This window comes from Pseudomonas sp. MIS38 (genome assembly GCF_019891575.1).
GTDB classification, from domain to species: Bacteria; Pseudomonadota; Gammaproteobacteria; order Pseudomonadales; family Pseudomonadaceae; genus Aquipseudomonas; species Aquipseudomonas putida_A.
On record NZ_JAFLXF010000012.1, the window covers coordinates 114,928 to 172,598 of the forward strand.

At 60.7% G+C, this 57,671-nt stretch carries 50 protein-coding genes (2 of these 50 only partly in view); 16 read left to right on the top strand and 34 right to left on the bottom strand.

The window, feature by feature from the left end; genetic code table 11:
• The 5 genes in view from J1G18_RS15555 to J1G18_RS15575 are tightly spaced (at most 40 nt apart) and all read right to left on the bottom strand, a layout consistent with a single transcriptional unit that may run on beyond the window.
• A protein-coding gene (locus J1G18_RS15555; RefSeq protein WP_123588571.1) for an ATP-binding protein crosses the window boundary here: on the bottom strand, positions 1–1,295 show its 5' portion. It extends 109 nt beyond the left edge of the window; only the first 1,295 of its 1,404 coding nucleotides appear in the window; the start codon lies at positions 1,293–1,295; its stop codon lies beyond the left edge, outside the window.
• The gene (locus J1G18_RS15560; RefSeq protein ID WP_134787251.1) at positions 1,292–3,106 is read right to left on the bottom strand and encodes a DAHL domain-containing protein; all 1,815 of its coding nucleotides are present in this window, start codon (positions 3,104–3,106) and stop codon (positions 1,292–1,294) included. Before J1G18_RS15560 ends, J1G18_RS15555 begins: the two co-directional genes overlap by 4 nt.
• A complete protein-coding gene (locus J1G18_RS15565; protein ID WP_134787250.1) occupies positions 3,103–4,056 on the bottom strand; it encodes a cytochrome-c peroxidase in 954 nt (317 codons plus the stop codon). Before J1G18_RS15565 ends, J1G18_RS15560 begins: the two co-directional genes overlap by 4 nt.
• Positions 4,057–4,096: 40 nt before the next feature.
• Complete coding sequence (locus tag J1G18_RS15570; RefSeq protein WP_134787249.1) at positions 4,097–5,971, bottom strand: putative bifunctional diguanylate cyclase/phosphodiesterase; 1,875 nt, start codon at positions 5,969–5,971, stop codon at positions 4,097–4,099.
• Entirely contained in the window at positions 5,968–8,232 is a 2,265-nt protein-coding gene (locus tag J1G18_RS15575) for an EAL domain-containing protein (RefSeq protein WP_223008028.1), read from the bottom strand. The genes J1G18_RS15570 and J1G18_RS15575 overlap by 4 nt, the downstream gene beginning before the upstream one ends.
• Positions 8,233–8,473: 241 nt before the next feature.
• Here J1G18_RS15575 and J1G18_RS15580 point away from each other — a divergent pair, with 241 nt between their 5' ends.
• The 4 genes from J1G18_RS15580 to J1G18_RS15595 all read left to right on the top strand — a co-directional run bounded on the left by J1G18_RS15580 (position 8,474) and on the right by J1G18_RS15595 (position 11,499).
• On the top strand, positions 8,474–9,835 hold the full coding sequence (locus J1G18_RS15580) for an HD domain-containing phosphohydrolase (protein ID WP_223008029.1): 1,362 nt from the start codon (positions 8,474–8,476) through the stop codon (positions 9,833–9,835).
• Between the two features lie 67 nt (positions 9,836–9,902).
• A complete protein-coding gene (locus J1G18_RS15585) occupies positions 9,903–10,337 on the top strand; it encodes an NUDIX hydrolase (protein ID WP_223008030.1) in 435 nt (144 codons plus the stop codon).
• 23 nt (positions 10,338–10,360) lie between these two features.
• Positions 10,361–10,999: a LysE family translocator gene (locus J1G18_RS15590; RefSeq protein WP_096795594.1), complete on the top strand. Its 639-nt coding sequence runs from the start codon at positions 10,361–10,363 to the stop codon at positions 10,997–10,999.
• A 2-nt stretch (positions 11,000–11,001) separates the two neighbouring features.
• A complete protein-coding gene (locus tag J1G18_RS15595; RefSeq protein ID WP_096795595.1) occupies positions 11,002–11,499 on the top strand; it encodes a GNAT family N-acetyltransferase in 498 nt (165 codons plus the stop codon).
• Positions 11,500–11,716: 217 nt separating this feature from the next.
• On the opposite strand, the gene metR is transcribed toward J1G18_RS15595, so the two are convergent.
• Together metR and J1G18_RS15605 are read right to left on the bottom strand one after the other, a co-directional pair.
• Positions 11,717–12,634 (bottom strand): transcriptional regulator MetR, encoded by a 918-nt coding sequence (gene metR, locus J1G18_RS15600; protein WP_007968856.1) that lies wholly within the window; start codon positions 12,632–12,634, stop codon positions 11,717–11,719.
• A 120-nt stretch (positions 12,635–12,754) separates the two neighbouring features.
• The gene (locus J1G18_RS15605) at positions 12,755–17,920 is read right to left on the bottom strand and encodes a dermonecrotic toxin domain-containing protein (protein WP_223008031.1); all 5,166 of its coding nucleotides are present in this window, start codon (positions 17,918–17,920) and stop codon (positions 12,755–12,757) included.
• A 258-nt stretch (positions 17,921–18,178) separates the two neighbouring features.
• Between J1G18_RS15605 and J1G18_RS15610 the strand changes: the two genes are divergently transcribed.
• Both J1G18_RS15610 and J1G18_RS15615 read left to right on the top strand, forming a co-directional pair.
• Entirely contained in the window at positions 18,179–19,213 is a 1,035-nt protein-coding gene (locus J1G18_RS15610; RefSeq protein WP_223008032.1) for an alpha/beta fold hydrolase, read from the top strand.
• A 178-nt stretch (positions 19,214–19,391) separates the two neighbouring features.
• Positions 19,392–20,057, top strand: coding sequence for a DsbA family oxidoreductase (locus J1G18_RS15615; RefSeq protein ID WP_223008033.1), 666 nt, complete (start codon positions 19,392–19,394; stop codon positions 20,055–20,057).
• A gap of 10 nt (positions 20,058–20,067) precedes the next feature.
• On the opposite strand, the gene J1G18_RS15620 is transcribed toward J1G18_RS15615, so the two are convergent.
• Genes J1G18_RS15620 through J1G18_RS15645 form a run of 6 tightly spaced genes read right to left on the bottom strand, consistent with a single transcriptional unit; the run spans position 20,068 to position 27,355 of the window.
• The gene (locus J1G18_RS15620) at positions 20,068–21,459 is read right to left on the bottom strand and encodes a sigma-54-dependent transcriptional regulator (protein ID WP_223008034.1); all 1,392 of its coding nucleotides are present in this window, start codon (positions 21,457–21,459) and stop codon (positions 20,068–20,070) included.
• Entirely contained in the window at positions 21,449–23,221 is a 1,773-nt protein-coding gene (locus J1G18_RS15625; RefSeq protein WP_139054267.1) for a sensor histidine kinase, read from the bottom strand. The genes J1G18_RS15620 and J1G18_RS15625 overlap by 11 nt, the downstream gene beginning before the upstream one ends.
• Positions 23,218–24,345: a GNAT family N-acetyltransferase gene (locus tag J1G18_RS15630; RefSeq protein ID WP_134787241.1), complete on the bottom strand. Its 1,128-nt coding sequence runs from the start codon at positions 24,343–24,345 to the stop codon at positions 23,218–23,220. The genes J1G18_RS15625 and J1G18_RS15630 overlap by 4 nt, the downstream gene beginning before the upstream one ends.
• Positions 24,346–24,382: 37 nt before the next feature.
• Complete coding sequence (locus tag J1G18_RS15635) at positions 24,383–25,261, bottom strand: alpha/beta hydrolase (RefSeq protein ID WP_134787240.1); 879 nt, start codon at positions 25,259–25,261, stop codon at positions 24,383–24,385.
• Positions 25,258–26,652 (bottom strand): aspartate aminotransferase family protein, encoded by a 1,395-nt coding sequence (locus tag J1G18_RS15640; protein ID WP_098965393.1) that lies wholly within the window; start codon positions 26,650–26,652, stop codon positions 25,258–25,260. The genes J1G18_RS15635 and J1G18_RS15640 overlap by 4 nt, the downstream gene beginning before the upstream one ends.
• The gene (locus J1G18_RS15645; RefSeq protein WP_098965392.1) at positions 26,645–27,355 is read right to left on the bottom strand and encodes an HAD-IB family phosphatase; all 711 of its coding nucleotides are present in this window, start codon (positions 27,353–27,355) and stop codon (positions 26,645–26,647) included. Before J1G18_RS15645 ends, J1G18_RS15640 begins: the two co-directional genes overlap by 8 nt.
• 230 nt (positions 27,356–27,585) lie before the next feature.
• On the opposite strand from J1G18_RS15645, the gene J1G18_RS15650 reads away from it, so the two are divergent.
• Entirely contained in the window at positions 27,586–28,347 is a 762-nt protein-coding gene (locus J1G18_RS15650; RefSeq protein ID WP_134787239.1) for a MipA/OmpV family protein, read from the top strand.
• Positions 28,348–28,419: 72 nt separating this feature from the next.
• A complete protein-coding gene (locus J1G18_RS15655; protein WP_223008035.1) occupies positions 28,420–29,292 on the top strand; it encodes a fatty acid desaturase family protein in 873 nt (290 codons plus the stop codon).
• 103 nt (positions 29,293–29,395) lie between these two features.
• Here J1G18_RS15655 and J1G18_RS15660 read toward each other — a convergent pair whose 3' ends face one another.
• The 14 genes from J1G18_RS15660 to J1G18_RS15725 form a co-directional block, all read right to left on the bottom strand.
• Positions 29,396–29,779 (bottom strand): EamA family transporter, encoded by a 384-nt coding sequence (locus tag J1G18_RS15660; protein ID WP_098965387.1) that lies wholly within the window; start codon positions 29,777–29,779, stop codon positions 29,396–29,398.
• A 31-nt stretch (positions 29,780–29,810) separates the two neighbouring features.
• Positions 29,811–30,185: a transporter gene (locus J1G18_RS15665; RefSeq protein ID WP_098965385.1), complete on the bottom strand. Its 375-nt coding sequence runs from the start codon at positions 30,183–30,185 to the stop codon at positions 29,811–29,813.
• Positions 30,182–31,102, bottom strand: coding sequence for an arginase (locus J1G18_RS15670; protein ID WP_223008036.1), 921 nt, complete (start codon positions 31,100–31,102; stop codon positions 30,182–30,184). Before J1G18_RS15670 ends, J1G18_RS15665 begins: the two co-directional genes overlap by 4 nt.
• Positions 31,103–31,212: 110 nt before the next feature.
• Positions 31,213–31,542: a GlpM family protein gene (locus J1G18_RS15675; protein WP_193774898.1), complete on the bottom strand. Its 330-nt coding sequence runs from the start codon at positions 31,540–31,542 to the stop codon at positions 31,213–31,215.
• A gap of 8 nt (positions 31,543–31,550) precedes the next feature.
• Positions 31,551–32,879, bottom strand: coding sequence for a sigma-54-dependent transcriptional regulator (locus J1G18_RS15680; RefSeq protein WP_027612079.1), 1,329 nt, complete (start codon positions 32,877–32,879; stop codon positions 31,551–31,553).
• Complete coding sequence (locus J1G18_RS15685) at positions 32,876–34,777, bottom strand: sensor histidine kinase (RefSeq protein ID WP_223008037.1); 1,902 nt, start codon at positions 34,775–34,777, stop codon at positions 32,876–32,878. The genes J1G18_RS15680 and J1G18_RS15685 overlap by 4 nt, the downstream gene beginning before the upstream one ends.
• Before the next feature lie 216 nt (positions 34,778–34,993).
• Positions 34,994–35,728, bottom strand: coding sequence for an amino acid ABC transporter ATP-binding protein (locus tag J1G18_RS15690; protein WP_007963947.1), 735 nt, complete (start codon positions 35,726–35,728; stop codon positions 34,994–34,996).
• On the bottom strand, positions 35,725–36,396 hold the full coding sequence (locus J1G18_RS15695) for an amino acid ABC transporter permease (RefSeq protein WP_007963949.1): 672 nt from the start codon (positions 36,394–36,396) through the stop codon (positions 35,725–35,727). Before J1G18_RS15695 ends, J1G18_RS15690 begins: the two co-directional genes overlap by 4 nt.
• Complete coding sequence (locus J1G18_RS15700; protein ID WP_027612077.1) at positions 36,396–37,142, bottom strand: amino acid ABC transporter permease; 747 nt, start codon at positions 37,140–37,142, stop codon at positions 36,396–36,398. Before J1G18_RS15700 ends, J1G18_RS15695 begins: the two co-directional genes overlap by 1 nt.
• Positions 37,143–37,332: 190 nt before the next feature.
• Complete coding sequence (locus J1G18_RS15705) at positions 37,333–38,259, bottom strand: glutamate/aspartate ABC transporter substrate-binding protein (RefSeq protein ID WP_027612076.1); 927 nt, start codon at positions 38,257–38,259, stop codon at positions 37,333–37,335.
• 391 nt (positions 38,260–38,650) lie between these two features.
• Positions 38,651–40,186, bottom strand: a complete 1,536-nt coding sequence (gene glpD / locus J1G18_RS15710) for a glycerol-3-phosphate dehydrogenase (RefSeq protein WP_134787232.1) — start codon at positions 40,184–40,186, stop codon at positions 38,651–38,653.
• 322 nt (positions 40,187–40,508) lie between these two features.
• On the bottom strand, positions 40,509–41,264 hold the full coding sequence (locus J1G18_RS15715) for a DeoR/GlpR family transcriptional regulator (protein WP_007916700.1): 756 nt from the start codon (positions 41,262–41,264) through the stop codon (positions 40,509–40,511).
• 238 nt (positions 41,265–41,502) lie between these two features.
• Positions 41,503–43,005 carry a glycerol kinase GlpK gene (glpK, locus tag J1G18_RS15720; RefSeq protein WP_027612074.1) on the bottom strand — a complete coding sequence of 501 codons (1,503 nt, stop codon included), beginning with the start codon at positions 43,003–43,005 and terminating at the stop codon, positions 41,503–41,505.
• A 78-nt stretch (positions 43,006–43,083) separates the two neighbouring features.
• The gene (locus J1G18_RS15725; RefSeq protein WP_027612073.1) at positions 43,084–43,935 is read right to left on the bottom strand and encodes an MIP/aquaporin family protein; all 852 of its coding nucleotides are present in this window, start codon (positions 43,933–43,935) and stop codon (positions 43,084–43,086) included.
• Between the two features lie 362 nt (positions 43,936–44,297).
• Here J1G18_RS15725 and ybaK point away from each other — a divergent pair, with 362 nt between their 5' ends.
• Positions 44,298–44,768, top strand: a complete 471-nt coding sequence (gene ybaK / locus J1G18_RS15730) for a Cys-tRNA(Pro) deacylase (RefSeq protein ID WP_223008038.1) — start codon at positions 44,298–44,300, stop codon at positions 44,766–44,768.
• Between the two features lie 95 nt (positions 44,769–44,863).
• Positions 44,864–45,646: a PhzF family phenazine biosynthesis protein gene (locus J1G18_RS15735; protein WP_027612072.1), complete on the top strand. Its 783-nt coding sequence runs from the start codon at positions 44,864–44,866 to the stop codon at positions 45,644–45,646.
• 121 nt (positions 45,647–45,767) lie between these two features.
• Here J1G18_RS15735 and J1G18_RS15740 read toward each other — a convergent pair whose 3' ends face one another.
• Together J1G18_RS15740 and argF are read right to left on the bottom strand one after the other, a co-directional pair.
• A complete protein-coding gene (locus tag J1G18_RS15740; protein WP_096795147.1) occupies positions 45,768–46,877 on the bottom strand; it encodes an ABC transporter ATP-binding protein in 1,110 nt (369 codons plus the stop codon).
• On the bottom strand, positions 46,874–47,794 hold the full coding sequence (argF, locus tag J1G18_RS15745; RefSeq protein WP_047296204.1) for an ornithine carbamoyltransferase: 921 nt from the start codon (positions 47,792–47,794) through the stop codon (positions 46,874–46,876). Before argF ends, J1G18_RS15740 begins: the two co-directional genes overlap by 4 nt.
• A gap of 403 nt (positions 47,795–48,197) precedes the next feature.
• Between argF and J1G18_RS15750 the strand changes: the two genes are divergently transcribed.
• The 3 genes from J1G18_RS15750 (at position 48,198) to grxD (ending at position 51,167) form a co-directional block, all read left to right on the top strand.
• Positions 48,198–48,488: a hypothetical protein gene (locus J1G18_RS15750; protein WP_223008039.1), complete on the top strand. Its 291-nt coding sequence runs from the start codon at positions 48,198–48,200 to the stop codon at positions 48,486–48,488.
• A gap of 134 nt (positions 48,489–48,622) precedes the next feature.
• Positions 48,623–50,728 carry a molybdopterin oxidoreductase family protein gene (locus tag J1G18_RS15755; RefSeq protein ID WP_134787229.1) on the top strand — a complete coding sequence of 702 codons (2,106 nt, stop codon included), beginning with the start codon at positions 48,623–48,625 and terminating at the stop codon, positions 50,726–50,728.
• 97 nt (positions 50,729–50,825) lie between these two features.
• Entirely contained in the window at positions 50,826–51,167 is a 342-nt protein-coding gene (grxD, locus tag J1G18_RS15760; protein WP_003227729.1) for a Grx4 family monothiol glutaredoxin, read from the top strand.
• A 132-nt stretch (positions 51,168–51,299) separates the two neighbouring features.
• Here grxD and bfr read toward each other — a convergent pair whose 3' ends face one another.
• Together bfr and J1G18_RS15770 are read right to left on the bottom strand one after the other, a co-directional pair.
• A complete protein-coding gene (bfr, locus tag J1G18_RS15765) occupies positions 51,300–51,773 on the bottom strand; it encodes a bacterioferritin (RefSeq protein ID WP_003227727.1) in 474 nt (157 codons plus the stop codon).
• Positions 51,774–51,975: 202 nt separating this feature from the next.
• Entirely contained in the window at positions 51,976–52,194 is a 219-nt protein-coding gene (locus J1G18_RS15770; RefSeq protein ID WP_003227725.1) for a bacterioferritin-associated ferredoxin, read from the bottom strand.
• A gap of 313 nt (positions 52,195–52,507) precedes the next feature.
• On the opposite strand from J1G18_RS15770, the gene J1G18_RS15775 reads away from it, so the two are divergent.
• The gene (locus tag J1G18_RS15775) at positions 52,508–53,110 is read left to right on the top strand and encodes a peroxiredoxin (protein ID WP_007963972.1); all 603 of its coding nucleotides are present in this window, start codon (positions 52,508–52,510) and stop codon (positions 53,108–53,110) included.
• 74 nt (positions 53,111–53,184) lie between these two features.
• Here the strand turns inward: J1G18_RS15775 and rnt are convergent, their stop codons facing one another.
• Complete coding sequence (gene rnt, locus J1G18_RS15780) at positions 53,185–53,862, bottom strand: ribonuclease T (RefSeq protein ID WP_135296463.1); 678 nt, start codon at positions 53,860–53,862, stop codon at positions 53,185–53,187.
• Entirely contained in the window at positions 53,859–54,905 is a 1,047-nt protein-coding gene (gene pyrC, locus J1G18_RS15785; RefSeq protein ID WP_047296199.1) for a dihydroorotase, read from the bottom strand. Before pyrC ends, rnt begins: the two co-directional genes overlap by 4 nt.
• A gap of 160 nt (positions 54,906–55,065) precedes the next feature.
• Here pyrC and J1G18_RS15790 point away from each other — a divergent pair, with 160 nt between their 5' ends.
• Positions 55,066–55,974 carry a flagellar protein MotY gene (locus J1G18_RS15790; protein ID WP_098965368.1) on the top strand — a complete coding sequence of 303 codons (909 nt, stop codon included), beginning with the start codon at positions 55,066–55,068 and terminating at the stop codon, positions 55,972–55,974.
• Between the two features lie 129 nt (positions 55,975–56,103).
• A complete protein-coding gene (locus J1G18_RS15795) occupies positions 56,104–57,321 on the top strand; it encodes an argininosuccinate synthase (protein WP_027612065.1) in 1,218 nt (405 codons plus the stop codon).
• A gap of 150 nt (positions 57,322–57,471) precedes the next feature.
• Here the strand turns inward: J1G18_RS15795 and J1G18_RS15800 are convergent, their stop codons facing one another.
• Positions 57,472–57,671: the final stretch of a hypothetical protein gene (locus tag J1G18_RS15800; protein ID WP_223008040.1), read on the bottom strand. The gene runs 505 nt beyond the window's last position; 200 of the gene's 705 nt are visible here — the last part of the coding sequence; its start codon lies off the right edge, out of view — the gene reads right to left on this strand; it ends in the stop codon at positions 57,472–57,474.

A 57,671-nucleotide genomic window follows, 5' to 3' on the forward strand; every position in this document is an offset into this window, starting at 1 on the left:
TAAGACAGGGACAGGCCAAGCCCGGTGCCCTGACCGACCGGTTTGGTGGTGAAAAACGGATCGAAGATTTTCTGCAGGATGTCCGGCGCGATCCCCGCGCCGGTATCCGCGACTTCCACCCAGGCCGTGTCCTGCTGCTGCCCGGTACGCAAAGTGATGGTGCCGCGCTCGGGCCCCATGGCCTGCGCCGCGTTGACCACCAGATTCATGATCACCTGATTGATTTGTGAGGGCAGGCACTCGATGTCCGGCAGTGGCTGATATTCCTTGATCACATCGGCCTTGTACTTGAGTTCGCTGGCGACAATATTCAGCGTCGAGTCGATGCCTTGTTGCAGATTGGCCCACTGCCATTGCTGATGGGTATCGACCCGGGAGAAATCTTTCAGATCCTTGACGATCTGTCCGACCCGGCCAATGCCTTCCTTGGATTCGCGGATCAACACCGGAATGTCTTCGAGCAGAAAATCCAGATCGGCGTCTTTGCGCAGTTGCTCAAGCCGGGCCACGGATTCGCTGTCCGGCGTGGGGCCAAGCGTCTGCCAGGCATCGAGTACGCTCAACAATTGGTTGAAGTAGCCGTCGAGGGTGCCGAGGTTGGAGGAGATGAAGCCGATCGGGTTATTGATTTCATGGGCCACTCCGGCCGCCATTTGCCCCAGTGACGCAAGCTTTTCCGACTGCACCAACTGACTTTCCAGTTGCTTGCGTTCATCTATTTCGCGCTGCAGTTCTTCGCTGGCCTGCTTGAACTGCGCGGTACGCTGATCCACCAGATGTTCCAGGTGATGCATCTGCAACGAGGCCCGTTCGGTCATCTGCCATTTGGTCAGCAGGGTGTTGGCCATCTGCTGCACTTCGATGTTGTCGAACGGCTTTTTCAGGATCAATAACCGGTCATGCGCCTGCAGACGTTCGAGCAGTTCATCCCAGGAATAATCCGAGTAGGCGGTACACACCACCACCTGCAACAGCGGGTCTTGCTGCCATAGATGCTCGATGGTTTTTGCGCCGTCCCAGCCGTCGGGCATGCGCATGTCGACGAAGGCCAGCGCGTAAGGGCGTTGTTCCTGCAAGGCCTGCATCAGTTTGCCCAGACCTTCCTCGCCGCCGTAGGCCGAGTCCAGCTCGAACGGCGGACGTTCGGCGCGAATCTGAGCGCCAAACAGTGCAGCTTCCATCTCGTCCAGTTCCACTGACTGAGCTGCCGGTGGCGCGAGGATCTTGCGGAAGTCTTCATGAATCGACGGCATATCGTCGATCAGCAGAATGCGGCGGTTCGACAACTCGCTCATGCGTTCTCCGTGACGCTGATCAGGGGGATCTGCAAGGTGAACAGCGCGCCTTTGCCCGGTCCGTCGCTGTGCGCGGTGAGGTGCCCGTTCATCTCGATGGCCGCCAGCGCGCAGCTGTGCAGACCGAAGCCATGACCTTCCTTGCGGGTGGTGAAACCGTGGGCAAAGATCCGCGTCATGTTTTCCGGCGCGATGCCTTCGCCGTCGTCCCTGACGCTGATTTCGAGGAAGTTGTCATCGACGATCCTTACCGCCAGGGTCATGGTGCGGGGGCGGTTGCTGAGGTCAGACATCGCGTATTTGGCGTTGCTGATGAGGTTGATCAGGATCAACAGCAAACGGTGTTTGTCGCCCATCACCTGCGGCACCTCGGCGTACTCCTTGACCACCGTGACGTGATGCCGGGTCAGGGCCCCGGCGTTCATGCGCAGCGCATCTTCGAGCAGCTCGTTGATAAACAGCGGCTCGGTCATGCTGTTGGCGCCGGCATAGGATTGCTGGGTGGCGACGATGTCCTTGATGTGATCGACGCTTTTGTTCATCTGGTTCAGTTCGTCGACCATTTCCTGCTGTTCCTGGGCAATCGCGCCGACCAGCTGGTTGAGATAACCGGGGAGCAATTTGCCCTTGGCGTCTTCGCTGAGAAAGGCGCCGAGGTCGTGCGGGTGCTCGTTGATCAGTTGCATCGCCTTGCCCAGGCCCTGGGTCTTGCTGCTGCGCAGCTTGCGCGCGATCAGATCGCTGGAAATGTTCACGCTGTTGAGCACGTTGCCGACGTTGTGCAGCACGTTGGTGGCGATTTCCGCCATGCCGGCCTGACGTGCAGCGTCGAGCAGCTCGCTCTGGGCGTTCTTGAGTTCCCGGGTGCGCTCCTCGACGCGTTGCTCCAGTGCATCGTTGGCGGTTTGCAGGGCCGTATTGACCCGATTGATCTCGGCGAAACTGCCGATCAGGCGGATGGCCAGCCACACCAGCGACAACATCAGCAGCACCGAGAACAGCAGCAGGTAGAAATGGTATTGGCGGTCGACCTGATCGACACGCTGTTGATCGCGATCGAGCATGGTGGTGATGTTGTCGAGGCGTTCGGCGACGGGAATGTTTTCGATGCTTTCGAGCAACTGATTGACCAGTGGCTGCTCGCGAGCGATCAGGCTGATGTGGTTGCTGAGGATTTTGACCGGGGTTTGAAACGCCTGCGGCAGGCGCTGTGCGTTGACGGTCAGTTTGTTCAGACCCACCTCGATGTCGGCGGCCCGGTCATCGGAGGTGACCTGGGCAAACTCCAGCGCACTGAGCAGCAGGTCGTAGGTATCGGTGGTGATGTTCTCCAACTGGGATTTATCGAAGTCCGACAGGTTGGCCAGTTGTTGCTGAATGTCGTCTTCGGCGGTGGGCAAAAACGCCAGAGAGTTGCGCAGCAAGGCGTTGTGCGATTTGAACTGTTCGACCAGCCGGGTTTTTTCCTGCATCGCTTGCAGGAAACTCTCATAGGCCTCGTTCCACTGCGTCGAATCGTTTCGACCATGCCCCGATTCTATGGCGTCGAAGCGCTCCCAGAGCCGGTTCATCTCGTTCATCGGCGACACCAGCGGATCATAGTTGTGGGTCAGCGCCACCCGCGCCTTGAGGATCTCGTTTTCCCACAGCGAATTCTGCTGTTTGATCTGCCGGATCAGATCCCGCGACTCGGTGTATGTCATGGTCTGGTCGGAGCTGGACTTGAAGTACAGAAACAGCAGGATCGAGGCCAACGCGAGGACGACCAGTGTGAGCAACAACAGACTACGGCGACGGGAAATGTTGATCATGGCTTGCCTTCCCTTTGGCCGGTCAGGGTCTTGAGAAACAGAACGATCTGCATTTTGTCGTCTTCGGTCGGCTTGCGTCCCAACTGATACTGGAACATCACATCCACGGCTCGTTCGAGGGTAGGCGCTGACCCGTCGTGAAAATACGGTGCGGTCAGCGCGACGTTGCGCAGGCTCGGCACTTTGAAAAATTCACGATCCGCTTCGTCTCGAGTGACGTTGAAGCGGCCCTGATCGGCCACGGTCGGGTTGCCGCGATCGGCAATGTAATCACCGAACACGCCAAACTTCTGGAACATGTTGCCGCCGATGTTCACCCCTTGGTGACAGGAGATACAGCCGTACTCCTTGAAGCGCTGATAACCGTATTTTTCGTCCAGCGTGAGGATGTCGGTATTGCCCAGCAGGTACTGATCGAAGCGTGAGTTGGGGGTCAGCAAGGTACGTTCGAAACTGGCCAGCGCCTGCTGGATGTTGGTCTTGGTCACGCCGTCCGGGTAGGTGGCGGCGAAATCGCGGCGGTAATCGGCGTCGTTGGCGATCCGCTCGACGACCGTGCTCCAGTCGCTGCCCATTTCATGGGGGCTGGTGATGACGACATTGCTCTGTTCTTCCAGCGTCTCGACGCGGCCGTCCCAGAACTGGCGGAAATTCAGGCTGGCGTTGAACACGGTCGGTGTGTTGACCGCCACCGGTTTGCCGTCGAACCCCAGCGAGAGCGCCCGGCTGTCGGCACCGTTCTTGTCCAGTTGGTGGCAACTGGCACAGGACAGTGTGTTGTTGATCGACAAGCGTGGCTCGTGGAATAACCGACGTCCCAGTTCCACGCGCCGGGCGTCCTGCTGTGGCACGGCGGGCAACGGTTTGAGCGGCTCGTCCAGCGGGTCGGCACTGGCCCCGGCGCAGAGTCCGCACAGCAGCAGCGTCATGGCGGGACGGAACAGGTTCATCGGCAATCGTCTCCTTGACTCAAGGCCGGTATCGAGGCGTTCATCGCGCCGTCCACGGTGGCGGGGCTGCGCTGGCCAGCCAGTGCGCAAAGTCGTCAGCCGGTAATGCCTTGCTGAAAAAGTAGCCCTGACCTTCTTCGCAGTCGTGGGCCTTGAGGAACGCCAGTTGCTCGGCGGTTTCGATGCCTTCGGCGATGACGTTGAGCCCCAGACTCCTGCCCAGGCTGATGATGGCGCTGACCAGTGCCGCATCGTTGCTGTCGTTGCACAGACCGCGAATGAACGACTGGTCGATCTTCAGCACATCAATCGGAAACCGGCGCAGGTAACTCAGGCTGGAATAGCCGGTGCCGAAGTCATCGATGGCCAAGCGGGTGCCCAGCGCCTTCAAACGATTGAGCGCTACCATCGTTGTTTCGACGTTCTGCATCAGCACACCTTCGGTGATCTCGATCTCCAGCCAGTCAGGGGCCAGGCCTGTCTGCTCAAGCACGCGTTCGACGCCCGCAACGAAGTCACGCTGGCGAAAATCGATGGGTGACATGTTCACCGACATGCGGATCGGCGGCAGACCGGCTGTTTGCCAGGCGCGGGTCTGGCGACAGGCTTCGCCCAGTACCCATTTGCTCAAGGGCACGATCAGTCCACTGTCCTCGGCCACCGGAATGAACTCCGCCGGGTAGATCCAGCCGTGTCCCGGTTTCTGCCAGCGTATCAGCGCTTCGGCGCCGACCACGGTGCCGCTGCGCAGGTCGATTTTCGGCTGATAGTGCAGGACAAACTCGTGCTCGTGCAGAGCGCGGCGAATGCCCGACTCGATGCTGTGCTGCTCGCGGGCGTGCTGGTTCATGGCTTCGATGAAGAAGCCAACGCTGTCAGGGCCGTGTTCCTTGACGTTGCGCATCGCCGTCTCGGCTTTCTTGATCAGCTCGGTGGCTTCGAGGCCGTCATCGGGGTAGACGCTGATGCCGACGCTGGCGGTGACGCTGACGTCATGCCCGGCTATCGTCTGCGGCAGGCGAATGGCGGCCAGCAGTTTTTCCGCGACGCCGTGGGTTTGCTGGGGATGGTTGATGTCGCCGAGGATCACCACGAACTCGTCCGAGCCATAGCGAAACACCGAGTCGGAATCACGCACGCATGACAGCAGTTGGCGGGCGGTGCGTTTGAGCATTTCATCGCCCGCTGGATGGCCCAACGCGTTGTTGATGCGCTTGAAGCGATCCAGACCGAGAAACATCACCACCAGTTGCTTGTCATGGCGCCGGCAGACAGCCATGGCCTGGCTCAGGCGATCACCCAGCAGGGTGCTGTTGGGCAGCTCCGTGAGGCTGTCGTATTGCAACAGATGCGAGACCTTGAGCAATTCGTGAACCCGCGCCTCGATGGTCTGCTCAAGGCTGAGCATCTTCAGCGCCGCGTCCTGCGCCAGTTGCCATTTCCAGGTCAGGGCGTTGGCCATCTGACGGATTTCCAGACTGTCGAACGGCTTTTTCAGTATCAGCAACTGGTCGCCGAATTCCAGCCGTTCGGCCATCGCTTCCCAGCTGTAGTCGCTGTACGCGGTGCACAGGGCAACCTGCAGATTTGGATCGACACGCCATAGCTGCTCGATGGTTTCCAGGCCATCCCAGCCCGGTGGCATGCGCATGTCGATGAACGCCAGAGCATACGGGTTGCCGCTGGCCAGCGCGTGTTTGACCAGGGCCAGGGCTTCCTGGCCCTGATAGGCGGAATCGAGCTGGAAGGTCAGGTGCGGCGATTGGCGGGTACCGAACAGCGTCTGTTCCAACTGATGCAAGTCGACGTCGTCCTGCGCCTGCGGGGCCAGAATCTTGCGAAAGTCTTCATGAATCGCTGGCGTGTCATCGATGATCAGGATGCGCCGGTTGGTCTGGGGGAAGGCCGTTTTCATGCCTCATCCTCCTTGGGGGAGGGCGCCGCGCGGGGCACGTCCCGGAGCAGCCGGCCCGCCTGTTCGGCGCTGACCGCTTCGCTGAAATACAACCCCTGTGCGCTGGGCAGCGGTGCTTCGGCACGGGGTACATCGGGTCGATTCAGGGGTGTCTGGCCTTCGGCGATGATGCCGATGTCCAGATCCCGGGCGAAATTGACGATCGCTCGCAGGGCGTTGGCTCCGGCCACATCCTGGGACGCGCTGGCGATAAAGCTCTGGGCCAGTTTGAGGTGATTGACCCGGTAGGTTTTCAGGTAATCGAACGAGGAATATTCGGTGCCGAAATCATCGATGGCAATCGCCACGCCCAGCTCACGCAGGCGCGGCAATGCATCGTTGTGGGTCCACTTGGTCTGGGCCAGCGTGGCTTCGGTGACATCGAATCGCAGGTCCCAGGGGGCGAGTTCCCAGCGTGCGGTGGTGCGCAGAACGTCATAGATCAGTTCGGGGCCGCTCTTGAGCTGTGCCAGGGAAATCTTGATCGCCATCACCGGCGGGGCGACCCCGTCATTTCGCCACAGGTGCATCTGGTGGCAGGCGTGATTCAGTACCCAGCGTCCGAGCGGAATGATCGCGCCGGTTTTCTCCGCTATCGGTACGAAGGCGGAGGCAGGCAGCAGGCCGAGGCGCGGATGTTGCCAGAGGATTTGCGCCTCCATGCCCAGAATCCTGCCGCTGTGCAGGTCAATCTCCGGTGCGTAATGCAGCAACAGTTGATTGCCCTGAAGGGCGCTGGTCAATTCGTCGACGAGGGTCATGCGTTCGGCCACTTCCCGCGAGATGTCCTCGGAGTGAAAGTGATACTGGTTGCGCCCCATTTCCTTGGCACGGTACAGCGCCATGTCGGCCTGGCTTAGCAGGCTGTCGGCGTCGAGACTGAGCTCGCTGTAACTGCTGATGCCGATGCTCACCGAAATGTGCAACGCATTGCCGGCCAGGTTGTAGGGCGCCAGCAGCGTGTCGCGGATATTGGCCGCCATGGCGGCTGATTGGGTCGGATCGCTGACGTCCAGTTGCAGGATCGCGAATTCATCGCCGCCCAGGCGCGCCACCACGTCGCTTTCGCGCACGCCTGATTTGATGCGGCGGGCGACTTCCTGCAGCAGCAGATCGCCCACCGGGTGGCCCAAGGTGTCGTTGATCCGTTTGAAGTGGTCAAGATCCAGATAAAACACCGCAAACGGCGCGGCCCCCCGACGCGCGGCGGCGAAGGCCTGATGCAGGCGTTCGATCAGCGTGGCGCGATTGGCCAGGCCTGTCAGGCCGTCGGAGCGCGCCAGCAACGCCAGTTTTTCCTCGGCCACGCGGCGCTCGGTGATGTCGAGGATGATGCCTTCGACTTCCAGCAGACGGCCGTCATCATCGCGCACCGGGATATAGCGGTTTTCCACCCAGCGCCAGGTGCCCTGGCCGGTTCTCAGGCGAAATTCGATCGACGCGCCCGACGCATGCCGATCCAGCACCCGCGCCATGGCGGCATCGACGCTGGCCTGATCGTCCGGGTGAATCAGTTCCTGCGCCCAGTTGGGCGAGCGCAGCAGGTCGGCGGCGACATGGCCGTAACGGGTGATGTTGTGGGAGATGTACATCAGGGCAAACGACGGATCGCCGCGCAGCCGGTACAGGATGGTCGGGCTGTTCTGCACAATCATGTTGGCGTCGGACAGCTCGCGGGTGCGCGCCTGAACCGCCTGTTCCAGCTGGTTCATTTTCAGCTCGGCGTCTTCGGTCATCTGCCATTTGACCGTGAGCGCGCTGGCCATCTGCCGGATCTCGATCGCGTCGAACGGCTTTTTCAGAATCAGCAAGCGGTCATTGAGTGCCAGACGCTGGTCGATGTCTTCCCAGGAATAGTCGGAATACGCCGTGCACAGCGCGACTTGCAGCTTGGGGTCGACTTGCCACAACCGTTCGATGGTCTCCAGGCCATCCCAGCCTGGCGGCATGCGCATGTCGATGAACGCCATGGCGTAGGGGCGGTTTTCAGCCAGCGCGGCTTCGAGTTTTTCCAGCGCTTCGCGGCCCTGAAAGGCCGAGTCCAGCTCGAAATGCTGGGACGGTGTCGCGGACGGGGTGCCAAACAACAGATTCTCGGTTTCGCCCAGGCCGTCATCAGCGGGGACGAGCGGGCAGAGAATCTTGGCGAAATCGCCATGGATCGACGGGCTGTCGTCGACGATGAGCACTCGGCGATTGATCTGCGCTGTTGGCTGGTTCATGCCGCGCCGCCCATGAGGCCGCTGGCGGGTGTCATCCGGGGCATCCTTTTCCCTCGCAACTTGTCGGTTCGACCGATGGAGTATTGCGCCGTGTTCAGCATAGTCGTCCCGGCGCGACGCCGTGGCCTGTGAGCGAAGATTTGCGTGAATGCAGTCAAAAATCATCTAGCCTTGGACTCAGGCGCGGGCCAGTGAGGCGGTCGGTCGATGTGTCTTTAACCCTGTTTCTTGAGGCCAAGCCATGGAAGAGCAATCCGCCCCTTTGCCGATACATCGACCCAAGGTGTTGCTGGTCGATGACGAGGAATCGATCCTCAACAGCCTGCGTCGTCTGCTGCGGGGACAACCCTATGACGTCCTGTTGGTGACCAGCGGTGCCCAGGCGCTGGAGATGCTGGAGCAGCAGCCCGTGGACCTGGTGATGAGCGATGCGCGCATGCCGAACATGGATGGCGCCTCGTTACTGGCGCATGTCCGCCAACGCTATCCGGCGACCGTGCGCATCATGCTCACCGGTTATGCCGACCCGTCGGCAATCATCAAGGCGATCAACGACGGGCAGATTCACCGCTACATCAGCAAACCGTGGAATGACGAGGAGTTGCTGCTGATCCTGCGCCAAGCCCTCGAACACCAGCATTCCGAGCAGGAGCGCCAACGTCTGGAACGCCTGACCCGGGTGCAGAACGACCAGCTCAAGCTGCTCAACAGCACCCTGGAAAAGCACGTCGCGGCGCGTACCGCCGAGTTGCAGCAGACCGCCGACATGCTTGACCTGGCCTACGAAGAACTCAAACACAGCTATGTCACCGGCACCGAAGTGTTCTCGCTGCTGGCCAATCTGCGTCTGCCACCTGCCAAGCAGACCAACCGGCAGATCATCGAACTGGTGCGCAGCTACTGCAAACAGCACGGTCTGGACGAGGCCTCAAGCCGCGATCTGACCATGGCCGCCGCGCTGTACAACATCGGCAAACTGAGCTGGACCGACGGCATGATGACCACGCCTTCGGACTTGCTGCGTCACACCGATCGCGAGCGTTATCGCAGCTATCCGAAGCAGAGCGAATCTCTGTTGATGACGCTTGACCCGATGAAGGACGCGGCGCGCCTGATCCTGCATCACCAGGAGCGCTGGGACGGCAGCGGTTTTCCTGACCGGCTCAAGGGCGAGGCGATTGCGTTGGGGTCGCGGTTGCTGAAACTGGCAGTGGATTTCGTCGAGTTGCAACGCGGCCTGATCCTCGAACGGCATTTGAACAGCGACGAAGCGTTGCTCTATCTGCGGCAGTACGCCGGGCGTTTGTATGATCCCGAGCTGGTCGAAGATTTCATTCAGGTGTGCGCGGCATTTCTGGACGACGTCACCCTCGCCGACCCGTCGGTCAAGGTGCTGACCACCCGGGACCTGGCGGCAGGGATGATTCTGGCGCGCAATCTGAATGCCGATAACGGCATGCTGCTGCTCAACGCCGGCAAGGTGCTCAGCGCGCTGCTGGTGGAAAAGCTGATTGCCTTCGAAGCCATGGAGGGCGGCAAATACAAGATATTCGTCAAGCTGCCCGAGGAGGATGAAACCGCGCTCAAGGCTCAGGGGGAGTGACCTGTGAGGTGACTGAATCAGGCCGGGCATGGGATCCTTGCGGTTTTTCCAGGCCGGTGGCTGACCCATGACCTCTGCATCCGTTGTCGCTCCAAACCTCATCCGTATCGCCGCTGCGCTGTTGCTCAACGCCGAAGGCCAGACTCTGCTGGTGCGCAAGCGCGGCACCACGGCGTTCATGCAACCGGGCGGCAAGATCGAAGCCCATGAGTTGCCGGTGCACGCACTGGCCCGCGAGCTGGAAGAAGAGCTGGGCCTGCAAATCGACCCGGCGCAGGCCTGCTTCCTTGGCCAGTTCTCGGCGCCGGCAGCCAACGAGCCGGGATTCGTCGTGCAAGCGGAGATTTTTCAGCTGACCATCGACGCCGATGTGACGCCCGCTGCCGAAATCGAGGAAGTGATCTGGATTGATCCCGCCACTGATCCTGCTGTGGTTCTGGCGCCATTGACACGCGACCTGATCCTGCCGTTTTATCGCAGCTCACTGACGGCGCTCGCCTGATCATTCACGCAAAGGACATTGCCATGATCCCGCTTCAAGACCTGCTGATCTTCGCCGCCGCCGCGCTGTTGATGGTACTGACGCCGGGGCCGAACATGATCTACCTGATCTCGCGTTCGATCTGTCAGGGACGCAAGGCCGGAGTCACCTCGTTGCTCGGTGTGGTCGCGGGATTTTTCGTGCATATGTTTGCCGCGGCCGCCGGCTTGACCGCGGTGTTTCTGGCGGTGCCGCTGGCTTATGAAGTGCTGAAGTGGGCCGGTGCGCTGTATCTGCTGTGGCTGGCCTGGCAAGCGGTCAGACCCGGTGCGCGCTCGCCGTTCGAAGCGCAGCAACTGCCGGCGGATTCGTCGCGCAAACTGATCACCATGGGCTTTCTTACCAGCGCCCTGAACCCGAAAATCGCCGTGTTTTACCTCTCGGTGTTTCCGCAATTCATCAGCCCCGAACACGGTTCTGTGTTCACCCAGAGCATCATTCTTGGCCTGACCCAGATCAGCGTCAGTTTCAGCGTCAATCTGCTGATCGCGCTGTTCGCGGCGGGCATCGCGTCGTGGTTCGTGCGCAATCCGACATGGCTGGCGCTGCAGCGTTACTTCATGGGATTTGTACTCGCCGGTCTGGCGGTGCGTCTGATGCTTGAACAACGCAGGACGGCCTGAGCATGTGGATCGAACGCCTCGACGCCAGTCATGCCCTGGCTTACCGCGAGCTGATGCTCGAAGCCTACGACCGCCATCCGCAGGCCTTCACCTCCAGCGTGCGCGAGCGCGCGGTGATGCCGCTGAGCTGGTGGGAAGCGCGGCTGACCAGCAAGCTCGACGTGGTGCTCGGTGCGTTCGAGGAAGGCACACTGGCCGGCATCGTCGGCCTGGCATTCGAGCCGCGAGAAAAGGCCCGCCATAAGTCGACCCTGTTCGGCATGTACGTCTCAGCCGATTTTCGCCAGCACGGCCTGGGCCATGCATTGGTGCAGGCCGCCATCGCCGAAGCACACACCCATCCTGCACTGAAACTCATCCAACTGACCGTCACCGCCGGCAACGACGCCGCGTTCTCCCTGTACCAACGCTGCGGCTTCATCCAGTTCGGCCTTGAGCCGCTGGCGGTGCGGGTCGGCGAAGACTACTTCGACAAGATCCACATGTGGCGACAACTCTGATCGTCCCCCTAAGTGAGAGGTTTTTGTGGCGAGGGGATTTATCCCCGATGGGCGGCGAAGCAGCCCCAAATCCTACAAACGCGGGCTATCTGAAACACCGAGTGCACAGGTCTCAGGGCTGCTGCGCAGCCCATCGGGGATAAATCCCCTCACCACAATGAATCTTTTTGTCTCGCAAATGTTCTCGGTTTACCGTCAGTCATGAGGCACCTTGGTGTCAGCGAACCGCGCTGACCCCATCCAGCGTCGAGAATGATGTGTCCTTGGCGGTCAGCAGGAAATCGCGCATGTACGGCGCATCGAGCATGTCCGCACGAATCGCCGCGTACAGCGTGGCAAACAGACCTTTCTCACCCAGGCGCTTGGCCTTTACGTAGCCGCGTGAGCTGTATTCGTGCAGCGCCCAGTGCGGCATGCCGCAGACGCCACGGCCGCTGGCGACCAGTTGCATCATCATCACCGACAGCTCCGAGGTGCGCACTTGCGCCGGTTCGATGTCGGCCGGTTCGAGGAAGCGGGTGAAGATGTCCAGCCGATCGCGCTCCACCGGATAGGTGATCAGCGTTTCAGTCAGCAGGTCTTCGGGAACGATGTACGGTTTGCTCGCCAGCGGGTGCTGGTTGGCTACCGCGAGCATCGCTTCGTAAGTGAACAGCGGCACGTAAGTGATGCCGGCGATGTCCAGCGGATCGGAGGTCACCACCAGATCCAGATCGCCGCGGGCCAGCGCCGGCAGCGGGGCGAAGGCGAAGCCCGAGGCGAGGTCGAGTTCGACTTCCGGCCAGGCGTCGCGGAACTGGTCGATGGTCGGCATCAGCCACTGGAAACAGCTGTGGCATTCGATCGCCATGTGCAAACGCCCGGCGGTACCCCCGGCCAGACGACTGATGTCGCGTTCGGCAGCGCGCAGCAGCGGCAGAGTCGCGTCAGCCAGTTGCAGCAGGCGCAGGCCGGCGCTGGTGAAACGCACCGGTTTGGTCTTGCGCACGAACAACGGCATGCCCAGGCGTTCCTCCAGTTCCTTGAACTGGTGCGACAGCGCCGATTGGGTCAGGTGCAGGCGGTCGGCGGCATCGACCAGGCTGTCAGCCTCGCGCAGGGCATGCAGGGTTTTCAGATGACGGATTTCAAGCACTGCTGGCCCCATGAAGAAAATTTGTGATTATGGCGAAAGCGGTGAGTTTGTCTCATGTTGACGGCGCTGTCGACCGCTCAAACAGCAGCGGGGCACAGTCCGTGCCCCACTGGTTTTGCTCTAGAGATCAGCGAAATGCCGGATTCCCAGCGGTTTGCCGATATCGCCACGCCAGATTGTCTCGACCTGCGCACCGCCGGCGGCCTGGGCCTGCTGCCATTGCATGCCGAGATTGCGTTGTTCCGGCAATTTCAGGTGGGCTTTGACGAAGTCGGCGAACGGCACCTTGTCCGAGGTGTAGTGAAAGTGGGCGAACCACAGCGTGCTCGGTGGGGTGCTGGTGAGGTCGCGCACTTGGTATTCCTGAAGGAAATCCTTGCGTCCGTCAGCGCGTTTGCCCAGTGCCCGCAATGAACCTTCGCGGCGGATATCCACCACTTGCTGTTGCAGCAAATAGTCCAGATAGCCTTCGGTGGGTGTCTTGCTGCGCAGTGACTGATCAATGCGCAGGGTACGACCGGTACGTCGCAGCTCACCGGCCTTGGCGCGCAATTGCACCACCAGTGGTTCGGTCGGCGATAACCGTTCGATGGCTTGGGCGCGGATGCTCAGCTCGGTCGCTTCGCTGCTGAACATGTGTTCCAGATCCACCGGCAACATGTCCTGACGGGTGTAGCCCTGCACCTTGGCGCTGTAGGCCGCAACCGCCTCCAGACGTTTTCGCGCTTCCGCGAGCAATGGTTGAACATCGGTCGGCAGCGGTGTTGCGGCAGGTGCGGGGCGGGCTTGCAGATGATATTTGCCGCTGGAGCGCGGCAGCCAGGTTTCGCGGAAACCGTCGATGCCTTCGACGGTAAAGCGTTTTTCCCGGGTGCCGGGGTCAATGCTTTCGGTACCGATCAGCAACTGGTTGTCCTCGGTTTCGAACAGTTGCCTGCCGCCCGGCTCTCGCGGTTTGATCGGCGGGCGCTGTTTGATCGAGTGCCGCGCGTGTGCTTCGACCTTGGTCAGGCCATCGAGGAATGGCCCGACCTGTTCCAGATCCAGATGCTGCGCATAACCCAGCGTCCAGGCGTTGAGCTGACGACGGAAACCGGCATAGATCTGCAGGCAATCCTCGATCACCTGTTTGCGCTCGACCAGGCTGGCGCTGACTTCTGGCAGGTGGTGCTGGGTCAGCAGTGCGCGCCCGACCTTGACCCGTGCGTCTTTGAGCTGGGTATGAAAATACACCCAGGACAGGTCGGTGATTGCGTCGTAGCGGGTAATGATTTCCAGCAGATGCGCAGTCCTCAGGTAGTGGTGCGTGTTGTCGCCAAGGTTGCGGTTGAGCGCGGTCATGTCTTTCGCCATCCGGACTTTCTGCGCTTGTTTGCTGATGCGGTTGTTCCACAGGTTGGCCTGCTCGGTGATCGCGTGCAGTTGATCGAACTCCTTGAGGAAATCCTTGCGTACCTGCTTGCGCCGGGCCATGAGTTTTATATGGGTCGCTGTATTGTCGAAGGGGGTGGCATCGGACTCGGCGACCAGCGCGTCGATCCGGTTCAGGTGTTCCAGCAAGCGGTCGCGGGCGACGGTGACGCGCTGTACGGCGCGGTCGACCACGATCCAGGCACAGCGGCTGCGGATGTCTTCGATCTGCAGACGCTTGCGGCCATGGCTCAGGGGCAACAGTTCGGCAAGGTTGTCGTATTGGGCGATCGCGAGGTCGATGTCATTCAGGCATGCTGCGTCGACTGCTGTGTGTAGTGGCTTGCGCTGGGCAACGTCGAGTTTCTGATAGTTCTCCAGCAACTGGTTGGTAGCGCGTGTCTGGGTTTCAAGGCGCCGGGTATAGGCGTCGGCGGTGTTGGTCAGGGTCAATTGCCGGCGCAGTTGCCGATCGGTCCACCAGCGCGGCAACCACTGGCGAATTGGCGCGGGCCAGAGCGGGTCCATGCCGTCGGCCAGATGTCCGAGCACGGCGCCACCGCCTGCACCGCCACCGTCCATAACGGTGCCGTACACCGCGTAGTGGGTGTTCCACTGGCCGCTTTCGTCGAGGGCGATCGGTTGTTTGTAGCTGCGCATCCATGTGCCGTAAAGCCTCCAACCACGTGGCGCATCGCTGAGCTGAACCCGATAGATGCGGCCCTGACGAACGATGAAGTCACCATCGGCGTGGCGGTAGACGTTGCGATAGACACCGTGGGTGGCCGGTTGCAGGCCGGCGAGGGAGATGTCGAATTCGTACTCGTAACCCTTGAAACGCTCGAGCGACTGCCTGGCCCATTGCCAGGATGTCGGCATCGCGGCGGATCTGCCCAATGCCGCGCGTTGCCGCTGGCGGCTGGCCAGACGTGCGGCTGCGGGGGCCGAGACGGTTCCGGGGAGCACATCCATTGCCGCGTCGATCAGCGACAGCAGCACCGCCTCCACCTCCGCCAGACCATGTCCGAGCTCGCCGCGCAAGAACGCCGCGACCGCCAGGTTGGCACTGTTCCAGGCGTCATACAGGGCCACGGCCGCGCCCACGAACGGCAACATGCCGATAGCCATTTTCAGATAGTTGAACAACGCCCCGGACTTCAGTGCACAGCGTTCGAGATACAACGCATCGTTGGAACGTGAACTGCTGCGATGGGCCTCCAGCAACCGGCCCATGTGCACGTTCAGTAAATGAATGGCCAGTGATGTGGTCGCCGGCCAGGCCATCCCGACGCCGATCAGCGCATCGAAATTGCGCAGCTGTGCCTGGTTGATCCGGCTGACATGGCTGGCAAACTCGCCGCTTACCGCGCGTCCCGCCAAGTAGCTGACCATTTTGCTGTCCACACAACGCTTGAACAGATCCACCCGCGCCTGCTCCAGCGTTTCGTATTGACGGAGGAAGATCGCGTCGGGGCTGTCGGGCAAGTAGAGCAGGGTCAGGCCACTGGTTTGCTCGACAATGAACGTGACACCCGCGAGCGTGCTCGGCCCCTGATGCGCGGTGTCCTCTCCACCGACCGTCAGGTGCACCGGCAGCAGCGCGATGCGTTGTCCATTAACGGCATACGCCTGAGGTGTAGTCGCATCGATGGCGACCTTCAGCACGGCATGGCCGGCACTGTCGATGTGCCGTTGCAGCAGGGCGAATTCACCTTGCAACCGGAGCATCAGCCGCCACGGTTCGCTCAGGCATTCACGGCGCCAAGCCTGCTGAAACGCCGGTTCTCCCGGCGCGCCGAAAAATGCCTGGCGAATCAGTTCTTCGTAACGTCCGGGCAGATCCAGCTCTGTTACCAGATTGCGCAAATAGGCCGGGGTGATCCCGGCTTCGAGGCGCTGTCGATCAGTGGGGCTCTCGGCGCTGATCCTGGCCCGCATGAAGGACAGGCGCCACTGCACGTCCTGATCGATGTTTTCCTGTGCCAGTTGTTCAAGGGTGAGGTCGCCGCGCTTGTCGCTCGCGGTCAGGACAATGCGTTGCGGTGTGCCAGGCGCGGCGCCTTCCATCACGGTTTTTTGCCAGAAGGTCGAGTCGGGCAGGTCGAGGCTCACGCTCACGCTTTGTTTGAGCGCGAAGTCTGCGCGCAAGCGGGCGTCGATGCGTTGTTCGGCGAAGGCCTGACGCGGCGGTAATTCCCGTTCGAGCAACGCATGAGCGCGTTGCATGGCGCCGAGGTACTGGCTGATCAGCGTTTTGATCCGTGCTCGTGGCGCGTCGTCCAGCTTTTCAAACCATGCAGGCAGGTGGCCGGCCAGCGCCGCGCTGCGGTCTTGCGCCTGACGTTCGGTAAATGCCCGTTCACGGGCTTGCGCGACCGCTACGGTCAGGCGTGGCAGATATTGTTCGCGCAGCTTTTCCATCTCGGCCCGGCGCTCGTCGGCACGGCCGGGCAGCGGGTTGTCACGCAGGATCTGCGCGGCCTGCTGTTCGCATTGATAGAGCTGTCGATCAAGGGACCAGGCCAGAGGGTCCCCCGTGAGCGGCGTCAGGTGCAGGGTCAGCCCGCCGTCGTTCGGCGAATGTTTGAACAGGTCCTGTGCCAGCGCTGTACGTGAAGTAAAACGTTGCAGCCCGCCGAACTCGCCCGGCCAGTAAAGCAGCAGGCTGTCGCTCGAGTCAGGCTCCAGTGCGGCGGTCGTCGCTATGATCAGTACGCCATGCAGCTCCTCGACGGCGGTCATGTTCTGATCTGCCGCCGCCATCGATAGGCGGGCGATAACCCCGTCCGCTGTCGGCAGATGGCGCCCCGATGCGTCCAGCATCGCGATGATTCGCCGATGCTCCTCGACGGTCAGATGATCCAGCGCCCTTTGCAGTTCGACCTCGGCGCGCAGCCCTGCGATACGGGCCTGAAGCAGGGCGTGGTGATGGACATTCGTGGCATGACGCAGCTCGAGCATTTTCAGCGGATCGCGACTCTCAAGCAGTGCTGAAGCGGCAGCGTGGCTGGCTTGCCGGGCTTCACTCAGTGCGTCGAAATGCTGCGCCAGTTGTTGGCGTTGCGGGTTGTTCAGCTCTGCTGCAGCGGCTTCGCCGAGCAAGCGCTCGAGGGCCCGCTGCTCAACATCAAGCGCCCGACTGCGCTGGTTGAAGGGAATGTCCGGACTCAGCAGACCGAACAGCGCGACGTCATCGGAGGCAGGCAACGCGTCGATCGCAAGTTCGGACGGTGCGCCGATCAGCTCGTGGAAGTCACTCGTCGACGCTGAACCCGTGAACAGCATTTGCAGGTTGAGGCGCAGCGGATCCTGACCGAGCACCGGCTCGACCAGTGTCACCGCCTCCAGCCGTGAGTATTGCCCGCTCTGCCGGCAATGACTGATCAGCCAGTCCTGCAGATCGGCGTGTTGCCGGAACAGCTGCAGTGCCGGGTCGTGCGAGGGCAGATACAGTAAATGTCGCGTCGGGTCGAGACGAATCAGCAGCGCACCGGGCAACGTGACCTGGCTGTCATCGCGGCGTGCGAGTCGTGGCTGGCGGATGGCAACGTCGCTGTGTGTGGTCTGCGGGTCAACGCTTGTCAGCAGCCTCTGCAGGGGCGCGGTCTGCAGCGTCCCTTGTGCATGGGCATTCAGGCAGCTCGCCTCGAAGTGCTGGCGATAGATAAGCAGCGCCTGATCCCGACGCGAAAACGGCGTGCCGGTTGCGCGCTGATCCCAATCGTCGCGCGCGGCTTGCGCCATCAATGCCCGCCACTGCCGATGACAATCGCGCAAACACGCGCTGGACTGCTGGTGGAGGTTCTGATCGAGATTTTTCGGCAACGAATGGGGCAGGCCGAAATCGACCGTGGCGGGGGTGGGGAGGTCGAACATGATGAAAGAATTCCAATGGCTTGAAAGACCGGGCTGAGCCGGATTTCAAGCCATTAGAGGTCAGACGTCGGAGGCAGGTGTGGTACTGGGGTATCGCTTTGCGCTGGTCTGTTTTGCAGAGTGTGTCCGCCTGCTCAACGGCCTGCACAAATGACCGCTCGGCAATCTTCATCAAACTGTCACGCAACTGTGGCAGCGCGCTTGAACAAACTTCATCAGACTCGCGCTCTACAGGGGTTCTGCGTTTCGGTGTTTTTCATGAGCAAGGGATTTTTTTCGCTCGCGGCCGTTTTGGTCGCGTTTTTATTCGGTACGTCAGCCTTCGCGGCGGCGCGTTGCGATTTGAATGTGCCGACCGCGCATGTCGATCTGCAACAAGTGAGCATTGCCTACCAGAGCATCGGCCGTGCCTCGGATCCGGCGCTGTTGCTGGTCATGGGCCTGGGTGGTCAGTTGATCCACTGGCCGGACGAAGTGGTGGTTGCGCTGTGTCAGCAGGGTTTTCGGGTGATCCGCTATGACAACCGCGATGTCGGCCTGTCGACCTGGCGGCAGGCCCCGGTCGAGGCCAACCTGACCTTTGAAGTGCTGCGCTACAAGCTCGGCTTGCCGGTGTCGGCGCCCTATTCGCTGACGGACATGGCCGACGATGCGCTGGGCTTGATGGACGCGCTGCACATCGACCAGTTTCACGTATTGGGCGCGAGCATGGGCGGGATGATCGCCCAGCATCTGGCGGCGATGGCACCGCAGCGGGTAGAGAGTCTGACGCTGATCATGACCAGTTCCGGCGCCGAAGGTTTGCCGGCGCCCAGTGCGGCGCTGGTGCAACTGCTGGCGCGGCGTGGCGCACCGAATCGCGAAGTGGCGCTGGAGCAGCAGGCCGATCTGCTGGCGGCGCTCGGCAGCCCGTCAGTCACTGATGATCGGCAGGCGTTGCTGCATCAGGCGGCGATTGCTTACGACCGGGCGTTCAACCCTGAAGGTGTGAAGCGCCAGATCATGGCGATCCTTGCCGAGCCGAGCCGGGTGGCCTTGCTCAATCAACTGCGGTTGCCGACGCTGGTGGTGCACGGCACGGCCGATCCGCTGTTGCCGGTGATGCACGGGGTGCATCTGGCGGCGCACATTCGCGGTAGTCAGTTGAAGCTGATTCCTGGGCTGGCTCATCGTTTTCAGGAGGCGTTCAAGGCGCCATTGCTGGCGGCGGTTTTGCCGTATTTGCAAGAGCACCGTGAAGACACCTCGCACTGGGCGCAGATTGAGCCGGTGGCAAGCGGCAACCTGCTGTAGCTGAGGTTTTGGCGGTGTTGACTCGGGCCTCTTCGCGAGCAAGCCCGCTCCCACAAGGGGAACCGTATTCCGAATGTGGGAGCGGGCTTGCTCGCGAAGGGGCCATCACTGTCATCGCAAGAGCAGGCAGGTGTATCGTGCAAACTTTCCCGCACGATTTCCGCCCGCGAGGTGTGTGATGAGTTCCGCTTTGAAAATCGATTTTGTCAGCGACGTTTCCTGCCCGTGGTGTGTCGTCGGCCTGAATGGCCTGCTGCAGGCGCTGGAGATTCTGCGCGATGAAGTGCAGGCCGAGATTCATTTCCAGCCGTTCGAACTGAACCCGAAGATGGGCCCGGACGGGCAGAACATCACCGAACACATCAGCGAAAAATACGGCTCGACTCCGGAGCAGTCACAGAAGAACCGCGAGGCGATTCGTGCCCGTGGCGCCGAGGTCGGATTTGCCTTTCGCACCGATGGCAACAGCCGCATCTACAACACCTTTGATGCTCATCGTCTGTTGCATTGGGCCGGGCTTGAGGGGGGGCAGTTGCCGTTGAAGCAGGCGCTGTTCAAAGCCTATTTCACCGATGGCGGTAATCCGTCGGATCACGCGCAACTGGCGCAGATTGCTGAAAGCGTGGGCCTGGATCGGCAGCGTGCGCAAGCGATTCTGGCCTCCGACGAGTTTGCCGATGAGGTGCGTGCAGAAGAGCAACTGTGGCTGCAACGCGGCGTGAGTTCGGTGCCGACCGTGGTGTTCAACGGTCAGTACGCGGTCACGGGCGGGCAACCGGTGGACACCTTTGTCGGGGCGATTCGGCAGATCATCAGTGAAGCCCGCGGCGGCACCGTCAACTGACCTTGCGGGGTCAGCGCACGATCTTGTCGACGTGAATCCCGAGCTTCTTCAGGCGATACCAGAAGCTGCGCTCGGAGATCCCGATCAACTGCGCGGCGGCAGCCTGCACGCCATTGCTCTGTTGCAGGGCCGCCAGAATGTAGGCCTTCTCGACTTCGGCCAGCGCCGCATCCAGATCCGCCGGGACACCGTTGATTTCGCTCAGCGGGCCGCTGCTGTCCGAGGCCTGTGCGGCGAACAGGTAAGCCGGCAGATCGTGCTCCTCGATGATGTTGGCGGAGGCGACGATGGTCGCGCGCTCCACGCAGTTCTGCAGTTCGCGGATGTTGCCCGGCCATGAATAGCGGGTCATGGCCTGCAAGGCCTGCGCGCTGAAGCCGCTGATGCGTTTGCCGGCAGCGGCGCCCAGCGTGTGGGCGAAGTGGCGGGCCAGCGGCGCGATGTCCTCGACCCGTTCGCGCAATGCCGGCAGCGGAATGGGAAAGACATTGAGGCGGTAGTAGAGATCCTCGCGAAACTCCTTATTCGCCACCGCTTGCAGCAGGTCTTTGTTGGTGGCGGCGATCACCCGCACATCGACCTTGCGCTCCTTGGTATCGCCCACCGGCTCGATCACCCGCTCCTGCAGGGCACGGAGGATCTTGGCCTGCAATGCCAGCGGCATTTCGCCGATTTCATCGAGAAACAACGTGCCCTTGTCGGCCTGCTGAAAGCGTCCGATGCGATCGGCCACGGCGCCGGTGAACGCGCCTTTGCGGTGACCGAACATTTCGCTTTCCAGCAGCCCTTCAGGGATGGCCGCGCAGTTCACCGCCACGAACGGTTTGTCGGCGCGGTTGCCATGCTTGTGGATGGCCCGGGCGACCATTTCCTTGCCGGTGCCGCTTTCGCCGCTGAGCAGCACGGTGGCGGCGCTTTCGCGTACCGAGTCCACCGCTTGCAGCACGCTGCGAAAACTCGGGCTGTCACCGATCAGGCTGTCGATCTGCTGATGCTCGTCGAGCTCGGCGCGCATGCGCTGGTTGTCTTTGAGGATGTCGCGAAACTGCAGGGCCTTGCTGACGGTGATGTCCAGCTCGTCGATGTCGAACGGCTTGGCGATGTAGTCGAACGCGCCGTTGCGCATCGATTCCACGGCGTTTTTCACCGTGCTGTAGGCGGTCATGACGATCACTGGCAACTGCGGATAGCGGGTCTTCACCTCAGCCAGCAACTGCGGGCCGTCCATGCCGGGCATGCGCCAGTCGCTGATCAGCAGATCGATGTCTTCGATTTCCAGCACTTTGAGTGCGTGCAGACCATTGCCGGCGGTGAACACGCTGATGCCGTTCTGCCCGAGGGCCGAGGCCAGCAGGTCGCAGAGTTTCGGTTCGTCGTCCACTACCAGAATGTTATGCGTCATCGTCGCTCTCGTCGAAGTCTTCGCCATTGGCCGGAATGTACAGGCTGAAGGTGGCGCCGGCATCTTTTTCGCTGACGCATTCTACGCGCCCGTTATGACTTTCCATGACCGAAAACACCTTGGCCAGGCCCAGCCCGGTGCCCGAGGCCTTGGTGGTGACGAACGGGGTGAAGATGCGTTCGAGCATGTCGGCTTCGATCCCCTGACCAGTGTCCGCGACGCCGATGATGGTGAATTTTCCAGCGTTGGCGATGCTCAGGGTCAGGCGACCGCCGTCGGGCATTGCGTCGATGGCGTTGACGATCAGGTTCAGGCCCACCTGTTTGAGTTGCTTGGCATCGGCGTAGATCGTCGCCCCCGGCGCGTGATCGGCGATGTGCAGATCGATGTTGTGGCTGGCCAGTTCCGGCTCGCAGAATCCGGCCAGTTCGTCGACCAGGGTGCGTGCTGATTGCGTAGCGCGGATCGGCGCGCTGGGTTTGGCGAAGTCGAGAAATTCGGTGATCAGGTCGTTGATCCGGCTGACTTCCTTGACCACGTATTCCAGGTGACGCTTGTCGGTTTCCGGCAGATCGGCACGGCGATGCAGCAGTTGCGTGGCGGTTTTGATGATGCCCAGCGGATTGCGGATTTCATGGGCCAGACCCATGGCGACTTCGCCCAGCGCGTGCAGGCGATCACGGCGGCGCAGTTGCGACTCCAGATGCTGCAACTCTTCCAGACGTTCGCTCATGTGGTTGAACGTGCTGCTCAGTTCTGCCAGTTCGTCGCCGCCATTCACGCTCAGGCGCTGATGATAATCGCCGGCGATCACCGCCTGTACGCCACGGGCCAGACCGCGCAATGGTTTGGTCAGGCGTTGCGAGACCAGCCAGCCAACCGCCAGCGACGCTGCCGAGCTGAGCAGGAAAATCAGAATGAACAGGTTGCTCTGATTGACCAGGCCGACCAGGCTGGTGTGGCGCAGCAGACCGCTGAAGATGACGCCTTGCAGTTGGCCGTTTTCATTGAAGATCGGCCGGTAGATGCCGCTGTAGTTATTGGTGAATTGTTCGTAGGGGCCTTTGGTCTCGCGCAGGATCTGCTCGATTTTTTTCGGCACTTGCGAGGGGTGATCCTGGAAGCGCTGGGTCGAGAAGATCTCGGAAAAGTCCTCGCCCTTGGCCAGGTACAGGCGCAGGTCCAGCGAGTGCACATCGGCGACGCTGGTCAGGAAGCTGTTGTCCAGATAAGTGCCGACGATCATCTTGTAGTCCACGCCCCCCTGATCGGTCTCGAAGGTCGAAATCACCGTGCCGGTGGGTACGCCGCCGACTTGCAGGGTCTGCAGCACAGCCTTCGGCGCAGTGCTGATCTGGCTGACGATATCGTCGGCGGCGGTACTGAACACCACTCTGTTATCGCTGTTGCGGATCAGCGTCACCACATCGATGCCCATGGAGTCGGCGATATCGGCGGTCAGCTTGTCGTGCCTGGCGGACTGGCGGTCGGTGGGCGGGCGGGCGTGGCGCATGAACAGCTTCGCGGCCCGGGCGTTTTCGCGGAGGATTTCACTGATTTCATCCTCGACGATCTTCGAGGATTCCTGCAGCCAGATGCGCACGTTGCTGTCGAAGATCTGCGACAGCGTAGTGGCCGCCAGTTCCGCAGCGATCATGGTCGGAATCACGCTGACCAGCCAGAAGGCCAGCACCAGTTTGCGTTGCAGGCTCCAGCCGGAGAGGGCGAAAGGTCGGGGCGTGGCGCGTCGGTCATTGATCATTGGATTTCGCTTATTGCAGCGGCCAGGGCCGGATCGCTGCGATCCGGGCGGACGAATATTTTCACCAGACGCAACAGTTGGTCGAGCAGTGGATTGCGATGGCGGAAGAACACGGTGTTACCGACAAACGAGCAACCCAGACGCAGCTTACTGGCATAGCCGGCCTGCCCGCACACATAGATCGCCAGTTTGTGTTCAATACAGTAGTCGACATTTTCCAGCCAGCTACGGGTGTAAAGGTTGTACTGGCGGGTGCGGGCCAGATCATGGGCGAAAAACTTGTCGACCATCCGTTGCCCGTCGAGCAACAGCAGGTTGAACGCCACCAGTTCATCCTCGACCCAATAGAGCACACAGGCTGCGCGGTCATCGAGGTGATTGAGCACTTCGCGAAAATACGCCGCAGGCAGGCATTCGAAGGCCAGATCACTGCGGGCCAGAGTGGCTTCGTAGAGTTCCATCATGCGCGGCAGCAGGTCGTGCACCGAGCGCCGCCATTCCGTGCGCGGGCCCTGATTGCGCAGGGTGCGACGCAGGTCCTTGCGCGTGGATTTGCCGAGGCTGCCCAGATACGCGTCCACCGAGGCGAAGTTGATCGGCAATTCGGCGCCGGGTAGACCGGGCATGCTTTGCAGGCCGGCCTGACGGCAGACGTCGAGCCATTGTCGATCGCGATGCGAGGCGTCCTTGACCGCGAGCAGGCCGATCCCGGCCTGCTCGGCATCTTGCCGGGCCAGCTCGAGCAATTGCCTGAGCAGTGCCGGGCGCTGTGTCGAGGCAATGTGCGAAGCGCTGCCGACATGGCATTGCTCCGCCACCGGCGAGCCGAGGGCGTACAGGCGGATATCGAACAGTCCGGGCAGACGCCGGCGCAGCCATTGGCTGACCCGTTTGCCCGCACCTTGCAGGGTGGTGTCCAGCGAATAGGCGGTGGTGAACGCCACGGTGGCCGCGATCAGGCGGCCATCCTCGTGCAGCGTCAGATAGCGCCAGTGAAAGCCGTCGATGCCGGCCCGTTCCACGGCGCGGTAGTAATCCCAGTCCTCCAGCTCATCGACGAAGCAGTCATTCCAGGCGCAGCGGTCGATCGCTTCGATCGTTGAAAAGGCTTGAGCGGTGATCACGTCGGTTCCTTGTGTCGGCGAGTCGGACTGCAACTGCTCAAGCCAGTTGCCGGGTTTCCAGTGATGGCGTATCGGCTATGGCGACCGGTTGCGTGACGCCGCGCTCGATGAAATCGGCGCTCAACTCCACGACCCGGCGGTACTGCAAATCCACGGTGATCATGTGATAGCAGTCGTCGAGCAGCACCTTGGTCACCGGCCCGCCGAGTGTGCGTTCGACGTAATCGGCATTCCAGCGGCTGGTGATGTCGTCCTCGATGGAGTGCAGCACCAGCGCCGGCGTGGTGATCGACGGCATGCGTTTTTTCACCACGGCGTTAAGCCGGTGCAGTTCGCGCACGGTGACGCCTTCCATGGTCAGCAACCCGGCCTGGCTGCTCTGACCTTCTTTCATCTGGCGTTCGACGATGGCGCGCAGGCGCTCGTTCTTGATCCCGTAGGGCGGCTTTTCTTCGAAACTGCACAGGTGCACGCCGAACGGGATTTTCATCAGCAACGGGGTGAGGAACGCGAGTTTGTTGATGCTCCAGCCGTCGTAGCGCAGGGTGGTCGAATACAGCAGCAAACCTTCGATCTGTCCCGGGTGTTCGGCGGCCAGGTACATCGACAGCACGGCGCCCATGGACAGGCCGCCGACATACACTTTGCGGTGTTTGCGGCGTACGCCGACGAAGGTGTTGCGTGCGCTCTCGTACCAGTCGCGCCAGCCGGTGGCTTGCAGGTCGGCATTGCCGCCGCAGTGCCCGGCCAGGGTCGGCACATAGACCGTGTGTCCGGCTTTCGCCAGGCCCACGGCCACCCGACGCAGCTCCGTCGGGGTGCCGGTGAGGCCGTGGATCAACAGCACCGCGACCTCCCCGTCACCGAGAACGAAACCGGCGTTGCCTTCGCCCATGTCGATCTCAGCGTCGATCATCGTTTCATCGCCCGATGCAGGAGGCGGTCGAGCAGGGCCAGGCCCAGATCGATTTCCGGGTAGCTGATTTCCAGCGACGGTGCCAGGGTGATGACGTTCTTGTAGTAGCCGCCCACGTCTAGGATCAGGCCGAGACGACGACCGTCGATTTCGATGTCGCCCTTCATGCCTTCTTCAACCATGAAGTCGAGGGTGGCCTTGTCCGGGGTGAAACCGTCTGCGGTGCAGATCTCGCAGCGCAGCGCCAGACCGAGGCCATCGACATCGCCGATGATCGGGTAGCGTTTTTGCAGATCCTGCAGGCCTTCAAGGAAGTATTTGCCCTTGGCCATGACCATTGCGCCGTAATCGACTTCGCTGGTCATCTTGAACATTTCCAGACCCACCGCAGTGCCCAGCGGGTTGGAGGCGAACGTGGAGTGGGTCGAGCCTGGCGGAAAGACTTTCGGGTTGATCAGCTCTTCACGGGCCCAGATGCCGCCCAGCGGGTTGAGGCCGTTGGTCAGCGCCTTGCCGAAGACGATCACGTCGGGTTTGACGTCGAAGTGTTCAATCGACCACAGCTTGCCGGTGCGGTAGAAACCCATCTGGATTTCGTCGACCACCATCAGGATGCCGTGCTGATCCAGGACGTGCTTGAGTTCGCTGTAGAAGTTCATCGGCGGGATCACGTAACCGCCGGTGCCCTGGATCGGCTCAACGTAGAACGCGGCGTATTCGCTCTGCCCGACTTTCGGGTCCCAGACACCGTTGTATTCAGTCTCGAACAACCGCGCGAATTGCTGCACGCAGTGGCTGCCGTACTCTTCCTTGGTCATGCCTTTGGGGCCGCGGAAGTGATACGGGAACGGGATGAATTGCGCGCGCTCACCGAAGTGACCGTAGCGGCGGCGATAGCGGTAGCTGGAGGTGATCGACGAAGCACCAAGGGTGCGCCCGTGGTAGCCGCCCTCGAAGGCGAACATCAGGCTCTTGCCGTTGCTGGCGTTGCGCACGACTTTCAGCGAGTCCTCGATCGACTGCGAACCGCCGACGTTGAAGTGCACTCGGCCGTCGAGACCGAATTTTTTCTTGGCGTCGACCGCGATCATCTCCGACAGCTCGATCTTGCCCTTGTGCAGGTACTGGCTGGCGATTTGCGGCAGGGTGTCGATCTGTTGTTTCAGCGCATTGTTCAGACGCGGGTTGGCGTAACCGAAGTTGACCGCCGAGTACCACATTTGCAGGTCGAGGTAGGCCTGATCTTCGGTGTCCCAGACGTAGGAGCCTTCGCAGCGGCTGAAGATGCGCGGCGGTTCGATGTAGTGAACGGTGTCGCCGTAGGAGCAGTATCTGGCTTCTTTTTCCAGAAGGACCTGGTCTTCGGCTGTCGCGATGCGGATATCAGACATGGTGCAGGGTTTCCTGTGCTTCAGAAGTGGATTCGGTGCTGAACGTGACGGCGTTGGCGGCCGGGGCCAGCGGCAGGCGGGCCAGCAGTTGTGGCAGTTCGGCGAAGCTGTCGAAGCGCGCGTAGGCGATGCCGTTGCGCTCGCAGTGCTCGGCCAGGCGATCCTTGGCGAAGACGAAATCGGCGGTGGACGCCACGCACATGTCGGACTGCCCGTCACCGATCACCAGCACGCGTTTGCTGCCGGGGGTGGATTTGCATTTGCAGTTGCCGGAGGCCGCGCGGCAGGCGTCACTGGCGTAAGGAAAATCGATGCGCCATTTGTCGTGATCGATCTGGCGCAGGCGGTTGGCGAGGATCGGCAGCAGCGTCACGTAGTTGCGCGCCAGAATCCGCGCGATGCCTTGTTCGATGCCGTCGCTGACCACTTCCAGCGAAGCGCCGAGGCCGATCACGTGGTCGACGAAATCGGGGAAGTCCGGGTCGATGTCGATGCTGTCGAAGAATTCCAGCAGTTGTGCCGGCGTGGCCTTGATCAGCGCCAGTTGACGGCTGAGGCATTCACGGGAACCGATCTTGCCCTCCAGCCATTCATTTTCGATGGCTTCCCAGCTCGGGTCGGCGAAGCGTTCAAGGATGCTGTCGATTACGTCGGTACGGGTGATCGTCCCGTCGAAATCACACACGATATGCCAGTCAATCATCTGCAGTACCTGTTGGGTCGAGGCAGTTGTCAGGGTGCGCGGTCTGCGCCTGGCAAGGGTGGGAGCAGGGACTGTGCCAAATCTGCAAAACCCCGTAATGGCGGGGCCTATGCATGGTTTTCGTGAAGTGGAGCTACAATTTTTGTAGCTTGCTACAAACAACATGAGTGCTTGCGCCAAGGGCGGTATCCGGGGATTGATGCGCGCAAGTTCAGAAAAGGAATGACCTCATGCAGAGGAAGACACTGGCGTTATTGGCCGCACTGGCCTGCTTTTCCGGGCCCGCCCTGGCGGATGGCATTACAGGTGAAGCAGGAATCGGGGTGGGGTACCAACCGCATGATCCGAGCGGCAGCCGCTACGAAACCCGACCGATCCCGTATCTGGATCTGGACTGGGGCGATGTCAGCCTCGGTACCGACGATGGCCTGACCTGGAGCGCCTTGAAAAGCAACGGTTTCAGCGCCGGGCCGTACGTCAATTACCTCTCCGGGCGCACCGCCAACGGCGAGTTGCGCGGCCTGCGTGATGTGCCCGACATGGCCGAGGCTGGCGGCTTCGTGCAATACGCTCCGGCCGATTTCTGGCGCGTATTCGCCTTCGTTGGCCAGGCCGTCGGCGGTGGCAGCGGGCAGGGCGGCGTGTTTGGCAAAGTGGGCGGTGAAATTGGCTATCCACTGGGCGGCGGGGTGATCGGCAGCAGCAACCTGACCGCGCATTTTGCCGATGCGCAGGGCACCCAGACCTTCTTCGGTGTCAGTGATCGCGAGGCGCAGGCCTCGGGCATCCGCGCGTACAACGCCGGCGGCGGTTTGCAGAACGTGGCGCTGACCCAGAGCTTCGAGTTCCCTCTGGCGCCACACTGGTCGCTGGTCACCAGCGCGAGCTGGATTCACCTGACTCGCTCGGCGGCGGACAGCAGCATCGTCAAAGCGGTGGGCGATACCAATCAGGGCGAAGTGCAGGCGGCCATCGCCTACAAGTTCGACTGATTACGCGCGCGGGCAAATTGGTCTGCGGTTTGCAGACAGCCATGTCGAATCCATTCCTTCAGGATGTTCTTCATGGCTCGCCCTGCTTACCGTCTGCTGGCTCATTCATTGTGGGACCTGATCCCCGTCGCTTTGGGCCTGGCCCATTTCGCTTTCGTCCTGTGGCTGGTTACGGCCTTTCACGACCTGTCCTGGTGGGCTTATGTGCCGCTGGGGCTGGGCTACGCAATCAGCCTGTCGTGGAGCATCAACAGCATTTCCCACAACCAGATTCACAACGCCTACTTCACCCCGGCGTGGCTGAACCGGGCATTCGATCTGTTGTTGTCGGTGACCATCGGTTTTTCGCAAACCCTCTATCGCGATATCCACAACCGCCATCACCGCGGCAACTCGGATCTGCCGGGGCCGGACGGCAAGACCATTGATCCGCTGTCGATTTATCTGCACGGCAAGAACGGTCAGCCGGAGAATCCCTGGGCCTACACCTTCCTGAGTTTTTTCCGCGACGACCCCAAGCCGATCTACAACGAAATGCGCCGCAAACGCCCGAAGGATGCGCGCTGGGTTCAGGTCGAGATCTATGTGACGGTGGCGTTTTATCTGCTGCTGGCGGTGTATGACTGGCAGGCGGTGCTGGTGTTGTTGCCGTTCTGGTATCTGGGCCAGGCGCTGTCTTCGCTCAACGGTTACTACGAGCATTTTGGCGGCAACCCGGATTTACCGATTGCCTGGGGCGTGAGTGCCTACAGCCCGCTGTACAACCTGTTGTGGATGAACAACGGCTATCACGCCGAGCACCACTACCGGCCGAAAATGCACTGGACTCAGGTCAAGGCCTATCACCGGCAGATCGCCCGGCAACAGCAGGAAGCGGGGGTGAAGGATATTCCGCTGGCGCACGGTTTGGGCTTCCTGCTGAACCACCAAAAGCCTGACGCCTGACCGATTTGTGTAGGAGCTGCCGCAGGCAGCGATCTTTTGATCTTGAAAAGCAAAGATCGTCCGATCGCGGCCCGAGCCTGCGGCAGCTCCTACACGGAGCATTTCAGTGCTCTTCGCCTTCGGCGAGCAAGGCTATCCCGCCCATGATCACCGCCACGCCGATCCAGTGCAGCAGGCTGATCTGCTCACCCAGCCCCAGCCACGACCCCAGCAGCACCCCGACAAACACCAGCGAACTCAGGGGAAACGCCAGTGACAGGCTGCTGCGTCGCAGAATCAGCATCCAGACAAAAAACGCGCCGATGTAGCAGGCAACCGCCACCCATACCCCGGGCGTCATGACGATGCCTTGCAGCCATTGCAGGCTGAAGTCCATCTGGCCCAACTGATCGCCACCGACCTTGCTCGCGATCTGTCCGCCACTTTCCAGAATGATCAACAGCGCCCAGAGCACAATGGTGCCCACGCGCCCGTGTAGCCAATGCATTGCGTCGTTCCTTTGCAGTTCCAGGCGAGCTTCAGACATGGCCGGCACACACAAGCATCACGCCCGCCGTAATCACCAGCGTGCCCAGCCAGCGCCGCCGACTGACGGTTTCGCCAAGCACCAGTTTGCCCGCCAGCACCACGCCGCAATAGGCCAGCGCGGCTGCCGGAAACAACAGACTCAGCGGTGCCCGCGACAGAGCGCCGAGCCAGACGAAAAACTCGATCGCGTAAGCGCCTATCCCGCACCACAATAGCGGTGCGTTGAACACCTGGCCCCAAAACACCTGAAGCCGAAAACCACCCTCCAGCTCCGGTAATCGATCCAGGCCCAGTTTGAAACACAGCTGGCCGATCACATCCAGAACGATGGACAGGGCCACCAGCACAATCACGGTGAAAGTCATGGAAACAGTTCCTCGAACAGGTCGATCAAGGCTTGATTGGTGATGGAGTTGCGCAGGATATCGGTGTCGCTCCAGCGCTCGGCCGGCGGCTGATCGGTCTTCGCCTCCCAGCGTTTGAATACGTTGCTGAAGGCCGGACGGGCGTATTCGCCGCAGATGTCGATGCCGATGATTCGCTTGCTCGCCGCCAGCGCGCGCAGGGCCTGAAGCATATGGCTCAGGCGCATGCCGCCCTGATCCCAGTTGGTCGCGGCGTCTTCGCTGGCGAGCACGTCCTTGTCGATAGTGATCCACACCGCATCGGTCGGCAGGCTGGCGATCATTTTGTCGAGGAACAGCGTCCAGTCGACTTCGGACAAATTGCGCCAGTGCAGCATGTTTTCCTGCTGTTCATGGCCGGCGCCGTCACCGACACGCCCCCAGACTCGGGAGGGTGCGTGTTGCCACGGAAACAGCTGCAGAACCCCGCGTTTGAGCGCTGCGAGGTTGCCGCCCTTCAGTTGTGGATTTTGCAGATCATCGCTGCACGGGCCGAGGGTGACGATGCGGCGGATGTCCGGCAGTTTCAGGGCCTGATTGACCCAGGAACCGCAATGCCGACGCGGCGCAAACCGCACCCAGTCAGGGTGATTGTCGAAATGGATCAGGCTGACCGGCTCGGGCAGGTCGGTGAGAAACGCCGGGGTCAGGTGGTGATAGTCACCGGAGCCGACGAAGAAGATTTCCGGTGCCGGGCCGCTGTGCCGTGGCCGTTGCTGCAAGCGTTCGGCGAAGCGTCGCCAAGTGCGTTCGCTGGACCAGAGCCGGAGTTTCGGGCCGAGGTCGAGCAGGTCCAGGCGTCTGGCGCGGCCACTGTCGAGCAGCCGCGCAATCGGCGCCTGGGCGGTCAGGCTGTGGTCGAGATCTAGAATATTCAAGGTCGCTATTTACCCTTGGCAGACCCTGCCAGACACCGGCCTCATCGAGCATGAGCGCCAGCCGGGCAGGGCTTTCGGGGGTAAATGCAAGGGACGGGCCAGCCGTTGTCTCAGGCGTGCAGACGCACCCACACCGAGACCAGCACGGTGGCGGCGATCAGCCACGCGACAACGGCCACGGCGAGTGACGCCTCCAGGCGCATGCGGTCAACCATCACGTACAGCGTCGCCAGATAGATGAAGTACGGAATGATCGACCACATGCCGAACACAATCGTCGCCTTCAGATCGTCGATCGAGCGGCCCTTGCCGACGATGTAGTGGGCGATCAGGGCGAAGGTCGGAAACAGCGGCACCAGTCCGGCGATGTAATAGTTTTTGGTCTTCGACAGCGCGGCGAGGATCAGCACCACCGCCGCGCCGAGTGCCGCTTTGAGTATCAGATCCATCAGTGGCTCAACCCGTACTTTTTCACTTTGTCGAACAGCGTGGTCTTGGCCATGCCCAGTTCTTGACTGGCCTGGGTCAGGTTGCCGCCACTGCGTTGCAAGGCGTCATTGAGCAGGTTGCGCTCGAAGGCTTCCACCGCTTCGGCGAACGCCAGCCCCTGACCGCCGCTGCTGGCGCCGGACTTCTTGAACGCCGGCAGGCCGAGGGCAAAGCGCTCGGCGACGTTACGCAGCTCACGCACGTTGCCCGGCCAGTCGTGGCTCATCAGGTTCGACAGGGTCTGGTTGTCCAGCTCGGGCAATACTCGGTCGAAACGCAGCGCCGACTGCTGGGTGAAGTGTTCGAACAGTTGCAGGATATCTTCACGGCGCTCGCGCAGCGGCGGCAGTTCCAGGGTCACCACGTTGAGGCGGTAGTACAAGTCGCTGCGAAACTCGCCGGCCTTGCTCGCTTCGTCGAGGTCGGATTTGGTCGCGGCAATCACCCGGCAATCCACCGCCACGCTCTGGTTCGAGCCGAGGCGTTCGAGGGTGCGTTCCTGCAACACCCGCAGCAGTTTGATCTGCAAGGGCAGGGGCATGCTTTCCACTTCATCAAGGAACAGCGTGCCGCCGTCGGCGTGTTCGATCTTGCCGATGCGCCGTTTGCCGGCACCGGTAAAGGCGTTGGCCTCGTGGCCGAAGATCTCGCTTTCGAAGAGGTTTTCCGGCAGGCCGCCGCAGTTCAGCGCGACGAACTGCTTGGCATGCCGACGACTGAAGTCGTGCAGGCAACGGGCGACCAGTTCCTTGCCGGTGCCGGTCTCGCCTTCGATCAATACGTTGGCCGAGGTGTCGGCGACGTTGGCGATCAGTTCGCGCAGGTTCTGCATGGCTGGCGAGCGCCCGATGATCCGGCCTTCGAGGGAATCGCGTTCGGCCAGTTGCCGACGCAGCGAAGACACTTCCCGGGCGAGGCTGCGTTGTTCCAGTGCGCGACGAGCGACGTCCACCAGGCGCTCCGGCGAGAACGGTTTCTCCATGAAATCGTAGGCGCCTTTCTGCATCGCGCCGACCGCCATGGAAATATCGCCATGACCGGTGATCAGCACCACCGGCAGACTGCGGTCGCGCGCCTTGAGGCGCGTCAGCAGTTCCAGGCCATCGATGCCGGGCAGGCGAATGTCGCTGATGACGATCCCGGCAAAGTTGTCGCCGACCCGCTCCAGCGCTTCTTCGGCACTGCCGACGCCGATGCAGGGAATGTCTTCCAGGGTCAGCGCTTGCTGGCAGCCGAGCAGCACATGGGGGTCGTCTTCGACGATCAGCACACTAAGGTCGTGGTTCATATTGGCTCGGCAGGAGTAGGGCTTACCAACGGTAAACTGAGGACGAAGGTGGTGCCACCGCTGGCCGGGTGTTCGACACCCAGGTGCCCGCCGGTGGCGGCAGCGAGGCTGGCGGAGAGGGTCAGGCCGAGGCCCAGACCCTGTTCGCCGGGTTTGGTGGTGAAGAACGGCTCGAACAGATGCTTGCGCGTTTCGGCGTCGACACCGTGGCCGTTATCGCGCACCCTCAGGCGATATTTGCCGTTGAACTCTTCGCCTTCCAGCCACAGCTGCGGTGCGGGTTGCGCCTGCATGGCGTCGAGGGCGTTGCCGATCAGGTTAACCAGAATCTGTTCGAGGCGGGTCTGGTCGATCTGCACCTGTACGTCGCTGAACTGCCGGTGCAGTTGCAGCGCCATGCCCTCGACCCGCGCGCCGAGCAGTTGCAGGGCCGCGTCCACGGCTTTGCCGAGACTGGCCTGGCCTTCATTGTCGCCGCGCCGGGCGAACGAGCGCAGGCTGGCGGTGATCCGGCCCATGCGGTCGATCAGGTCGTTGATGGTCTTGAGGTTGGTGCTGGCGACATCGAGCTGGCCGCGTTCCAGAAAGCGAATGGTGTTGCCGGACAGGGTGCGCATCGCCGCCAGCGGCTGGTTCAGTTCGTGGGCGATGCTGGTCGACATCTGGCCGATGGCCGCGAGTTTGCCGGCCTGCACCAGTTCGTCCTGAGCGCGGCGCAAGGTCTCTTCGGCCTGGCGCCGTTCGCGGATCTGGCTCTTCAGCCGTTCGTTGCTGGCGCGCAGGTCGCCGGTGCGTTCGGTAATCCGACGCTCCAGTTGATTGTTGGCTTCCTGCAAGGCTTCGCGGGCGGCGAGGCGGGTGGCGATGACCTTGCGCCGTTCGTTCCAGGCGATCAGCAGGAACGCCACCAGGGCGAAGGCCACGGCCACCAGGATTCCCTGATTGATCGCTTCACGACGCAAGTCCTGCAACGGTGTGAGCAGGGTGAAATTCCATGGTGTGTCGCTCAGCGGCCGGGTCTGCGCCAGATAGCTGATGCTGTCGTCATCGGCGCTCAGTTCGCTGTTGGCCGGGAAGGTCAGTTTCTCCACACCGTCGGCCAGGGTTTCGCGGGCCAGCGGTTGCAGTTCGTTGAGCGGGAACCAGTAGTACTGCAGGCTGCGCGCGAGTTTTTCTTTGGTTTCATCACTCAGCGGTACTACGGACTTGAGGCGCCGCGCCGGATCGCTGGAAAGAATGATGATGCCGTTCTCGTCGCTGACGAAGGCTTCCAGGCGGGCGCGTTGCCAGCGCTCTTCCAGCGCTTCGAGGCGCACCTTGACCACGGCGACGCCGATGATCTTGCCGTGTTCTTCCAGGCCATGGGCGAGGTAGTAACCGGGCTCGCCGCTGGTGCTGCCGATCCCGTAGAAACGTCCGGGCTCGCCGCGCACGGCGTTCTGGAAATAGGCGCGAAAGGACAGGTCTTCACCGAGGTAACTGTCGACGTCGCGCCAGTTGCTGGTGGCCATCACCCGGCCGGTGGTGTCCATGACGTAGATAGCCCGACTGCGGCTGCGCCGGTTCAGGCCTTCAAGGTAAGCATTGACCGTCTGCCGGTGTTCCGGGGTCGGGTCGGCGAGCAGTTGCGGGACACTGGTTTCCAGTTCCAGCAGGCTGGGCAGGTAGGTGTATTTGCTGATCTCGCTTTCGACCGTGCGCGCGTGCAGTTCGAGCTGACGCTGGCCGTTTTCGCTGAGGCTGCGGATGCCGAAATGTTCACTGGTCCAGAAGCCGATGTAACCCAGTCCGATCATCAGGATGATGATCAGCGGCGGCAGGAACAGATGGCGAATCAGACGGGGCTTCACGGCAAGTGATGGCGGCGCTGCGCGATAGAGATTGGGGTCGCATTTCATCACAGTTGCCTTGGGTCAACCAGCGTGGCTAACAGCATCCTGGTTTGTTCGAGCGCGGAACCTGTGGCGAGGGGATTTATCCCCGATCGGCTGCGAAGCAGTCGTCAAACCGGCAGATGCGGTTTGATTTTGAAATGCTGGGGTCGCTTCGCGGCCCATCGGGGATAAATCCCCTCGCCACAAAGCGCCCTCGCCACAGAGTTCGGTGTGTTGCTTTTAGTGCTGCAGGATTTTCTCGAGGAAGTGCTGCGCGCGTTCGGAGCGGGCGCTGATGTCGCCGAAGAACTCCTCTTTCGGGCAGTCTTCGATGATCTTGCCGGCGTCCATGAAGATCACGCGGTCAGCCACTTTGCGCGCGAAGCCCATCTCGTGGGTCACGCACATCATGGTCATGCCTTCGTGGGCCAGTTGCACCATCACGTCGAGCACTTCGTTGACCATTTCCGGGTCGAGCGCCGAGGTCGGTTCGTCGAACAGCATGACGATCGGGTCCATGGCCAGTGCACGGGCAATCGCCACACGCTGCTGCTGACCGCCGGACAGTTGCCCCGGGTGCTTGTGCGCATGCGCAGACAAGCCGACGCGTTCCAGCAGTTGCAGACCTTTCTTGGTCGCCTCTTCCTTGCTGCGGCCCAGCACCTTGATCTGCGCGATGGTCAGGTTCTCGGTGATGGTCAGGTGCGGGAACAGCTCGAAGTGCTGGAACACCATGCCGACGCGCGAACGCAGTTTCGGCAGGTTGGTCTTGGAGTCGGCAATCGAAGTGCCGTCGACGACGATGTCGCCTTTCTGGAACGGCTCCAGCGCGTTGACGCACTTGATCAGGGTCGACTTGCCCGAACCCGACGGGCCGCAGACCACGATCACTTCGCCTTTTTTGACCTCGGTGCTGCAATCAGTCAGCACCTGGAAGTCGCCATACCACTTGTTGATGTTCTTGATGGAGATCATACGGCAAACCTTTTTTGCAGACGCTTGACCAGCAGCGAGGCGGAAAAGCTGATGATGAAGTAGACGACACCGGCAAAGATCAGGAACTCGTTGGAACGACCGATGATGTCGCCGCTGGAGCGGGCGGAGTTGAGGAAGTCCACCAGGCCCACGGTGTAGACCAGCGAGGTGTCCTGGAACAGGATGATCGACTGTTGCAGCAGCAACGGGGTCATCTTGCGGAACGCCTGGGGCAGGATGATCAGCCGCATGGTCTGGCCATAGGTCATGCCCATCGCTTGCGCGGCGGCCATCTGGCCTTTGGGGATCGACTGCACGCCAGCCCGGACGATCTCACAGAAGTACGCGGCTTCGAACATCATGAAAGCCACGACGCAGGAGGTGAACGCGCCGATCGGGGTGTCTTCGCCGGTGATCCAGCGCAGCACGAACGGCACCGCCAGGTAGAACCAGGTGATCACCAGCAGCAGCGGGATCGAGCGGAAGTAGTTCACGTAGGCGCCGGCAACGCGCGACAGCAGTTTGCTCGACGACAGGCGCATCAGCGCGAGGATCGTCCCCAGCACGATGCCGCCGATCACGCCCATGACCATCAGTTGCAAGGTCATGACCATGCCGTTCCACAGGCCCGGGATCGCGGGGATGATGCCGCTGAAATCGAAGTCCATTATTTACCCCCCACGGAGATCAGGCCGGGCACTGCGACTTTCTTCTCGACCATGCGCATCAGCAACATCAGGCTCATGTTCAGGGTGAAGTAGATCAGCGTGGCCAGGGTGAAGGCTTCAAACAGGTTGGCCGAGAACTCGGCGGTCTGTTTGGTTTGCGCCAGCAGTTCCATCAGGCCGATCAAGGACGCCACGGAGGAGTTCTTGAACACGTTGAGGAATTCCGAGGTCAGCGGCGGAATGATGATGCGATAGGCCTGGGGCAGCAGCACGTTCCAATAGATCTGTGGCAGCTTGAAACCCATGGCGCGGGCGGCGGATTCCTGGCCGCGTGGCAGCGCCTGGATGCCGGTGCGCACTTGCTCGCAGACCCGGGCGGCGGTGAACAGACCCAGGCACACGACCACGCTCAGGTAGGCCGAGGTGGTCGGGTTCAGATCCTGCTTGTACCAGTCCTGCAGGTTTTGCGGCAGCAGATCGGGCACCAGGAAGTACCAGATGAACAGCTGCACCAGCAGCGGCACGTTGCGAAACAGTTCGACGTAGCAGGTCGCGATGCCCGATACGAGGCGGTTCGGCACCGTGCGCATGACCCCCAGAATGGAGCCCAGCAGCAAGGCGATGATCCATGCCACGATGGCGATGGCAATGGTCCAGCCCAGGCCGGCGATGTACCAGTCGAGATAAGTCTCGCTGCCCACGCCGGTGGACTTGAAGAACACGCCCCAGTCCCAGTTGTAATTCATTAGGGTCTCCCCTCGAAATCGATCGATGTACAAGCACCCGCTTGGGGAAGATCCTTTCCCGTCCGACGTTGAACGCCGGGCACACGCGATCGGCTCGAAAACCGCCAGGTCGAGTGTTCCACTGTAAAACCAGCAGGTAACAGACGCCTGAGGGAGGGTGGCTCCCTCAGGGGATAAGGTTAGTCAGGAATCAGATTTTTACGTCAGGCGCCGGCTTGTCGCTCGGGTTGGCGATCAGTTCCTTGACCTTGTCGCTCATCGGGAAGTTGAGGTTCAGGCCCTTTGGCGGAATCGCGGTTTCGAACCACTTCTTGTAGATCTCGTTGATCTTGCCCGACTTGTACAGGCCGACGATGGCGTCATCCACAGCCTTCTTGAAGGCCGGGTCGTCTTTGCGAACCATGCACGCGTAGGCTTCGAAGGATTGCGGAGTACCGGTGATGACCCAGTCGTCCGGCTTCTTGGCCTTGGCTTCTTCGCCGGCCAGCAGGGCGTCGTCCATCATGAAGGCAACGGCGCGGCCGCTTTCCAGCATGTTGAAGGATTCGCCGTGGTCCTTGGCGGAGATGATGTTCATGCCCATCTGCTTGTCGGCGTTCATCGCTTTGATGATGCGCTCGGACGTGGTGCCGGCGGTGGTCACGACGTTTTTGCCTTTGAGGTCGGCAAAGTCTTTGTAGGACGGGTTGCCATCCTTGTCTTTCTTGACCAGCAGGCGGGTGCCGATTTCGAAGATGTTGACGGTGAAGTCGACTTGCTGGGCGCGTTCGGCGTTATTGGTGGTGGAACCGCACTCGATATCCGCGGTGCCGTTCTGGATCAGCGGGATACGGGTTTGCGAGGTCACCAGGTTGTATTTGACCTGCAGGTCTGGCTTGTTCAGGTCTTTTTTCAGGGCTTCAACGATGGCCACTTGAATGTCGTGGGAGTAGCCCACTGGCTTGCCGGAAGCATCCGCGATGTAGGAAAACGGAATGGAACTGTCGCGGTGAGCGAGGGTGATGGTGCCGGAATCGTTGATTTTCTTCAGGGTGCCGGTGAGTTCGGCGGCGAAAACTGGCGTGCTGATCAGAGCGGCCGCAATGGCTGCGCCCAGGATATGGGGAACGATGCGCATCAAATTTTCCTCGAATTGTTTTTTTTATGGGGCCAGTTCGTCGGCCCTTTTGTGCTTCGAATGCCTGACGGCTCCTGAAGTGTTGGCACGGCAGGCATTCGTCGAGAGAGTGTAGAGCATGAGTCGTGCCAGAGCAGTCGATAGTGGCTAATGGCTTGATTTATAAGGTGATTAAAGTTTTGTGTCGGTGTTTTTCGATGAAACTGATCCGGTTATCCGAATCGACCGGGAGGTCGCGTTCGGAAATCCGAACGATCTTTTAATCGCTGCCCTCATATTGATGATCGTTCGAGCCCACATTCCCTCGCCACAGGTTCAGCGTCCGGCGCGGATAAACAAAAAAGCCCCTGAATCTCTCAATTCAGGGGCTTTCGTTTAAGCGATGTTCAAATCACGCCGCTTCAATCTTGCGGTTCTGCTCGACCTTGCCCAGGTAGGCCGCCAGTTTCTCTTGCTCGGCCGGGGTAGTGAACAGGCCCAGTTTGCTGCGACGCCACAGGATGTCGTGCGCCGTGGTGGCCCATTCTTCGCTGCACAGGTAATCGACTTCACGGGTGTAGAGCCCGCCACCCATGTGTTCGCCCATGTCGGCGAGGGTTTCCACGCCTTCGAGCATGCGCCAGGTGCGGCTGCCATAGGTGGTGGCCCAGCGGCGGGCGATCTCGGTCGGGACGAAGTCGAACTTGTCGCGAATCTGCGCGCTCAAGGCTTGCGGCGTAGTCATGTCTTCGCCGCCGGGCAGGGTCGCGGTGGCGGTCCAGCTCGGGCGCATCTGGGTGAAGTACGGCATCAACTGGGCCATCGCTGACTCGGCGAGTTTGCGGTAGGTGGTCAGTTTGCCGCCGAACACCGACAGCAGCGGTGCTTCTTCGCCACCGCCAGACAATGCCAGGGTGTAATCGCGGGTCACGGCGGACGGGTTGTCGGATTCGTCGTTGCACAGTGGACGCACGCCCGAGTAGCTGTGCTGGATGTCGTCGCGGCTGATCTGCTTCTTGAAGTGCGCGTTGACCACTTTCAGCAGGTAATCGGTTTCGCCGTCGGTGATTGCCACTTTCGCCGGATCGCCGGTGTATTCACGGTCGGTGGTGCCGATCAGGGTGAAGTGGTTCAGGTATGGAATGGTGAAGACGATGCGCTGATCTTCGTTTTGCAGGATATGCGCGTGATCGCCTTCGTACAGCTTCGGCACGATGATGTGGCTGCCCTGAATCAGGCGGATGCCGTACGGCGATTCCATTTTCAGGTCGTCACGAATGAACTTGGCGACCCACGGGCCGGCGGCGTTCACCAAGGCTTTGGCAGTGATCGAAAACAGGCTGCCGTCGGCGCGTTCCAGATTCAGGTGCCACAGGCCCTTGGCGCGGCGGGCGCTGACGCAACGGGTCTGGGTGTGTACGTGGGCACCTTTTTCCCGGGCGGCCATGGCGTTCAGAACGACGAGGCGGGCGTCATCGACCCAGCAATCGGAGTATTCGAAGCCCTTGGTGATTTCGCTTTTCAGCGCGCTGTCGGCACCGAACTTCAGGCTTTTCGAACCTGGCAGTTTTTCGCGCTTGCCGAGGTTGTCATAAAGGAACAGGCCGGCGCGGATCATCCACGCCGGACGCAGGTGCGGGCGGTGCGGCAGCACAAAACGCATCGGCTTGACGATGTGCGGCGCCTTGGCCAGCAGCACTTCGCGCTCGGCCAGCGCTTCACGCACCAGACGGAATTCGTAATGTTCGAGGTAGCGCAGGCCGCCGTGGATCAGCTTGCTGCTGGCCGACGAGGTGTGGCTGGCCAGGTCATCCTTTTCGCAAAGGAACACCGAGAGACCGCGACCGGCGGCATCCGCTGCGATCCCCACGCCATTGATCCCGCCGCCAATTACGGCAACGTCGTAGATCTCGGAGATAGGGGGCGTACGCAAGGTAGATGTGGACATCGGCTGGCCTCGGGCTCTTTTGATTTTCTGTCTTGGAAATCGAACATAAATGTTCATTTGCGAAAATGGTAGCCCATAAAGACGCGCGCAGCCAGTCGCGTTCGATTGAAAAAACTCATCGAAGGGCGGCTAAAAGAAAATTTTCGAACATTATTGAGGCGGAGATGATCTTTGTGGCGAGGGGATTTATCCCCGATGGGCCGCGTAGCGGCCCCTCAATCAACTACCGTGGAGTCTCAGGCACACCGCATTGGGTGGTTTTAGGACTGCTTCGCAGCCCATCGGGGATAAATCCCCTCGCCACAGGGGATGTTGAACGGGTTTAAACGACTTCCAGACGAATTTTGTGCTGGCTCAGCAGTTGCGCCAGTGCCGGCACTGGCTGCTGATCGGTCACCAGGCAGTCGATCAGGCTGATCGGACCCAATCGAATCATCGCATTGCGCCCGAACTTGCTCGAGTCCGCCGCCAGAATCACCTGCCGCGCATTGGCAATGATCGCCTGCGACACGCGCACTTCCTGATAATCGAAGTCGAGCAGGCTGCCGTCTTCGTCGATGCCGCTGATACCCACCAGTGCGAAATCGACCTTGAACTGGTTGATGAAGTCCACGCTCGCCTGACCCACCACACCGCCGTCACGGCGCACGTTGCCGCCGGTCAGCAGCACATCGAAATCATCCTTGGCACTGAGCATCGAGGCGACGTGCAGGTTGTTGGTGATGATCTTCAGATGGTTGTGATTGAGCAGGGCGCGGGCAATCGATTCGGTGGTGGTGCCGATGTTGATGAACAGCGAGGCGTGATCGGGGATCTGCGCGGCGATGGCTTCGCCAATGCGTTGTTTTTCGTCGCGCATCTGGTCGGCGCGCATCGCATAGGCGGTGTTTTCGACGCTGGAGTCATAGGCCGCGCCGCCATGGTAGCGACGCAACAGATTGGCTTCCGCGAGCTGATTGATATCGCGGCGGATGGTTTGCGGGGTAACAACGAACAGCGTGGCCATTTCCTCGATGCTCACATAGCCGCGTTCGCGGACCAGCTCGAGGATTTGCTGCTGACGGGGAGGCAGATTCATGGGGCTTCCTTTGGGCTGCCGTGCAAAATTTGCCCATGATGACGCAGGAATCTCCTCCCGACCAGTTTCCAAACAACGTGAAAGCTACTGCGCTCGGCAATCCTGCGTTAAAAACAGGCTCGGACTGCTCATTTACAAACCCGTAAACTCCGCGTCCTCGCCTGTTTTTGCCTTGTCTTGCCTTCGCTCGCTACGCTTTCACGCTGTTTGGACAGCTTAAGTCAGTCTTCAGACTGGCTTATTCAGCGTCTTCACGTGCCCAGTCACGGGTGCGGCTGACGGCTTTTTTCCAGCCTTTGTACAGCTTCTCTTTCTCGGCTTCGTCCAGGCTCGGTTCGAACTCACGCTCGATCACGGCCTTGCCGCGCAGTTCGTCGAGGCTGCCCCAGAAACCGCACGCCAGACCGGCCAGGTACGCCGCGCCGAGTGCAGTGGTTTCACGCATTTGCGGACGCTCGACCTGGGTGCCGAGGATGTCGGCCTGGAACTGCATGAGGAAGTTGTTCGCGACCGCGCCGCCGTCCACGCGCAGGGCCTTGAGGCGTTCGCCGGAGTCCTGTTGCATGGCGTCGAGCACGTCGCGGGTCTGGTAGGCGATCGATTCCAGCGCGGCGCGGATGATGTGATCCACGCGCACGCCGCGCGTCAGGCCGAACAGTGCACCGCGGGCATACGGGTCCCAGTACGGAGCGCCCAGACCGGTGAAGGCCGGTACCAGGTACACGCCGTTGCTGTCCTTCACTTTATTGGCGAAGTATTCGGTGTCGTGAGCGTCGTTGACGATCTTCAGTTCATCGCGCAGCCACTGCACGGTCGAACCGCCGTTGAACACCGCGCCTTCCAGGGCGTAAGCCACTTCGCCACGCGGGCCGCAAGCGATGGTGGTGAGCATGCCGTGTTGCGATTTCACCGCTTTGTCGCCGGTGTTCATCAGCAGGAAGCAGCCGGTGCCGTAGGTGTTTTTAGCCTGGCCCGGCTCGACGCACATCTGGCCGAACAGTGCCGCTTGCTGGTCACCGGCGATACCGCCGATGGCGATGCCGCTCTTGGTGCGACCGTAGATTTCCGAAGAGGCTTTGACTTCCGGGAGCATTTCGCGCGGGATGTCGAGGATTTCCAGCATCTTCGAATCCCACTCCAGCGAATGGATGTTGAAGAGCATGGTGCGCGAGGCGTTGGTGTAGTCGGTGACGTGTACCTTGCCGCCGGTGAATTTCCAGATCAGCCAGCTATCGACGGTGCCGAACAGCAGTTCGCCATTGCGCGCACGCTCGCGGCTGCCTTCGACGTTGTCGAGGATCCACTTCAGCTTGGTGCCGGAGAAGTACGGGTCGGTAACCAGACCGGTGTTGTCGCGGATGTACTCTTCGTGGCCATCGCGCTTGAGCTGCTGGCAGATCTCGGTGCTGCGGCGGCACTGCCAGACGATGGCGTTGTACACCGGACGACCGGTGGTCTTGTCCCAGACCACCGTAGTTTCACGCTGGTTGGTGATACCGATGGCGGCGACCTGATCGTGATGCAGGCCGGCCTGGGCCAGTGCTTCAACCATCACCGCGCTCTGGGTCGCAAAGATTTCCATTGGATCGTGCTCGACCCAACCGGCTTGCGGGTAGTGCTGGGCGAATTCGCGCTGGGCGGTGCAGACCACGTTCGCATCGCGGTCGAAAATGATCGCGCGGGAGCTGGTTGTACCCTGATCGAGGGCAATGATGTAGTTCTTATTCTGAATGTCGGTCATGTCGATTGCCTTGGACGAAATAAGGGAGAGTGGGCCGTGGCGCGGGCTCTAAAAGGGCAGGAGCCCGCGCCGACTGTTTCAAGAAGTTCTTGGTTTGCCGTCAATGGCCGGTTCTGCATCCTTTGTAGCAGGTGTGGCGCCGGTCAGGTGACGAGCGATGAGCCCGCGATACCCGGCAGCGCCGAGGCAGGCACCGACAATCGGTGCAAAAATCGGAATCAGGAAGTACGGAATATCGCGGCCGCCAGTGAAGGAAATTTCACCCCAGCCGGCGAAGAAAGTCATCAGTTTCGGACCGAAGTCACGCGCCGGGTTCATCGCAAAACCGGTCAGCGGGCCCATCGAGCTGCCGATTACGGCAATCAGCAAACCGATCAGCAGCGGAGCCATCGGGCCTTTCGGCAGACCGTTGTTGTCATCGGTCAGGGCCATGATCACGCCCATCAGGATCGCGGTGATGATCATCTCGACCAGGAATGCCTGAGCGGTGGACAGTACCGGATTGGGGAAGGTCGAGAACACCGAGGCCAACTCAAGGCTGGCAGCGGTGCCACGCACCATGTGGTGAGTTTGTTCGTAATCGAAGAATAGATTGCTGTACAGCGTGTACACCAACAGCGCACCGCAAAACGCGCCGGCGATCTGCGACAGGATATAGAACGGCAGTTTGCGCTTTTCGAAGTCGGCGAAAATGCTCAGGGCAATGCTCACGGCGGGGTTCAGGTGCGCGCCGGAAACCCCGGCGGTCAAGTAGATCGCCATGCTCACGCCGACGCCCCAGATGATGCTGATTTCCCACAGACCGAAGCTGGCGCCCGCGACTTTGAGCGCGGCGACACAGCCAGTGCCGAAAAAGATCAGAAGTGCAGTCCCCAGAAACTCGGCCAGGCATTGGCCGGAAAGCGATGGTTGCTGTAAAGCAGTTGTCATTGAAAACCTCGATTTTTGTTGTTGTCTGGCGCATTTGCCGTCAGGCCAAGGCGCGATTTTCCCCGGGGCAGGATCCCCATCCTGTTCCCGGTTTACTGCTGGGTGCTGCGGTGATGATAATTCTTACATTATTCAGATTCGAAAAAATATAGACAAGAAACAAACCTGTCAAAGGTCGAAAGTGAACCATCGGTCACAATTAAACTATCAGCCTGCTGAATGATCCTGCGGAAGATGGCGGCGATAGTCCGGCGATTCGCCTGCAACGCCCGGAAAACGGGGCTCGCGCTAGAGCCTTTTGCGAGATGATGGCCTAGAATCCGGCGCAGGATTTTTCTGTTGATGCCGAGCCTGGAGCTGCCATGACCCCTGCGTTGGACTTGTTGAAAAAAGTTCGTGCCGAACATCGCGTGCACGGTTACGAACATGACCCCAAGGCCGCGTCCTATGGGCTGGAGGCCGCCGAGAAACTGGCGCTGGAGCCGGCGCAAGTGTTCAAGACGCTGCTCGCTGCCAGCGAAAAAGGTGAATTGCTGGTGGCGGTGGTGCCGGTCGTCGGAAGCCTTGATCTCAAGGGCCTGGCCCACGCGGCGGGAGTGAAGAAAGTCGAAATGGCTGACCCGGCCGCGGCGCAGCGTTCCACCGGTTACCTGTTGGGCGGCATCAGTCCGCTGGGGCAGAAGAAGCGTCTGCGCACCTTCATCGATAACTCAGCCCAAGGCTTTGCGACTATTTATGTCAGTGCTGGCCGACGTGGCCTGGAAGTCGAATTGGCGCCGGCGGTTCTGGCTGAACACACCCAAGCCAAATTTGCCGACATCGGTCGTGCATGAACTTGCGTTCTGTATGAAGAAAATTGCCCGGTTCTGTCACTGGCGCTGAGCGCAGCGTGGCTGCATGCTCTGCCGACTCACTCAGGGAGAAGGTTATGCAGCTCGAATTTCATCAGGTTGATGCGTTCAGTGATCGGCCGTTCAGTGGCAACCCGGCGATGGTGTATCGGCTCGATGCATGGCTCGCGGACGATTTGATGCAGAAGATCGCTGCCGAACACAATCTGGCAGAAACCGCGTTCGTGGTGCGCGAAGGCGCGGCGTGGCACATCCGCTGGTTCACCCCGACCACCGAGGTGCCGCTGTGCGGGCATGCCACACTGGCCAGCGCCTATGTGTTGTTCGAGGTCTACAAGGAAAATGCCGAGCGACTGGACTTCATCTGCAAGTCCGGGCCGCTTAGCGTCAGCCGCGAGGGCGATCGCCTGTGGCTGGACTTCCCGTCGATTGTGCCGTCAGAAATTGGCGTGACGCTGGATGTCGAGCGCGCGCTGGGCGTCGAGGCGGTGGATGTGCTCGGTTCCAATGAATTGTTTGTGGTGCTGGAGTCGGAGCAGGCAGTGCTCGACTGCACGCCGGACATGATTGCACTGGCAAAACTGCCGTGGCTCGGCGCCATCGTGACGGCGCGCGGCAATCAGCACGATTTCGTTTCGCGCTACTTCGCCCCGGCAATCGGCATCAACGAAGATCCGGTGACCGGCTCGACGCATTGCAGCCTGATTCCGTATTGGTCGAAACGTTTGGGCAAATCCAGTTTGACCGCGTGCCAGCGTTCGGCGCGGGGCGGGGAGTTGTTCTGTCGGCTGGAGGGGGAGCGGGTGAAGATCGGCGGGAATGCGACGCTGGTGGCCAGCGGCACGCTGATCCTGGGTTGAACCCAAAACCAACTGTGGGAGCGGGCTTGCTCGCGAATGCGGGGTGTCAGACGACCTCTTCGTTGACTGACCCAGCGCATTCGCGAGCAAGCCCGCTCCCACAGTTTTGATCCGGGGCGGATCAGAGTGCAGCGCTGTAGCGGCGGACGCCGTTTTCCACCGCCGGGATTTGTGCCGCGGTACTGCCGCTGGCCTGGAACAGGACAAGGTGTTCGGCGGCGACGCGAATCCCCACCTCCGCCCCCACCTGATGGTCGGCATGGCTCGGGAAGATCGATTCCAGCTGCGCACCGGTCGGCAGTTGCAGGCGATACAGGGTCGAGGCGCCAAGGAACGTCTTGCCGACGATCCGCGCTTTCAACCCGCTGTCCGGCGCATAAACGATGTCATCCGGACGCAGCAATACATCCACCGCACCGCCCACCGGCCAGGTGTAGGCGCGGTTGCCGCGCAGTTCGCCGAGTTCGGTCTGCACCGATTCCGGGCTGCCGAGCTGGCCGCGAATGAAATAGCCCTGACCGATGAAACTGGCAACAAACGGTGTCGCCGGTTCGTGGTAGAGGTTGTAGGGCGTGTCCCACTGCTCCAGACGACCTTCCTTGAACACGCCAACGTGATCGCTGACGGCGAAGGCTTCCTCCTGGTCGTGGGTCACCAGAATCGCACTGGTGCCACGGGCCTTGAGGATGTCGCGCACTTCGTGGCTGAGCTTGCGCCGCAGTTCGCCATCGAGGTTGGAGAATGGCTCGTCGAGCAGCAGCAATTGCGGCTCCGGCGCCAGTGCCCGGGCTAGGGCAACACGCTGTTGCTGGCCACCCGATAACTCGTGGGGAAAGCGCTTGCCTAGATTCTTCAGATTGACCAGTTCCAGCAGCTCCTCGGTGACGCGCTCCTTGTTCGGGTGCTTGCGGATACCGAAGGCGATGTTGTCTGCAACACTCAGGTGCGGGAACAGCGCGTAATCCTGAAACACCATGCCGATCCGGCGTTTCTCTGGTGCCAGGGTGAAACCGGCGCTGGAAATGGTTTCGCCACCCAGCGTGATTTCCCCTTCATGCACCGGTTCGAAACCGGCAATCGCGCGCAGGGTGGTGGTCTTGCCGCAGCCGGACGAGCCGAGCAGGCAGCCGATGTCACCGGCGTTGAGGTGCAGATTGAGGTTCTGCACCACGCGTTGATCTTGATAGCCGCAAGCGAGGTTGCGCAGGTTCAGCAGTAATTCATGGCTCATGCGTGGTGATATGCCGGTTCGACGAGGAACTCGAGCAGGGCCTTCTGTGCGTGGAGACGGTTTTCTGCCTGATCCCAAGCGACGGAGCGCGGGTCATCAAGCAGGTCGAGGCTGATTTCTTCACCGCGGTGCGCCGGCAGGCAGTGCATGAACAGCACATCTTCGGCCGCCAGATCGAGCAGGGCGCGGGTCACCTGAAACGGAGCGAACAACTTCAGGCGCTTGGCAGTTTCCTCTTCCTGACCCATCGAAGTCCAGACATCGGTGCTCACCAGATGCGCACCGCGCACGGCATCCTGCGGATCACGGACGATAGTCACGCGATCGCCGGCGCGGGCGACAAATTCCGGATTAGGCTCGTAGCCCTGCGGGCAGGCAACGCGCAACTGGAAGTCGAACTGGATCGCCGCTTCTATATAGCTGTTGCACATGTTGTTGCCGTCGCCGATCCAGGCCACGGTCTTGCCCTGGATCGAGCCACGGTGCTCAAGGAAAGTCTGCATGTCGGCCAGCAACTGGCACGGGTGCAGGTCATCGGACAGGCCGTTGATCACCGGCACGCGCGAGTTGGCGGCGAATTCGGTCAGGGTGCTGTGGGCAAAGGTACGGATCATCACCGCGTCGAGCATGCTCGACATGACGATGGCGCAGTCGCCGATCGGCTCGCCACGGCCCAGTTGGGTGTCACGTGGCGAGAGGAAGATCGCCTGGCCACCGAGCTGGATCATGCCGGCCTCGAAGGAAATCCGGGTACGGGTCGAGGATTTCTCGAAGATCATCCCCAGGACGCGGTTTTTCAGCGGCTCGAACAGTACGCCGCGGTTACGCAGGTCCTTGAGCTCAACGCCTCGACGGATCACGCTGACCAGCTCTTCGGGCGTGCAATCCATCAGGGAGAGAAAGTGCCTTGCGCTCATCATTGACTACCTTTTTGCTACAGACCGCAGATGCTCAAAGCCTTGTTTAACGGAACAACGGGCGAGACCTGCGGCGTAAGCCGCACGGGGCGACGAAATTGGGGAAGGCGCGATATTGACACTAAATGTCGCGTTACGCCAATAGGCTACGGTTTTTGCGGGATTCGGAGGGCGCACGGGATGTTGCAGTACGCATGTGAAGCCGGGTTCAGGACAGCAGCAAGCCTCTTTGTACACCGGCCTCGCGGGGCTTGGCAATGCGGCGTGGCGGGGATCACGTCGACCAGGTCGGTTTACGAGCGTGGCGCCATGCCATCACTTGGTCGGATGCTCAGACTGAAACATTTGCTAAAGCAAAGTGCTGGGTTATAAATAAGTTTCGAGCGACGCAGGAAGCTTCCGCATGGAATCGAAAGAAAAACTGTTAATGGAACTGTTGGGCCACACAGCTCGCTCACTGACCCATCTCACCGCGTCGGTCACTTCGATGTCTTTCGAGCTGCTGCGCAGCGAGGACGAAGTGGTCAAGACCGCCGGCCGCCACATGATCGATCGCATGGCGACCATCAGTGCCGGGCTCGACGAGCACTGGCGGTTGATCGGCGAACTCACCGGCGTGCACGTTGCCCACGAGCAGATCGAAACCATTCAGGAAATTCAGTTGGCCCCGCCGCCGCAGCTGCCGTCGAACTGAGCATGGCGGTGTATCGGCTCGCCTGATAACCGTCGATTCACAAGACGAACGTCGCTGGCGCAGGATCTGCGCCGGGGCCATAGTTTTGTTCCCGCGGGCCTGATTGCCTGCCCAGAACAAGACAGAGACTGGCCATGACCAAGACTCTCCATCACCGTGCCTGCCACCTGTGCGAAGCCATCTGCGGCCTGACCATCGAGACCACCGAAACCGATGGCAACGTCGCGATCACCTCGATCAAGGGCGACGCGCTCGACACGTTCAGTCGCGGGCACATCTGCCCCAAGGCCGTAGCCCTGCAAGACATCCAGAACGATCCCGACCGCCTGCGCCAGCCGATGCGCCGGGTCGGCAGCGAATGGCTGCCGATCGAGTGGGACGAGGCCTTTGCGCTGGTGGCCGAGCGTCTGGCGGCGATTCAAGAGCGTCACGGGCAGAATGCGGTGGCGGTCTACCAGGGCAACCCGAGCGTGCACAACTATGGGCTGATGACCCACAGCAACTACTTTCTCGGCCTGCTGAAGACGCGCAATCGCTTCTCGGCGACTTCGGTCGATCAGTTGCCGCATCACCTGAGCAGTTACCTGATGTACGGCCATGGCTTGCTGCTGCCGATCCCGGACATCGATCACACCGATTTCATGCTGATCCTCGGCGGCAACCCGCTGGCATCCAACGGCAGCATCATGACCGTGCCGGATGTCGAGAAACGCCTGAAGGCGATTCAGGCGCGCGGCGGCAAAGTGGTGGTGGTCGATCCCCGGCGCAGCGAAACGGCAGCTATCGCCGATCAGCACTTGTTTGTGCGGCCGGGTGGCGACGCGGCGCTGTTGTTTGGCTTACTCAATACGCTTTTCAGCGAAGGGCTGACCCGTGACAGCCACTTGCCGGTTGATGGCCTTGATGAAGTGCGCGCAGCCGTCGCAACCTTCACTGCCGAAGCCATGAGCCCGCTGTGCGCCGTTCCCGCTGAACAGATCCGCCAACTGGCCCGGAACTTCGCCGCTGCACCAAGCGCTGTTTGCTACGGCCGGATGGGCGTTTCCACTCAGGCCTTCGGCACGCTATGCCATTGGGTCGTGCAGTTGATCAATCTGGTGACTGGCAATCTCGATCGCGTCGGCGGTGCCTTGTGCACAGAGCCAGCGGTGGATCTGGTGGCATCGACCTCGGGCGGGCATTTCAACAAGTGGCAGAGCCGGGTGTCCGGACGCCCCGAGTACGGTGGCGAGCTGCCGGTATCGGCGCTGGCTGAAGAGATGCTCACCGAAGGTGAAGGGCAGATTCGCGCGCTGATCACTGTGGCCGGCAATCCGGTGTTGTCGACGCCAAACGGCCGGCAACTGGAACAGGCGCTCGATGGTCTGGAGTTCATGCTCAGCATCGACCTGTACATTAACGAAACCACGCGCTACGCCGATCTGATTCTGCCGTCGACCTCGGCGCTGGAGAACGATCATTACGACACTACTTTCAATCTATTCGCGGTACGCAACGTCACCCGCTTCAACCGCGCGATTCTCGCCAAGCCCGAGGGCGCATTACACGACTGGGAGATCTTTGTCGGTCTGGCCAAGGCGTTTGCCGAGAAGACCGGCAAGGAGCTGAAACCGACGATGCCGCCGGCGAAGATGATCGATATGGGGCTGCGCATGGGCCTGTATGGCGATGCGTCCGAGCAAAAGCTGTCATTGGCGACATTGTTCGATCATCCGCACGGGATTGATCTTGGGGCGTTGAAGCCTAATCTGGCTGCACGCCTCAAGACGCCGAATCAACGGGTGCAGGCTGCGCCGCCGGAAATTCTCGCCGATCTCGCACGCTTTGCGGCCTTGCAGGCGCCGGCGGCCGATGAGCTGCTGATGATCGGCCGGCGCCATGTGCGCAGCAACAATTCGTGGATGCATAACTACCATCGTCTGGTGAAGGGCAAGCCACGGCATCAATTGCTGATGCACCCGGATGACCTCGCCAGCCGTGGGCTCAACGATGGTCAGTTAGTTCGCGTCAGCTCGCGGGTAGGGCAGATCGAGGTCGAGGTGCTCGGCAGTCTGGACATGATGAAGGGCGTGGTCAGCCTGCCGCACGGTTGGGGACATGCTCGGCCGGGCGTGCAAATGGCAATCGCCAGTGGGCAGCCGGGATCGAGTGCCAACGACCTGACCGATGAATGCCAGCTCGACGAGTTGTCGGGTAACGCCGCGCTCAATGGCGTACCGGTGACGGTGGCGGCGGCCTGAACGTGACCGTCGGGGAGACCGAGCATGGCGCTCGGGATTCCGTTACAATGCGTCACCGTGCCGACCCATGAGTCGGAAAGTTCAGCCGAGGTGCTCCATGGATATCATCGAAACGATTAAAGAGCAGATTGCCAACAACACCATTCTGCTTTACATGAAAGGCTCGCCGAATGCCCCGCAGTGTGGCTTCTCCGCGAAAGCTGCGCAGGCTGTAATGGGCTGTGGCGAGAAGTTCGCCTACGTCGACATCCTGCAGAACCCGGAAATCCGCGCCAACCTGCCAAAGTACGCCAACTGGCCGACTTTCCCGCAACTGTGGGTCGGCGGTGAGCTGGTCGGCGGTAGCGACATCATGGCTGAAATGTTCGCCAACGGTGAGCTGCAGACTCTGGTCAAGGAAGCATCGGCCAAGGCTGCTGCGGCCAAGTCCGAAGCCTGATCCGGCTTTTGTGGGAGCGAGCAAGCTCGCTCCCACAGGGATCTGCATCTGATCCGGGATTTGCCAATAAAAAGCCCCGCATCTCGAAAGAGGGCGGGGCTTTTTAGTGTCGCGAATTCAGCGGGCGCTTATTTACTCTTCGCCCATCTGCGATTGCAGATAGTTCTCAAGACCGACTTTATCGATCAGGCCCAGTTGGGTTTCCAGCCAGTCGATATGCTCTTCTTCGGATTCGAGAATGTCTTCGAGCAGTTCACGGCTGCCAAAGTCGCCAACCGATTCGCAATGGGCGATGGCGGCTTTCAGATCGGCGTGGCCGGTCTTCTCGATACGCAGGTCACATTCCAGCATCTCCTGGGTGTGCTCGCCGATGTGCAGCTTGCCCAGATCCTGCACGTTCGGCAGGCCTTCGAGGAACAGAATGCGCTTGATCAGCTTGTCCGCGTGTTTCATCTCGTCGATGGATTCGTGGTACTCGTGCTTGCCCAGCTTGTTCAGGCCCCAATCTTCATACATGCGTGCATGCAGGAAGTACTGATTGATCGCGACCAGTTCATTGGCAAGGATCTTGTTGAGATGCTGGATGACTGTAATGTCGCCTTTCATGATGGGAGTCCTGCCCTGTATTAGCTGTATATAAGGCGGAGTTTGAGCTTGGTACTTATAAGTGTCAAACCTAAGTTATTGAATAATAAATGAAATTAAATCTGAATAAGAATGTTTGTGTTCCGCGTCTAACGCCTAAGCGCTTGATTTGCGGGCATAAAAAAACCGGACATATGCCCGGTTTTTTGAAATGGGGGGGTAATTATGCCGCCGTAAATTCTACAGGGTAGGGGATCGCAGCCTGAGCGGTTTGCAGCTTGGTCAGGGTTTCGCGAACCACTTCCTTGGCAAGGCACGCACATTTGCCGCATTGGCTGGCGACGCCGGTGGCCTGGCGGACTTCTTTGTAGCTGCAGCAACCTTCATAGATCGCTTCGCGGATTTGTCCGTCGGTGACGCCAGTGCAGAGACAAACATACATAAGTGAGAACCGTCGCTGGTTGTGACTCAATTGCGATGGATCTTAATGTTAACGAGAATGATTGTCAAAGTGCTTTCTGAATGGTTTTCGATCGAAAGGCCGGTCACTGACGAACGGTGATTAATGGCGAATTGCCTGGCCCCGAAAATGCTGGTCCGTTATCCGCCTTGGGCAAAAAACCGTTAAGGACAGGCGAAAAACGCAGTGTATGATGGTCGGCCCTTGCGAAGAGGGTTCGTGTCACAGGGCTGTCGCCTCAAGGTGGCAGGCTGGCCCGGGCCCTGAACTTCAAGTTATTCACCAGGAGATATCCATGAGCGTACTCGTAGGCAAACAAGCCCCAGACTTCACCGTCCCGGCCGTACTCGGCAATGGCGAGATCGTTGACAGCTTCACCCTGTCCTCGGCCATCAAAGGCAAATACGGCCTGGTGTTCTTCTACCCACTGGACTTCACCTTCGTCTGCCCGTCCGAGCTGATCGCTCTGGACAACCGCATGGCCGACTTCAAGGCGCGCAACGTGGAAGTGGTTGCCGTGTCGATCGACTCGCACTTCACCCACAACGCCTGGCGCAACACTCCGGTCAACAATGGCGGCATCGGCCAGGTGAAATACACCATGGCTGCCGACATGAAGCACGAAATCGCCAAGGCCTACGACGTTGAGTCCGAAGGCGGCGTGGCTTTCCGTGGCGCGTTCCTGATCGACGACAAGGGTGTTGTTCGCTCGCAGATCATCAACGACCTGCCGCTGGGCCGTAACATGGAAGAGCTGATCCGTCTGGTCGACGCTCTGCAATTCCACGAAGAGCACGGCGAAGTCTGCCCTGCCAACTGGAAAAAAGGCGACAAAGGCATGAACGCTTCGCCAGAAGGCGTTGCGGCTTATCTGACCGAGAACGCTGCTGCCCTGTAAGGCGCAACGTCGCGGTACAAAAAAACCGGCCCATGTGGCCGGTTTTTTTATGCGCGGGAAATACCCGACGAGGATCAGTCGTCGAAGTCTTCCCAGCCGCCCATCTGTTTCCAGCGGTTGACGATGCCGCAGAACAGCTCGGCAGTCTTCTCGGTGTCGTAACGCGCCGAATGCGCTTCACGGCCGTCGAAGTCGATGTCCGCTGCCTGACAGGCTTTGGCCAGGACGGTTTGACCGTAAGCCAGACCGGCCAGCGTCGCGGTGTCGAAGCTGGAGAACGGGTGGAACGGATTGCGCTTCATGTCCAGACGCGCAACCGCAGCATTCAGGAAGCCGAGGTCGAAGCTGCTGTTGTGGCCGACCAAAATCGCGCGCTTGCAGCCGTTGGCCTTCAGCGCCTTGCGCACGCCGCGGAAGATGTCGGTCAGCGCGGTTTCTTCGCTGACGGCCATGCGCAGCGGGTGATCGAGCTTGATCCCGGTGAACTCCAGCGCCGCCGCTTCGATGTTGGCGCCTTCGAACGGCTCAACGCGGAAGAAGTAGGTGTGGTCCGGGTAAACGAAACCCTTTTCATCCATGGTGATGGTGGTCGCGGCAATCTCCAGCAGAGCGTCGGTGGCCGAATTGAAGCCACCTGTCTCTACGTCGACGACAACCGGCAGGTAACCGCGAAAACGCGCTGCCATTGGATGACGGGAACCGCCGCCGCCACCTTGACCGTCCAGTTCGTCGTCGAAATGGTCTTCACTCACGCGTGTTCCTCCAGCAGGCGCCAGCGCAGTTTTTCACCGGCGCGCAGCGGGATAACGTTCAGCTCGCCGAATGGCAGGCTGGTCGGGGCGGTCCATTCTTCGCGAACCAGGGTGATGCGATCGGTGTTGGCCGGCAGACCGTAGAAGCGCGGGCCGTTGAGGCTGGCAAACGCCTCGAGCTTGTCCAGCGCGTTGCGCTGTTCGAAGGCTTCGGCATACAGCTCGATGGCGGCGTACGCGGTGTAGCAGCCGGCGCAGCCGCAGGCGGCTTCCTTGGCATGCTGGGCGTGCGGCGCCGAGTCGGTGCCGAGGAAGAACTTCGCGCTGCCGCTGGTGGCGGCGTCGAGCAGGGCTTCCTGATGGGTATTGCGCTTGAGGATCGGCAGGCAATAGAAGTGCGGCCGGATCCCGCCCACCAGCATGTGGTTGCGGTTGTACAGCAGGTGATGCGCGGTGATGGTGGCGCCGACGTTGGCCGAAGCCTCGTTGACGAACTGCACCGCGTCGCCGGTGGTGATGTGTTCGAACACCACTTTGAGCGTCGGGAAACGCTCGACCACACGGCGCATGTGCTCATCGATGAAGATCTTTTCGCGGTCGAAGACGTCGACATCGCCACGGGTGACCTCGCCGTGGATCAGCAGCGGCATGCCGACTTCAGCCATGGCTTCCAGCGCCGGGAAGATCTTGTCGATGCTGGTCACCCCGGAATCGGAGTTGGTGGTGGCGCCGGCCGGGTACAGTTTGGCGGCGTGCACGAAACCGCTGGCCTTGGCCTCACGAATTTCTTCGGGCTGGGTGCGGTCGGTGAGGTACAGCACCATCAGCGGTTCGAAGCGACTGCCGGCCGGTCGGGCAGCGAGAATCCGCTGGCGATAGCCGTCGGCTTCAGCGGCGTTGCGCACCGGTGGTACCAGGTTGGGCATGATGATGGCGCGGCCAAAGGTGCGCGCAACATCGGCAACGGTATTGGTCAACACGGCACCATCGCGAAGATGAATGTGCCAGTCGTCGGGACGCAGCAGGGTCAGGCGGTCGGACATGAGGGGATTCCAGGCGGGTCAAACTGAGGGGAATGCTACCGGAAAAGACTCTTGCAGGCACCCGCTATCAAGTTTTGCAGGAACCTTCCGATATCCCGTAGGTATGCCGTAAACATAGTGTGAATCGGTCTTTGTGTTACAGAAGCCAATGGAGCCTCCCGTGCGCCAGCGATATTTAGCCTTGCTCAGTGTGTTTGCCAGCCTCCCCGCGATGGCGCTGACCTACCAGACGCGTCTGGAGAACATTGAGTGGACGGTCGAGGGCGACAAGTTCGAGTGCCGCCTGACCCAGCCGATCACCGATTTCGGCTCGGGCCAGTTCGTGCGCAAAGCCGGCGAGCAGGCGATATTCCGCCTCAATGCCTACAACGCCATGCTCGGCGGCGGTTCGGCGACGTTGCTTGCCGCGGCAGCGCCATGGCAGCCGGGGCGCAACGACATCAATCTGGGCAGCGTCAGGATCGGTACCGGCAACGTGCTGTTCAACAGTTCGCAATCCCAGGCCGGCGGGCTGATCAGCGGTTTGCTGGACGGTCGCAGTCCGGTGGTGCGCCGTGCGTCCGGCGATGGCCGGGTTTCGGAAGTGCGTCTGCTGCCGGTGAAGTTCAGCAAAGCGTTCAATGATTACCAGACGTGTGTGGCGAAGTTGCTGCCGCAGAATTTCGATCAGGTGAAGCAATCGCAGATCGGCTTCCCTGGCGAAGGCACCGATCTGGATGCCGCCGCCAAGGCCAGGCTGCAGGTGATGCTCGAGTTCATGAAGGCCGATCCGACGGTCAATCACATCGAACTGGATGGCTATTCCGACAACAGCGGCAACCGTCTGACCAACCGTGAGCTGTCGCGTCGTCGCGCGCTGGCGGTGGTCGACTTTTTCAAGGCCAACGGCATCGCCGAATCGCAGATCACCGTGCGTTTCCACGGCGAGCAATACCCGCTGGTGCCGAACAACAATGCGGCCAACCGGGCGAAGAATCGCCGGGTCAGCGTGAAGCTTGCACGAGTGGCGCCGACTACCGCGCCAGCACCGCAAGCCAGCACACCTGCCAACGCTGCGGCGACTTCCTGACCCGCCGGTCATCGTCGCGCTGTCGACAGATTCTGTCGCTTTGTCGTCTTAAGCTGTCGCGCCTCTGTAAATTATCGGATTTGAGCGGTAGACTCCTCGGCTTTCCGTAGAACCCCGTGGAGTGATGGCATGGCGGACGTAAACAAGGTCGTTCTGGCGTATTCCGGCGGCCTGGACACTTCGGTGATCCTCAAGTGGCTGCAGGATACTTATAACTGTGAAGTGGTGACCTTCACTGCTGACCTGGGTCAGGGCGAAGAGGTCGAGCCGGCTCGCGCCAAGGCTCAGGCCATGGGCGTCAAAGAAATCTACATCGACGATCTGCGCGAAGAATTCGTGCGTGATTTCGTGTTCCCGATGTTCCGCGCCAACACCGTTTACGAAGGCGAGTACCTGCTGGGTACTTCCATCGCACGTCCGCTGATCGCCAAACGCCTGATCGAAATCGCCAACGAAACCGGCGCCGACGCCATTTCCCATGGTGCCACCGGCAAGGGCAACGACCAGGTGCGTTTCGAACTGGGTGCCTACGCACTCAAGCCTGGCGTGAAAGTGATTGCCCCTTGGCGCGAGTGGGACCTGCTGTCGCGCGAGAAGCTGATGGACTACGCCGAGAAGCACGCGATCCCGATCGAGCGTCATGGCAAGAAGAAGTCCCCTTACTCGATGGACGCCAACCTGCTGCACATCTCCTATGAAGGCGGCGTGCTGGAAGACACCTGGACCGAGCACGAAGAAGACATGTGGCGCTGGACCGTCTCCCCGGAGAAGGCTCCCGACACCCCGCAATACCTGGAACTGACCTACCGCAACGGCGACATCGTCGCGCTGGACGGCGTCGAAATGACTCCGGCCACCGTACTGGCAACGCTGAACAAGATCGGTGGCGCTCACGGTATCGGTCGTCTGGACATCGTTGAAAACCGTTACGTGGGCATGAAGTCCCGTGGCTGCTACGAAACCCCGGGCGGCACGATCATGCTGCGCGCGCACCGCGCCATTGAATCGATCACCCTGGACCGCGAAGTCGCTCACCTCAAAGACGAGCTGATGCCGAAATACGCCAGCCTGATCTACACCGGTTACTGGTGGAGCCCGGAGCGTCTGATGCTGCAACAGATGATCGATGCTTCGCAGGTCAACGTGAACGGTGTGGTTCGCCTGAAACTGTACAAGGGCAACGTGATCGTTACCGGCCGCAAGTCCGACGACTCGCTGTTCGACGCCAACATCGCGACCTTCGAAGAAGACGGCGGCGCTTACAACCAGGCCGACGCGGCGGGCTTCATCAAGCTCAACGCGCTGCGCATGCGCATTGCTGCCAACAAAGGCCGCAAGCTGTTCTAAGCCTTGCAGGGCTGTAAAAATGGCGGCTTGTCTCAATGACAATGCCGCCATTTTCTTTTCTGTGTTTGTCTGACGTTAATCCAGAGCTTTGGTCATTGCCGCCAACTCCAGCATTTTCTTGAATGTCCACTTCAGGTATCTACTCTGCGCTCATGCTCCTCTCAAAACCGTGGTGCTTTGTGTGCTCACGTTGTAAGCAACGAGAAGTTTGGCGCCTCCGCTTTTTTTCGACTGTTTGATAAGGCTCGGGATAATTTGCTTGAGCAAAACGTCGCACGCAGAGTCGGTCAAAAATACCACTGCCTTGGCTGAGTGTTTGCCAAGATGCGGAAAGTGTTCTGCCAGTGCAT

Coding starts and splice junctions, on each gene's coding strand:
- J1G18_RS15560 (WP_134787251.1), bottom strand. CDS start 3,106: ATGATCAACATTTCCCGTCGCCGTAGTCTGTTGTTGCTCACACTGGTC.
- J1G18_RS15565 (WP_134787250.1), bottom strand. CDS start 4,056: ATGAACCTGTTCCGTCCCGCCATGACGCTGCTGCTGTGCGGACTCTGC.
- J1G18_RS15570 (WP_134787249.1), bottom strand. CDS start 5,971: ATGAAAACGGCCTTCCCCCAGACCAACCGGCGCATCCTGATCATCGAT.
- J1G18_RS15575 (WP_223008028.1), bottom strand. CDS start 8,232: ATGAACCAGCCAACAGCGCAGATCAATCGCCGAGTGCTCATCGTCGAC.
- J1G18_RS15580 (WP_223008029.1), top strand. CDS start 8,474: ATGGAAGAGCAATCCGCCCCTTTGCCGATACATCGACCCAAGGTGTTG.
- J1G18_RS15585 (WP_223008030.1), top strand. CDS start 9,903: ATGACCTCTGCATCCGTTGTCGCTCCAAACCTCATCCGTATCGCCGCT.
- J1G18_RS15590 (WP_096795594.1), top strand. CDS start 10,361: ATGATCCCGCTTCAAGACCTGCTGATCTTCGCCGCCGCCGCGCTGTTG.
- J1G18_RS15595 (WP_096795595.1), top strand. CDS start 11,002: ATGTGGATCGAACGCCTCGACGCCAGTCATGCCCTGGCTTACCGCGAG.
- J1G18_RS15605 (WP_223008031.1), bottom strand. CDS start 17,920: ATGTTCGACCTCCCCACCCCCGCCACGGTCGATTTCGGCCTGCCCCAT.
- J1G18_RS15610 (WP_223008032.1), top strand. CDS start 18,179: ATGAGCAAGGGATTTTTTTCGCTCGCGGCCGTTTTGGTCGCGTTTTTA.
- J1G18_RS15615 (WP_223008033.1), top strand. CDS start 19,392: ATGAGTTCCGCTTTGAAAATCGATTTTGTCAGCGACGTTTCCTGCCCG.
- J1G18_RS15620 (WP_223008034.1), bottom strand. CDS start 21,459: ATGACGCATAACATTCTGGTAGTGGACGACGAACCGAAACTCTGCGAC.
- J1G18_RS15625 (WP_139054267.1), bottom strand. CDS start 23,221: ATGATCAATGACCGACGCGCCACGCCCCGACCTTTCGCCCTCTCCGGC.
- J1G18_RS15635 (WP_134787240.1), bottom strand. CDS start 25,261: ATGATCGACGCTGAGATCGACATGGGCGAAGGCAACGCCGGTTTCGTT.
- J1G18_RS15640 (WP_098965393.1), bottom strand. CDS start 26,652: ATGTCTGATATCCGCATCGCGACAGCCGAAGACCAGGTCCTTCTGGAA.
- J1G18_RS15645 (WP_098965392.1), bottom strand. CDS start 27,355: ATGATTGACTGGCATATCGTGTGTGATTTCGACGGGACGATCACCCGT.
- J1G18_RS15650 (WP_134787239.1), top strand. CDS start 27,586: ATGCAGAGGAAGACACTGGCGTTATTGGCCGCACTGGCCTGCTTTTCC.
- J1G18_RS15655 (WP_223008035.1), top strand. CDS start 28,420: ATGGCTCGCCCTGCTTACCGTCTGCTGGCTCATTCATTGTGGGACCTG.
- J1G18_RS15660 (WP_098965387.1), bottom strand. CDS start 29,779: ATGCATTGGCTACACGGGCGCGTGGGCACCATTGTGCTCTGGGCGCTG.
- J1G18_RS15665 (WP_098965385.1), bottom strand. CDS start 30,185: ATGACTTTCACCGTGATTGTGCTGGTGGCCCTGTCCATCGTTCTGGAT.
- J1G18_RS15680 (WP_027612079.1), bottom strand. CDS start 32,879: ATGAACCACGACCTTAGTGTGCTGATCGTCGAAGACGACCCCCATGTG.
- J1G18_RS15685 (WP_223008037.1), bottom strand. CDS start 34,777: ATGAAATGCGACCCCAATCTCTATCGCGCAGCGCCGCCATCACTTGCC.
- J1G18_RS15690 (WP_007963947.1), bottom strand. CDS start 35,728: ATGATCTCCATCAAGAACATCAACAAGTGGTATGGCGACTTCCAGGTG.
- J1G18_RS15695 (WP_007963949.1), bottom strand. CDS start 36,396: ATGGACTTCGATTTCAGCGGCATCATCCCCGCGATCCCGGGCCTGTGG.
- J1G18_RS15700 (WP_027612077.1), bottom strand. CDS start 37,142: ATGAATTACAACTGGGACTGGGGCGTGTTCTTCAAGTCCACCGGCGTG.
- J1G18_RS15705 (WP_027612076.1), bottom strand. CDS start 38,259: ATGCGCATCGTTCCCCATATCCTGGGCGCAGCCATTGCGGCCGCTCTG.
- glpD (WP_134787232.1), bottom strand. CDS start 40,186: ATGTCCACATCTACCTTGCGTACGCCCCCTATCTCCGAGATCTACGAC.
- J1G18_RS15715 (WP_007916700.1), bottom strand. CDS start 41,264: ATGAATCTGCCTCCCCGTCAGCAGCAAATCCTCGAGCTGGTCCGCGAA.
- glpK (WP_027612074.1), bottom strand. CDS start 43,005: ATGACCGACATTCAGAATAAGAACTACATCATTGCCCTCGATCAGGGT.
- J1G18_RS15725 (WP_027612073.1), bottom strand. CDS start 43,935: ATGACAACTGCTTTACAGCAACCATCGCTTTCCGGCCAATGCCTGGCC.
- ybaK (WP_223008038.1), top strand. CDS start 44,298: ATGACCCCTGCGTTGGACTTGTTGAAAAAAGTTCGTGCCGAACATCGC.
- J1G18_RS15735 (WP_027612072.1), top strand. CDS start 44,864: ATGCAGCTCGAATTTCATCAGGTTGATGCGTTCAGTGATCGGCCGTTC.
- J1G18_RS15740 (WP_096795147.1), bottom strand. CDS start 46,877: ATGAGCCATGAATTACTGCTGAACCTGCGCAACCTCGCTTGCGGCTAT.
- argF (WP_047296204.1), bottom strand. CDS start 47,794: ATGAGCGCAAGGCACTTTCTCTCCCTGATGGATTGCACGCCCGAAGAG.
- J1G18_RS15750 (WP_223008039.1), top strand. CDS start 48,198: ATGGAATCGAAAGAAAAACTGTTAATGGAACTGTTGGGCCACACAGCT.
- J1G18_RS15755 (WP_134787229.1), top strand. CDS start 48,623: ATGACCAAGACTCTCCATCACCGTGCCTGCCACCTGTGCGAAGCCATC.
- grxD (WP_003227729.1), top strand. CDS start 50,826: ATGGATATCATCGAAACGATTAAAGAGCAGATTGCCAACAACACCATT.
- bfr (WP_003227727.1), bottom strand. CDS start 51,773: ATGAAAGGCGACATTACAGTCATCCAGCATCTCAACAAGATCCTTGCC.
- J1G18_RS15770 (WP_003227725.1), bottom strand. CDS start 52,194: ATGTATGTTTGTCTCTGCACTGGCGTCACCGACGGACAAATCCGCGAA.
- J1G18_RS15775 (WP_007963972.1), top strand. CDS start 52,508: ATGAGCGTACTCGTAGGCAAACAAGCCCCAGACTTCACCGTCCCGGCC.
- pyrC (WP_047296199.1), bottom strand. CDS start 54,905: ATGTCCGACCGCCTGACCCTGCTGCGTCCCGACGACTGGCACATTCAT.
- J1G18_RS15795 (WP_027612065.1), top strand. CDS start 56,104: ATGGCGGACGTAAACAAGGTCGTTCTGGCGTATTCCGGCGGCCTGGAC.